General features: G+C 30.6%; 45 protein-coding genes and 1 tRNA gene (1 of these 46 running past the window's edge). 29 read left to right on the top strand and 17 right to left on the bottom strand.

The features are described 5' to 3' along the window. The 6 genes from TD29_RS01195 to TD29_RS01170 all read left to right on the top strand — a co-directional run. Nucleotides 1–638: the 3' portion of a formimidoylglutamase gene (locus TD29_RS01195; protein WP_040278327.1), read on the top strand. Its footprint begins 529 nt before the window's first position; the window shows 638 of its 1,167 coding nt (coding positions 530–1,167); its start codon lies off the left edge, out of view; its stop codon occupies nucleotides 636–638. Between the two features lie 192 nt (nucleotides 639–830). After that, nucleotides 831–2,195, top strand: a complete 1,365-nt coding sequence (porK, locus tag TD29_RS01190) for a type IX secretion system lipoprotein PorK/GldK (protein WP_449419046.1) — start codon at nucleotides 831–833, stop codon at nucleotides 2,193–2,195. Between the two features lie 71 nt (nucleotides 2,196–2,266). After that, a complete protein-coding gene (gene porL / locus TD29_RS01185; RefSeq protein ID WP_040278325.1) occupies nucleotides 2,267–2,902 on the top strand; it encodes a type IX secretion system motor protein PorL/GldL in 636 nt (211 codons plus the stop codon). Nucleotides 2,903–2,947: 45 nt separating this feature from the next. Next, a complete protein-coding gene (gene porM, locus TD29_RS01180; protein WP_040278324.1) occupies nucleotides 2,948–4,513 on the top strand; it encodes a type IX secretion system motor protein PorM/GldM in 1,566 nt (521 codons plus the stop codon). Nucleotides 4,514–4,548: 35 nt separating this feature from the next. Next, a complete protein-coding gene (gene porN / locus TD29_RS01175; RefSeq protein WP_040278323.1) occupies nucleotides 4,549–5,448 on the top strand; it encodes a type IX secretion system ring subunit PorN/GldN in 900 nt (299 codons plus the stop codon). A 139-nt stretch (nucleotides 5,449–5,587) separates the two neighbouring features. Then, nucleotides 5,588–6,634 (top strand): NAD(P)/FAD-dependent oxidoreductase, encoded by a 1,047-nt coding sequence (locus TD29_RS01170; RefSeq protein WP_040278322.1) that lies wholly within the window; start codon nucleotides 5,588–5,590, stop codon nucleotides 6,632–6,634. Nucleotides 6,635–6,670: 36 nt separating this feature from the next. Here the strand turns inward: TD29_RS01170 and TD29_RS01165 are convergent, their stop codons facing one another. Next, the gene (locus tag TD29_RS01165) at nucleotides 6,671–7,063 is read right to left on the bottom strand and encodes a DUF983 domain-containing protein (protein WP_040278321.1); all 393 of its coding nucleotides are present in this window, start codon (nucleotides 7,061–7,063) and stop codon (nucleotides 6,671–6,673) included. A gap of 83 nt (nucleotides 7,064–7,146) precedes the next feature. Between TD29_RS01165 and TD29_RS01160 the strand changes: the two genes are divergently transcribed. The 12 genes from TD29_RS01160 to TD29_RS01110 all read left to right on the top strand — a co-directional run bounded on the left by TD29_RS01160 (nucleotide 7,147) and on the right by TD29_RS01110 (nucleotide 26,466). Next, a complete protein-coding gene (locus tag TD29_RS01160) occupies nucleotides 7,147–9,054 on the top strand; it encodes an ABC-F family ATP-binding cassette domain-containing protein (protein ID WP_040278319.1) in 1,908 nt (635 codons plus the stop codon). Between the two features lie 97 nt (nucleotides 9,055–9,151). Next, a complete protein-coding gene (locus TD29_RS01155) occupies nucleotides 9,152–10,282 on the top strand; it encodes an efflux RND transporter periplasmic adaptor subunit (RefSeq protein WP_040278317.1) in 1,131 nt (376 codons plus the stop codon). Between the two features lie 5 nt (nucleotides 10,283–10,287). Beyond that, entirely contained in the window at nucleotides 10,288–13,485 is a 3,198-nt protein-coding gene (locus tag TD29_RS01150; protein WP_040278316.1) for an efflux RND transporter permease subunit, read from the top strand. Beyond that, nucleotides 13,475–14,794 (top strand): TolC family protein, encoded by a 1,320-nt coding sequence (locus TD29_RS01145; protein WP_040278314.1) that lies wholly within the window; start codon nucleotides 13,475–13,477, stop codon nucleotides 14,792–14,794. Before TD29_RS01150 ends, TD29_RS01145 begins: the two co-directional genes overlap by 11 nt. A 43-nt stretch (nucleotides 14,795–14,837) precedes the next feature. Next, nucleotides 14,838–15,020 carry a CPXCG motif-containing cysteine-rich protein gene (locus tag TD29_RS01140; RefSeq protein WP_040278313.1) on the top strand — a complete coding sequence of 61 codons (183 nt, stop codon included), beginning with the start codon at nucleotides 14,838–14,840 and terminating at the stop codon, nucleotides 15,018–15,020. Between the two features lie 142 nt (nucleotides 15,021–15,162). Further along, a complete protein-coding gene (locus tag TD29_RS01135) occupies nucleotides 15,163–16,077 on the top strand; it encodes a leucine-rich repeat domain-containing protein (RefSeq protein WP_040278425.1) in 915 nt (304 codons plus the stop codon). A gap of 283 nt (nucleotides 16,078–16,360) precedes the next feature. Continuing rightward, nucleotides 16,361–16,433, top strand: a tRNA-Met gene (locus tag TD29_RS01130). 54 nt (nucleotides 16,434–16,487) lie between these two features. Continuing rightward, nucleotides 16,488–17,831 (top strand): tyrosine-type recombinase/integrase, encoded by a 1,344-nt coding sequence (locus tag TD29_RS01125; protein WP_040278311.1) that lies wholly within the window; start codon nucleotides 16,488–16,490, stop codon nucleotides 17,829–17,831. A 1-nt stretch (nucleotide 17,832) separates the two neighbouring features. Next, nucleotides 17,833–18,492 (top strand): hypothetical protein, encoded by a 660-nt coding sequence (locus tag TD29_RS01120; RefSeq protein ID WP_040278310.1) that lies wholly within the window; start codon nucleotides 17,833–17,835, stop codon nucleotides 18,490–18,492. A gap of 236 nt (nucleotides 18,493–18,728) precedes the next feature. Next, nucleotides 18,729–18,884 carry a hypothetical protein gene (locus TD29_RS18445; RefSeq protein WP_161792595.1) on the top strand — a complete coding sequence of 52 codons (156 nt, stop codon included), beginning with the start codon at nucleotides 18,729–18,731 and terminating at the stop codon, nucleotides 18,882–18,884. 483 nt (nucleotides 18,885–19,367) lie between these two features. Then, nucleotides 19,368–25,796 (top strand): ATP-binding protein, encoded by a 6,429-nt coding sequence (locus TD29_RS01115; protein ID WP_040278309.1) that lies wholly within the window; start codon nucleotides 19,368–19,370, stop codon nucleotides 25,794–25,796. Continuing rightward, entirely contained in the window at nucleotides 25,768–26,466 is a 699-nt protein-coding gene (locus TD29_RS01110) for a hypothetical protein (RefSeq protein ID WP_040278307.1), read from the top strand. The genes TD29_RS01115 and TD29_RS01110 overlap by 29 nt, the downstream gene beginning before the upstream one ends. A 60-nt stretch (nucleotides 26,467–26,526) precedes the next feature. Here the strand turns inward: TD29_RS01110 and TD29_RS01105 are convergent, their stop codons facing one another. From TD29_RS01105 to TD29_RS01075, 7 genes are read right to left on the bottom strand one after another with little or no spacing between them, the layout of a single operon-like run. Next, a complete protein-coding gene (locus TD29_RS01105; protein ID WP_040278305.1) occupies nucleotides 26,527–27,039 on the bottom strand; it encodes a hypothetical protein in 513 nt (170 codons plus the stop codon). After that, nucleotides 27,023–28,237 (bottom strand): PilN domain-containing protein, encoded by a 1,215-nt coding sequence (locus TD29_RS01100; RefSeq protein ID WP_040278304.1) that lies wholly within the window; start codon nucleotides 28,235–28,237, stop codon nucleotides 27,023–27,025. The genes TD29_RS01105 and TD29_RS01100 overlap by 17 nt, the downstream gene beginning before the upstream one ends. Next, entirely contained in the window at nucleotides 28,237–30,393 is a 2,157-nt protein-coding gene (locus tag TD29_RS01095; RefSeq protein WP_040278302.1) for a type II secretion system protein GspD, read from the bottom strand. The genes TD29_RS01100 and TD29_RS01095 overlap by 1 nt, the downstream gene beginning before the upstream one ends. A 9-nt stretch (nucleotides 30,394–30,402) precedes the next feature. After that, a complete protein-coding gene (locus TD29_RS01090) occupies nucleotides 30,403–31,812 on the bottom strand; it encodes a GspE/PulE family protein (protein ID WP_040278301.1) in 1,410 nt (469 codons plus the stop codon). Further along, a complete protein-coding gene (locus TD29_RS01085; protein ID WP_040278300.1) occupies nucleotides 31,812–32,291 on the bottom strand; it encodes a hypothetical protein in 480 nt (159 codons plus the stop codon). Before TD29_RS01085 ends, TD29_RS01090 begins: the two co-directional genes overlap by 1 nt. Then, the gene (locus TD29_RS01080; RefSeq protein ID WP_040278299.1) at nucleotides 32,291–32,719 is read right to left on the bottom strand and encodes a type IV pilin protein; all 429 of its coding nucleotides are present in this window, start codon (nucleotides 32,717–32,719) and stop codon (nucleotides 32,291–32,293) included. Before TD29_RS01080 ends, TD29_RS01085 begins: the two co-directional genes overlap by 1 nt. Beyond that, the gene (locus TD29_RS01075) at nucleotides 32,706–33,383 is read right to left on the bottom strand and encodes a response regulator (protein WP_040278297.1); all 678 of its coding nucleotides are present in this window, start codon (nucleotides 33,381–33,383) and stop codon (nucleotides 32,706–32,708) included. The genes TD29_RS01080 and TD29_RS01075 overlap by 14 nt, the downstream gene beginning before the upstream one ends. Before the next feature lie 231 nt (nucleotides 33,384–33,614). Here TD29_RS01075 and TD29_RS01070 point away from each other — a divergent pair, with 231 nt between their 5' ends. From TD29_RS01070 to TD29_RS01060, 3 genes are read left to right on the top strand one after another with little or no spacing between them, the layout of a single operon-like run. Beyond that, entirely contained in the window at nucleotides 33,615–37,298 is a 3,684-nt protein-coding gene (locus tag TD29_RS01070) for a hypothetical protein (RefSeq protein WP_040278296.1), read from the top strand. Between the two features lie 10 nt (nucleotides 37,299–37,308). Next, nucleotides 37,309–41,085 carry a DUF6443 domain-containing protein gene (locus TD29_RS17770; protein WP_052466932.1) on the top strand — a complete coding sequence of 1,259 codons (3,777 nt, stop codon included), beginning with the start codon at nucleotides 37,309–37,311 and terminating at the stop codon, nucleotides 41,083–41,085. After that, nucleotides 41,082–41,585 (top strand): TPM domain-containing protein, encoded by a 504-nt coding sequence (locus tag TD29_RS01060; protein WP_040278294.1) that lies wholly within the window; start codon nucleotides 41,082–41,084, stop codon nucleotides 41,583–41,585. The genes TD29_RS17770 and TD29_RS01060 overlap by 4 nt, the downstream gene beginning before the upstream one ends. Nucleotides 41,586–41,798: 213 nt before the next feature. Here TD29_RS01060 and TD29_RS01050 read toward each other — a convergent pair whose 3' ends face one another. Next, complete coding sequence (locus TD29_RS01050; RefSeq protein ID WP_040278291.1) at nucleotides 41,799–42,125, bottom strand: helix-turn-helix domain-containing protein; 327 nt, start codon at nucleotides 42,123–42,125, stop codon at nucleotides 41,799–41,801. 445 nt (nucleotides 42,126–42,570) lie between these two features. Here TD29_RS01050 and TD29_RS01045 point away from each other — a divergent pair, with 445 nt between their 5' ends. Next, nucleotides 42,571–43,239: an IS1 family transposase gene (locus TD29_RS01045; protein ID WP_040278290.1), complete on the top strand. Its 669-nt coding sequence runs from the start codon at nucleotides 42,571–42,573 to the stop codon at nucleotides 43,237–43,239. Here TD29_RS01045 and TD29_RS01040 read toward each other — a convergent pair. Further along, nucleotides 43,232–43,897: a response regulator transcription factor gene (locus TD29_RS01040; RefSeq protein WP_040278288.1), complete on the bottom strand. Its 666-nt coding sequence runs from the start codon at nucleotides 43,895–43,897 to the stop codon at nucleotides 43,232–43,234. The genes TD29_RS01045 and TD29_RS01040 overlap by 8 nt on opposite strands. 306 nt (nucleotides 43,898–44,203) lie before the next feature. Here TD29_RS01040 and TD29_RS01035 point away from each other — a divergent pair, with 306 nt between their 5' ends. The 6 genes from TD29_RS01035 (at nucleotide 44,204) to TD29_RS01010 (ending at nucleotide 48,175) form a co-directional block, all read left to right on the top strand. Then, on the top strand, nucleotides 44,204–44,563 hold the full coding sequence (locus TD29_RS01035; protein ID WP_052466931.1) for a hypothetical protein: 360 nt from the start codon (nucleotides 44,204–44,206) through the stop codon (nucleotides 44,561–44,563). Nucleotides 44,564–44,657: 94 nt separating this feature from the next. Then, on the top strand, nucleotides 44,658–45,011 hold the full coding sequence (locus tag TD29_RS01030) for a hypothetical protein (protein WP_152611442.1): 354 nt from the start codon (nucleotides 44,658–44,660) through the stop codon (nucleotides 45,009–45,011). Nucleotides 45,012–45,013: 2 nt separating this feature from the next. Continuing rightward, the gene (locus TD29_RS01025; protein WP_040278286.1) at nucleotides 45,014–46,267 is read left to right on the top strand and encodes a hypothetical protein; all 1,254 of its coding nucleotides are present in this window, start codon (nucleotides 45,014–45,016) and stop codon (nucleotides 46,265–46,267) included. Between the two features lie 23 nt (nucleotides 46,268–46,290). Further along, the gene (locus tag TD29_RS01020) at nucleotides 46,291–46,587 is read left to right on the top strand and encodes a hypothetical protein (protein WP_241485193.1); all 297 of its coding nucleotides are present in this window, start codon (nucleotides 46,291–46,293) and stop codon (nucleotides 46,585–46,587) included. Next, on the top strand, nucleotides 46,584–47,042 hold the full coding sequence (locus TD29_RS01015; RefSeq protein ID WP_040278284.1) for a hypothetical protein: 459 nt from the start codon (nucleotides 46,584–46,586) through the stop codon (nucleotides 47,040–47,042). Before TD29_RS01020 ends, TD29_RS01015 begins: the two co-directional genes overlap by 4 nt. Then, the gene (locus TD29_RS01010) at nucleotides 47,042–48,175 is read left to right on the top strand and encodes a type II secretion system F family protein (RefSeq protein WP_040278282.1); all 1,134 of its coding nucleotides are present in this window, start codon (nucleotides 47,042–47,044) and stop codon (nucleotides 48,173–48,175) included. The genes TD29_RS01015 and TD29_RS01010 overlap by 1 nt, the downstream gene beginning before the upstream one ends. 720 nt (nucleotides 48,176–48,895) lie before the next feature. On the opposite strand, the gene TD29_RS18840 is transcribed toward TD29_RS01010, so the two are convergent. The 7 genes from TD29_RS18840 to TD29_RS00980 all read right to left on the bottom strand — a co-directional run bounded on the left by TD29_RS18840 (nucleotide 48,896) and on the right by TD29_RS00980 (nucleotide 56,256). After that, nucleotides 48,896–49,099 carry a DDE-type integrase/transposase/recombinase gene (locus TD29_RS18840; RefSeq protein ID WP_394331529.1) on the bottom strand — a complete coding sequence of 68 codons (204 nt, stop codon included), beginning with the start codon at nucleotides 49,097–49,099 and terminating at the stop codon, nucleotides 48,896–48,898. 403 nt (nucleotides 49,100–49,502) lie between these two features. After that, nucleotides 49,503–50,006 carry a hypothetical protein gene (locus TD29_RS01005; RefSeq protein WP_040278281.1) on the bottom strand — a complete coding sequence of 168 codons (504 nt, stop codon included), beginning with the start codon at nucleotides 50,004–50,006 and terminating at the stop codon, nucleotides 49,503–49,505. 171 nt (nucleotides 50,007–50,177) lie between these two features. Next, a complete protein-coding gene (locus TD29_RS01000; protein ID WP_040278280.1) occupies nucleotides 50,178–51,317 on the bottom strand; it encodes an NAD(P)H:quinone oxidoreductase in 1,140 nt (379 codons plus the stop codon). Nucleotides 51,318–52,073: 756 nt separating this feature from the next. Next, nucleotides 52,074–53,498, bottom strand: a complete 1,425-nt coding sequence (locus TD29_RS00995; protein ID WP_040278279.1) for a T9SS type A sorting domain-containing protein — start codon at nucleotides 53,496–53,498, stop codon at nucleotides 52,074–52,076. Between the two features lie 306 nt (nucleotides 53,499–53,804). After that, nucleotides 53,805–54,437, bottom strand: coding sequence for an ELWxxDGT repeat protein (locus TD29_RS00990; RefSeq protein ID WP_040278277.1), 633 nt, complete (start codon nucleotides 54,435–54,437; stop codon nucleotides 53,805–53,807). Between the two features lie 173 nt (nucleotides 54,438–54,610). Beyond that, nucleotides 54,611–55,309 carry a LytR/AlgR family response regulator transcription factor gene (locus tag TD29_RS00985; RefSeq protein WP_040278276.1) on the bottom strand — a complete coding sequence of 233 codons (699 nt, stop codon included), beginning with the start codon at nucleotides 55,307–55,309 and terminating at the stop codon, nucleotides 54,611–54,613. Further along, nucleotides 55,309–56,256 carry a sensor histidine kinase gene (locus TD29_RS00980; RefSeq protein ID WP_052466930.1) on the bottom strand — a complete coding sequence of 316 codons (948 nt, stop codon included), beginning with the start codon at nucleotides 56,254–56,256 and terminating at the stop codon, nucleotides 55,309–55,311. The genes TD29_RS00985 and TD29_RS00980 overlap by 1 nt, the downstream gene beginning before the upstream one ends. Before the next feature lie 228 nt (nucleotides 56,257–56,484). Here TD29_RS00980 and TD29_RS00975 point away from each other — a divergent pair, with 228 nt between their 5' ends. Continuing rightward, entirely contained in the window at nucleotides 56,485–57,573 is a 1,089-nt protein-coding gene (locus tag TD29_RS00975) for a serine hydrolase domain-containing protein (protein WP_052466929.1), read from the top strand. The last annotated feature ends 98 nt before the right edge of the window (nucleotides 57,574–57,671 follow it).

Raw genomic sequence — 57,671 nt, 5'->3', positions numbered from 1 at the left:
ACCTGTTTAATTATTCTGTTGTCGGTTACCAAACCTACTTTAATTCGCAAGAGGAAATTGATTTAATGGAGAAACTCTACTTCGAATCTTACAGATTAGGCGAAGTTACTCATGCAATTAATTTGGTAGAACCTGTAATGAGAGATGCGCACATTGTCACATTAGATTTGAAATCTGTGAGAGCTTCTGAAGTAGGCGCTAAGCAGAAATTTTCACCTAATGGTTTAGATGGCAAGGAAATATGTACGATTTCAAGATACGCTGGTATTAGTAATAAAGTATCGTCATTTGGTATTTATGAGTTTAAATCTACCAATGAATTAGATGCAACACCTATGTTAATATCACAAATAATTTGGTATTTTATAGAAGGCTATAATTGTAGAGTCAATGATGATATTTTTTCTAACCCTAATTCTCATCAAAAATATAATGTATTGATTGAAAATGAAGAATTAATATTTTATAAAAGTTTAAAAACTGGACGTTGGTGGATTGAAATACCTTTTTTGCCAAATGTTAATAATAAATTAAAAAAGCATACGTTATTACCATGCACGCACGAAGATTATAAAGAGGCAAGTCATGGTAAAATACCAGAACGTTGGTATAAGGCTTATAAGAAGAATGGTGTATAATATCGATGAGATGATAAATTTAACATTTCTTTAATCGATGAAATGTTAACTTTTTGGGATTAAGTGTAAAAAATATTGAAAAAAAATTGGATTTATCAATATATATAAATATGTTTACATCCTTAAAAAAATTAAGTACAAGAATTAACACATAATTACAACTAAATAATTTAACCTCAAGTTTCTATGAATATTAAGAAGTTTGCTTTATTGACAACTGTTTTAGCCCTTATGGTAAGTTGTAACTCTGGAGACAGAGGACAACTCGTAGGTGTTAAAGGAAAGAAATGGCACCCAGAAAAACCTTACGGTATGACGCTAGTACCAGGTGGTGCATTTATTATGGGTAAATCTGATGACGATTTAGCAGGAGTGCAAGATGCTCCAACTAGAACCGTAACAGTTAGAGCCTTTTACATGGACGAAACTGAAATCACTAACAGTGAATACCGTCAATTCGTAGAATGGGTAAGAGACTCTACGATCTACACCAAATTGGCAATATTAGCTGACGAAATTGGTGAAGCTCCTGGAAATGGAGGTATTGGAGAATTTGCATTTCAAGGTGCAGACCCTGAAGAAATGACTGTGTATGAAAAATACATGGACAACAACTACAGTGGCTTAGGACCTACAGGCTACGAAGGGAAAAAATTGAACAAAGATGTTGATTTGATTTTTGATACAGCAGATTACCCAGATGAATATTATGCTGAGGTAATGGATACTATGTATCTTCCTATTGAAGAATCTTATAATGGTCAACGTACTTGGGATGTAACTAAGTTTAAGTTCCAATACAAATACATGGATATCCAAAAAGCTGCTAAAAACAGAGATTTAAAGCGTAGTGATGTTATCGTTACAGAAGAGGTGAAAGTGTATCCAGATACAACTGCTTGGATTAGAGATTTCTCTTATTCTTATAATGAACCAATGCACAATGATTATTTCTGGCATGATGCTTATGGTGATTATCCAGTAGTAGGTGTTTCTTGGAAACAAGCTAAAGCGTTCTGTCAATGGAGAACTTTGTATCATAACGCTTATAGAAAATCAAAAGGAAATCATTTTGTGAATTCTTATAGATTGCCATCTGAAGCAGAATGGGAATATGCTGCAAGAGGTGGATTACAAGGAGGTACTTACCCTTGGGGTGGACCTTATGCTAAAAATGATAGAGGATGTTTTATGGCAAACTTTAAGCCATTACGTGGTGATTATGCAGCAGATCAAGCTTTATATACTGTAGAGGCTGATGCTTATGAACCAAACGATTTCAACTTATATAATATGGCTGGAAACGTTTCAGAATGGGTACAAGGGTCTTATGACGCTGCTTCATATGAATATATGGCATCGTTTAATCCAAACGTGAACAATCCAGATAACGAACGTAAAGTAGTTCGTGGTGGTTCTTGGAAAGATGTTGCATACTTCTTACAAGTAAGTTCTAGAGATTACGAATATGCTGATTCTGCAAGAAGCTATATTGGTTTTAGAACTGTTCAAGATTATATGGGGACAGAAGTAACCAAAAATGCAGCAACAAACTAAACAATTAACTAAACTAAATATTAATCTACTTAAGTTATCAACTAACTTAAAAAACTAAAAACAAACACATTATGGCACAGAAAGGAAAAATCACAATCGCTAATATGGTCTACGGACTTGGAGCTGCAATCGTTATACTTGGAGCTTTATTTAAAATTCAACACTGGCCAGGAGGTTCGTTGATTTTAACTATAGGGATGATTGTTGAAGCCTTGGTATTTACATATTCTGCATTTGAAAGACAACAATCAGATTTAGATTGGTCTTTAGTTTATCCTGAATTAGCTGGAGGAGCAGTTACATCTAGAAAGGCTAAAAAAGAAGAGCCTAAAGATGCTGAAGGTTTATTGTCAAAAAAATTAGACAACTTATTAAAAGATGCTAAAATTGATGGTGAGTTAATGGCAAGTCTTGGTAACAGTATCAAAAATTTTGAAGGTGCTGCAAAAGGAATTAGCCCAACTGTTGATGCTATGGCATCTCAAAAGAAGTATGGTGAAGAAATGACTTTAGCTGCTGCTCAAATGGAGTCTTTAAATAGTCTTTATAAAGTACAAATGGAAGCTGCTAGTCGTCAAGCTACAATTAACGAAGAATCTGTTGCTAATGCAGAGAAATTAAAAGAACAAATGTCATCTTTAGCATCTAACTTATCATCTTTAAATGGTGTTTACGGAGGAATGTTAACTGCAATGAACAAAAACTAATTAGTTTTTTAACTATAATATTAACAACTAAAAAAACTAATTAACATGGCAGGAGGAAAATTATCTGCAAGGCAGAAAATGATTAACTTAATGTACTTAGTCTTCATTGCGATGATGGCTATGAACATGTCGAAAGAAGTATTGTCTGCTTTCGGTTTAATGGAGATTAAGTTTGCAGATGCAAATGAAAAATCTTCTGATAGAAATGAAGCTCTATTAACAGATTTAATTGAGAAAGGTGGGGAAAATCCTGCTGAATTTAAAGTTCCAGCAGCAAGAGCTCAACAAGTGCAAATTGCTTCTGATAAATTTTATAAATATATTGAATCTTTAAAGACTGACTTGCTAAGAGAAGGTGATTATAAAGTAGATCCAGAAACAGGGAAATTACCATTTGAAGCAATGGATAAGACTGATATCTTAGATGAAGCTTGGTTCACTGGTGATAGATTGACTAAAAAAGGTCAAGAAGTTATGGCTCAAATCAATGAGTATAAAGAGTCTATCACGGCTATTTTAGCTACAGATGAGTCTTACAGAGGTACTAGTGAGAATTTTCAAAGTACATTTAGTACAGAACAACAGCTTAATAAAGATAATAAGAAGATAGATTGGTTACCTTACCATTTTCAAGGATTTCCTGCTATAGCTTCTTATACTAAGTTAACAGCTTTACAAAACGATATTAAAGTTGCTGAATCAAATATGTTGAATTTATTTTTAGGTAATGTCGCTATAGAGGCAACATCTCTTAATAATTATAAAGCTATTGTATTAGCAGACAAATCTGCATTTTTCGCAGGTGAAAAGTTTCAAGGTAGAATTGTAATCGGTAAATATGCTAACGTTCCACCTACAAAATTAACAGTTCAAGGTGAACAAATTGATTTGTCTAAAGCTATTGATTCTTCAGGTGCAGCGAGATTAGATTTTAATGTTGGAGCAGTAGGAGAACATAACATTGAAGGTAAATTTACATTTATTGAAGGTGGTAAAGAATTAGAAATTCCTATCGTTGATGCTAACTATGTAGTAGTACCACGTCCAAACTCTGCAACTATTTCTGCAGATAAAATGAATGTTGTTTATCGTGGTGTTGTAAACCCAATGACAATCTCATTTGCTGGTGTACCAGATAATAAAGTTTCGGCATCTGGATCTGGATTGAAAAAAGGTTCAGGTACTGGTAAATACAGTATGGTTCCAACGTCGGGTAGAGAAGTTACGATTAATGTAACAGCTACACTTGATGATGGTACAAGAGTTAGTGATAAAGCAGTGTTTAGAATTAAGGATATTCCTAAACCTTCTGGTCAAATGGCTGGTAAGTCTGATCCTAAATTACCAAGAAACAATGTTGCTGTAGGTAAAGTTGAAGCAGTCTTAGAAGATTTTGATTTTGATTTACCGTTAACAGTAACTGGATTCAAAATTAAAGTAGAAGGGAAGCCTTCAGTATCATGTTCTGGTAACAGACTTAATGGTGCTGCAAAGTCTGCATTAAGTAGTGCTAAACGTGGATCTCAAGTTCAAATATTTGATATTAAATCAAGAAGTAATGGACCTGCAATTAAACCTGCATCTCCAATTATTATTACTCTAACGAACTAATTTTCGAGTATATAACCCAAATTAAAATTAAAAAGATGAATTATAAATTTTTATTATCAATCATTGCCACAGTTTGTATCACATCTAATGTGTGTTCTCAAGCTAATCTTTTAAATGCCAAAAAACCTACAGAGGTTGGTGTTAAAACTGAAGCGCAATTAGCATTAGATTATGACAAACCGTTAGAATATGGTTATGTTGATGATAGAGACATTTTGTTTTCTAGAATGACTTGGGAGAAAGTTGTTTTAGACGAACGTGTAAATTTTCCATTATACTTTCCAGTAGATACTAATAATATCGGTAGAGAAAGACGTTCTTTATATCATACCTTGATTAAAGGAGTTAAAGATGGTAAAATTACTAATGTGTATAACGATTCTTATTTTTCACAAAAAAGAACTCAAAAGGAGATTAAAGACATCACAACTAAAGTAGATACTTTAGATATTGGTTACGATCAATTAAATGCAGATGGCTATGTAGATCCTGAGTATATCACAACAACAAACATTGAAGCTTACCATATTAGTGCTTATTTAATTAAAGGCCTTTGGTATTTTGATAAGCGTCACGGAGAATTGAAATATAGAATTCTTGGTATCGCACCAGCTGCTCCAGATGTTAACTTCTTAGATTCTGAAGATGAAACTCAAAAATTGCCTAACGCATTATTTTGGGTATTCTATCCTGAAGCAAGAGAAGTTTTACATGAAGGGAAAGCATTCAACAACAAAAACAGTGCTATGCCATTGACTTTTGATCATTTGTTGAATTCAAGACGCTTTAATGGCTACATGTACAAAGAAGAAAACGTATATGGTGATAGAGAAGTTAAAGATTATATCGCAGACAATGCGCTTATGCAACTTTTAGAATCAGATCGTATTAAAGAGAAGATTCGTGACTTCGAGCAAGACATGTGGTCTTACTAAGACAACAATTATATAAAAAGCGCTCACTGTTAAAGTGGGCGTTTTTTTTTTGTTTTAACTTCGGAAATGAGAACCTTTTAAGTAAAGTTAAATGATTTAAATAGATCTTATTTATCTTTACATTAAAATCGATAGCATATTGAAAGAAGTAGATTATATCATCGTTGGTAATGGGCTTGCAGGTATTGCTTTTTGTGAGCAGTTGCGTGCTGCTAATAAAACATTTATTGTATTTGATAATAGTTCACAACAATCTTCAAGTGTAGCTGCAGGTTTGTACAATCCCGTGATTTTAAAACGCTTTACTAAAGTATGGAATGCTAAAGCCCAACTGAACTTAGCATTACCAAAATACAAGCTACTAGAGCAACTCCTTAATGTAAAATTAGATTATCAATTACCAGTGTACAGACGTTTTACTTCGGTTGAGGAGCAAAATGATTGGTTCACTGCTTCAGATAAGCCTGTTTTAGAAGACTTTCTATCCACTAATTTAATAAAGAACACGAACCCTAATATAAATGCTAATTTTGGGTTTGGGGAGGTTTTACATTCTGGTAGAGTAAATACTTCTCAACTAGTGAAGTCGTATAGAACTTATCTTGAAGAGCACGACAAATTTGTAGTTGAAGAATTTCAGTATAATCAATTACAAATAGAACAAGAGTTTATCCAATATAAACATATAAAGGCAAACCATATTGTTTTTGCTGAAGGCTTTGGAGTAAATCATAATCCATTTTTTAAACAACTGCCTCTAAACGGAACTAAGGGAGAGATGTTAACCATAGAAGCGCCAGAGTTGCAAATGGAGTTTATTATGAAATCTTCAGTGTTTATAGTTCCTTTGGGTAACCATTTATTCTGGATTGGAGCAACCTATGAACGCGAGGATAAAACACATAGAATTACAGAACATGCTAAAAACGAATTAGTAGATAAACTCAAACAGATTATCACGTGCGACTTTAAAGTTGTGAAACAAGTTGCTGGTATAAGACCAACAACAAAAGATAGAAGGCCGTTGGTAGGATCGCATCCAGAGCACAACAACGTACACATATTAAATGGCTTAGGTACACGAGGCGTGATGATATCTCCTTATGTAGCCGAACAACTCTTTAATTATATTGAAAAAGGGACACTGTTAGATCCTGAAATTGATATCAAAAGATTAAAAAAGTAGGACGTCTGGCCAATTTCCGAAGTGATAAAATATCTACTATGACACTTGTTTTTTTGCCAATGACTTGTCGTAACTCACAAACATATTAATCCAAATATTTCTAGATAATCTCATGATTATTGGTCCACAAGCAATTAGAGTTACAACAATTGCGATAAAAGCAGTCATTAATGAGCTGTTAAGCATTAAGTAACTTATCACAAAAGCAGCAACTGCAAATGCGATACCAACGCCATAACTAACATACATGGATCCGTAAAAAAATGAAGGTTCAATACGATATTTGAATTTGCAGTGAGAACAATGCTCATTAATTTTTAAAACATCACCAAGTACGTAAGGATTTTTGGTCTCATACATGGACTCTTGCTGGCATTTTGGGCATGCTCCTGTAAAAATGCTATAAATTTTGGTTCCTTTTAACATGATTTATTTTTGATTACTTTTGCGCTTTGTATGTAAAATACAAATTTACGTTTTTAATAGATAATTCATTGTAACAAAAGTAGCAAATGCTCAATATTCATAATCTTTCCATATCATTTCAAGGTGACTACTTATTTGAAGATATAACCTTTAAATTAAGTCCTGGTGACCGCATTGGTTTGATCGGTAAGAATGGAGCTGGTAAATCTACCATGCTCAAAATTTTATCTAAAGAATTAGAGCCTGATTCTGGTCAAATTGCAGCAGATAAAAATTTAAGTTTTGGATTTTTAAAACAAGATATTGATTTTGTTTTAGGACGAACGGTTTTAGAAGAATCTTATGAAGCGTTTAAAGACATCAAAGCCTTAGAAGCTAGAATGGAGTTTGTCAATAAAGAATTGGCAGAGCGTACCGACTATGAAAGTGAAGGCTATAACCAGTTAATGATTGATTTAAATGATATCCAACACCAATATGAAATTATTGGAGGTTATAATTATCAAGGTGAAACCGAAAAGATATTACAAGGTTTAGGTTTTGAACGCGATGATTTTGAAAAACTAACAGATACCTTTTCTGGTGGATGGAGAATGCGAATTGAATTGGCAAAGCTATTGCTTCAAAATAATGACATTTTATTGTTAGATGAGCCAACCAACCATTTAGATATTGAGTCTATAATTTGGTTAGAGAATTTCTTAAAGGGCTATTCTGGTGCAGTGGTGATTGTTTCTCATGATAAAATGTTTTTAGATAATGTCACCAATCGTACTATTGAGATTTCCCTCGGAAGAATTTATGATTACCCAAAACCATATACTAAGTTTTTAGTACTTAGAAATGAAATTAAAGCCCAACAATTAGCATCGCAGAAAAATCAACAGAAGCAAATTGAACAAACCGAGAAACTTATTGAAAAGTTTAGAGCCAAAGCTAGTAAAGCTACAATGGCGCAATCGCTGATCAAGAAGTTAGATAGAATGGATCGTATTGAGGTTGATGAAGATGACAACAGTGTGATGACTTTAAATTTCCCAGTGTCTATAACTCCTGGGAAAGTAGTTGTTGAAGCTGAGCATATTTCTAAAAATTATGGAGATAAGCATGTGTTGACAGATGTTAATTTATTAATAGAAAGGGATAGTAAAACTGCTTTTGTAGGTCAAAACGGACAAGGAAAATCAACACTTGCAAAAATTATTGTTGGAGAATTGAAGCATCAAGGTGATTTAAAATTAGGTCATAATGTTCAAATAGGGTATTTCGCTCAAAATCAAGCAGAATATCTAGATGGTAGCAAAACTGTTTTAGACACTATGATTGATGCTGCAAACGAAACAAATAGATCCAAGGTTCGTGATATTCTAGGATCATTTTTATTTCGAGGTGATGAGGCCGAAAAGTATGTACGTGTATTATCAGGTGGAGAAAGAAATCGCTTAGCTTTAGCAAAACTAATGCTTCAACCACTTAATATGTTGGTCATGGATGAGCCAACAAACCACTTAGATATCAAATCTAAAAACGTTCTAAAAGAAGCACTAAAAAAGTTTGAAGGGACTTTGATTTTAGTTTCGCACGATAGGGATTTTCTTCAAGGTCTTACCAATAATGTTTATGAATTTAAAGACCAGAAAATAAAAGAATATTTAGGTGATATTGATTTCTACCTAGAGGCTCGTAATGTTGAGAATTTGCGTGAAGTAGAAAAGCGTACTATTATTAAAGAAACTCCTAAGGAAACTAGTAAACAGTCCTATCAAGATCAAAAAAAACTTAAATCTTTAAACAATAAGTTAAGTAATATCGAGTCTAAGATTAATGCTTTAGAAAAGGATATCAAAAAGGATGATGTTGATCTTGCTACAAATTATGATGCTACGGCATCAGATGCAAGCTTTTTTGATCGTTACCAAGCAAAAAAAGATAAACTTCAAAAATTAATGTCTGATTGGGAAGTCATTACACTCGAACTAGATGATTTAAGTTAGAAAGTAAACAATTTTATTTTTTTAAGGAATAATTAACAAAACACGACTAAACTTACTAATATTTTTGCGGTCTAACTAGTTCAACCAATTTAGATCAATGCGAAATATTATACTTTCTGTTATCGGTATTCTTTTAATTGTCGGCTCATTTTTTATAGCCAAACAATTAATAGCCAACAAAAATAAACCCAAACCTGTACAAGCAAAAATTGTTAAAACTGTATTTACAGATACAGTTACAAACAGTACTATACCAATAGTTATTGCTGCAAATGGAAGTCTTGAAGCTAAACGTAGATTAGAGATTTATGCAGAAGTACAAGGAATCTTTAAGCCAGGAAGTAAGTTGTTTAAAGCAGGACAAGAATATAAAGTTGGACAAACCTTAATAAAAATTGATGCTGCAGAATATTATGCAAGCGTACAATCTTCTAAGAGTAACTTGTATAATTCTATTGCAGCAATTATGCCAGATTTGAGACTGGATTTTCCTGAAGTTTTTGATAAATGGCAAAGCTATCTAAACAATTTTGATTTAAACAAAACAACGCCTCAACTTCCTGAAATGACTTCTGAAAAAGAAAACTACTTTATCACAGGAAGAAGCATTGTATCTAATTATTACAATGTGAAAAATTTAGAGCAACGTTTAGCCAAGTATTATATATCTGCACCTTTTTCAGGAATTTTAACTGAGGCATTAGTTACAGAAGGTACATTAATAAGAAGTGGCCAAAAATTAGGTGAATTTATTGATACTTCTATTTACGAAATGGAAGTCGCAGTAAGTAAAACGTATGCTAATTTGCTTAAAGTAGGTGAACCTGTTACTTTAAATAATTTAGATAATACCGAAACCTATATTGGTAAGGTGTCTCGAGTTAATGGAAGTATTGATGCGACTACTCAAACCATAACAGCGTTTATTGAAGTAAAGCACGAAAACCTCAAAGAAGGTATGTATTTAGAAGCAAATTTAAATGCTAAAGAAGAAAGCGATGCTATTGAAATAGATAGAAACCTTTTATTAGAAGCCCAACAAATATTTGTAGTTAAAGATTCCTTGTTAGATGTTATAGATGTAAAGCCAGTGTATTTTTCTGACACAAAAGTGGTTTTAAAAAATGTGCCTAATGGTACAGTTATTCTTAAAAAGGCAGTTCCAGGTGCTTACGCAGGGATGTTAGTTAAGCCTTTTAAAGACAATACTAACTCAACAGAAAAGTAATACACATGAGAAAACTCATTGCATATTTTATTAAGTATCATGTAGCTGTTAATATTTTTATTATTGCTTTTGTAATTTTTGGTTACTTAGGAGTGTCTTCTATAAAATCATCATTTTTTCCATTAACAGAATCTAAAATAATTAATGTAACCGTTGCTTATCCAGGAGCTTCACCTCAAGAAATCGAAGAAGGTGTTGTGCTTAAAATAGAAGATAATTTAAAAGGTTTAAAAGGTATAGATAGAGTAACATCTGTTTCAAAAGAAAACAGTGGTACGATTACTGTTGAAATTGAAAAAGATGAAAATATCGACTTCATGCTGCTTGAAGTTAAAAACGCTGTAGATCGAGTGCCTTCTTTTCCTTCAGGAATGGAACCATTAATTGTAGCGAAACAAGAGGCAGTGCGAGAAACGATTTCTTTTGCTTTAAGTGGAGAAAATATACCCTTAGCAACATTAAAACAAATTGGTAGGCAGGTTGAAAACGATTTAAGAGCTATAGATGGCATTTCGCAAATAGCCATTTCAGGATATCCAGATGAAGAAATTGAAATTGCTGTAAATGAAACAAGTTTATTAGCTTATAACTTAACATTTTTAGAAGTCTCACAAGCCGTTAGTACAGCTAATATTTTAACTACTGGAGGTACTATAAAAACTGATGTAGAAGAGTATCTCATTCGTGCCAATAATCGTTCGTATTATGGAGATGAACTTTCAAATATTGTAGTAAGGGCTTCGGCAGATGGTAAAGTTGTTAGATTAAAAGATGTAGCTATCATTCGTGATCGTTTTTCAGAAACTCCAAATGCGACATTTTTTAATCAAAAATTATCAGTTAATATATCAATTACGAGTACAAACACTGAAGACTTAATTTCTTCCGCAGATAAAGTAAAAGATTACATAGAAACGTATAACCAAAAACATAATAATGTACAATTAGATGTGGTTAGGGATTTGTCTACAACCTTAAATCAACGTACAGATTTATTAACAGAAAATGCTATTGTTGGTATGCTGTTAGTGTTGTTATTTCTTTCTATTTTCTTAAATACACGCTTAGCATTTTGGGTGGCGTTTGGCTTGCCTATCTCGTTTTTGGGTATGTTTATTTTTGCGGCACAGTTTGATGTCACAATTAACGTATTGTCACTTTTTGGGATGATAATCGTTATTGGTATTTTGGTAGATGATGGTATTGTTATTGCCGAAAATATTTATCAGCATTACGAAAAAGGAAAATCGCCTATTGAAGCTGCGATTGATGGTACAATGGAGGTGATTCCACCAGTGGTTTCAGCAATTATAACGACACTTTTAGCCTTTTCATTATTCTTATTTTTAGATAGTAGAATTGGAGAATTTTTTAGTGAAGTAGCCGTCATCGTCATACTTACTTTGGTAGTGTCGTTGGTAGAGGCCTTAATAATTTTACCAGCGCATTTAGCACACTCTAAAGCTTTAAAGCCAAAAGTGGAAGAAGAAAATCCATCTAAAATGAAATTGTTTTTCTCTAAAATGAGAGTAGTTAATAAAGCAGGAGACAACTTTATGAACTTTTTAAGAGATAAACTATATACACCAACAATTACGTTTGTATTAAATTTTAAGTTACTTTCTTTAGGCATTTTTCTGGCTTTATTAATTTTAACTTTTGGAGCCATTGGAGGTGGAGTTATAGGAGTAACCATGTTTCCTTCTATTGCAAGTGATCGTGTGTCTATTGAATTAGATATGCCAAACGGAACAAATGAAAAAGTTACAGATTCAATTATTTCTATGATTGAAGAAAAATCATTTATAGTAAATCAAGAATTAACAGAGAAGTATTTAAAAGGTACAGATAAACAACTTTTTGAAAATACTATTTTAACCATAAACAGCAGCTCTAGTGCTAGTTTAAGAATTAATATGTTACCAGGAGAGGAACGGCCAGATGCTATTAAATCTTCAATGGTAGCAAATAGATTAAGAGAATTAGTGGGTCCAGTAATTGGTACAGAGCGTTTAATTTTTGGTTCTGGAGGTAATTTTGGAGGAAGCCCAGTTTCGGTATCGCTTTTAGGAAATAATATTGAAGAACTTAAAGCCGCAAAAATTGAATTAAAACAAGTGCTTTCAACAAACCCTTTACTAAAGGATATTGAAGATAACGATCCGGCAGGTATTAAAGAAATACGTATAGAATTAAAAGAAAGTGCTTACTTATTAGGTTTAAATTTGAGTACTGTAATGAGTCAGGTGCGTTCTGGTTTTTTTGGTACTCAAGCGCAACGTTTTCAAAGAGGTCAAGATGAAATTAGAGTTTGGGTACGTTATGATAGAACCAATAGAGCATCTATAAACGATTTAGATGAAATGCGTATTGTTACTCCAACAGGAGAACGTGTAACTTTAAAAGACATTGCAACATATACTATAGAAAGAGGAGATGTTGCTATAAACCATCTAGAAGGGCAACGTGAAATACAAGTATCTGCAGATTTAAAAGATCCTAGTACAAGTACAACAGATATTTTAGCCGATCTAAAAGACGTTACCATGGTGGAGTTAAAATCTAAATACCCAACCATTTCTGCCTCATTTGAAGGTCAAAATAGAGAAAAAGAGAAGTTAAATAGTTCTTTAGCCAAAGCAGGTATCCCTATTTTATTTTTAATTTACATCGTTATTGCATTCACATTTAGAAGTTATAGTCAGCCGTTATTATTAATGCTTTTAGTACCTTTTAGCTTAACAGCCGTTGCTTGGGGACATTGGCTTCTTGGGTTTTCAGTTAATATTTTATCACTTCTAGGAATCATTGCATTAATTGGGATTATGGTAAACGATGGTTTAGTTCTCATCGGGAAATTTAATACCAATTTACGCGAAGGTATGTCGTTTGACAATGCACTTTTAGACGCAGGGAAATCTCGTTTTAGAGCTATTTTCTTAACGTCATTAACCACAGTAGCTGGATTAGCACCTTTACTATTAGAAAAAAGTAGGCAAGCTCAATTTTTAAAACCTATGGCGATTTCAATTTCCTTTGGTATTGCGTATGCAACCGTATTAACACTTTTAGTTTTACCACTATTTTTATCTTTTAGTAATTCAATTAAGCAGAACGGAAAATGGTTGGCGACAGGAAAAGAAGTTTCAAAAGAAGAAGTAGAACGCGCTATTAAAGAACAAAAAGAAGAAAATGAACATTAAACGATATAGTGCTTACGCTTTATTTTTCTTCGGAATAATAACCAATGCACAACAAGTATTAACTACTAATGAAGCTGTAGAGCTTGCTTTAGAGCATAACTACGGAATTAAAATAGCAAACAATACAGTTAAAGTAGCAGAAAATAATACCGGAATTTTAAACTCTGGTTACTTACCTACGTTAACAGGTAGTTCTGGAGCAGCGTTAGACATTCAAGATTCTGAAGGTCAGCGTGTTGATGGCGATGTTATTACGGCTCGAGGTGTTGAGACTCGACGATATAGTGCAGCCGTGAATTTAAACTACACGCTTTTTGATGGTTTAGGTCGATTATATAATTATAAACGTTTAAAAGAAGAACACCAATTATCAGAATTAGAAGCTCGTGAAACCATCGAGACTACTATGCTACAATTATTCTCAATCTATTATACGGTTGCTCAACTTTCTGAAAATACCGATGCTTTAGAAGAAACGCTCATCATCTCAAAAGACAGGTTAATAAGAGCTGGCTATCAATTTGATTATGGTCAAAGCACTAAATTAGCTGTTTTAAACGCAGAAGTTGATATTAATAATGATAGTATTAACCTTATTAATGCTAAACAACAATTAAGAAATACAAAACGTGATTTAAATGTAGTTTTAGGAAATCAAATTGTTGACGATTATAATGTAGATACAGATTTAAGTTTTTTATTAGCCCTTAATAAAGAGGAGCTTTTAGAGAAAGCCAAAGCTAACAATGTGTCTTTGCTACAAACAGAACGAAATATAAATATTAGTCAACTAGATATTAAAACCAACAAGGCTCAATTTTTACCTACAATAGGATTAGAAGGCTCTTACGGTTGGAATGAATCTACTACAGATAATCCTTTAGCGTTTACCATTCAAAGTACAACTTCTGGATTATCTGCTGGTTTAAATTTATCTTGGAATATTTTTGATGGCGGTGGGACTTTGACACGTGTTAAAAATGCCAAGATTAATCTAGAGAACCAAAAGCTTCAAAAAGAGCAACTCAATATAGACATAGAGCGTAATTTCAATAATGCTTGGGATGATTATCAAAATAAATTAGTGATTTTTCAAGTTCAAGAAGCTAATATTAAGACATCACAAAATAATTTTGAGCGTACGCAAGAAAAGTTTAAGATAGGTCAAGTGACCTCTATAGAGTTTCGTCAAGCACAACTTAATTTACTTAACTCAGAATTAAGTCGAAATCAAGCAAAATATGATGCTAAGTTGGCCGAGTTAACTGTATTACAATTAAGTGGAGAACTACTTAATGTAGAGTTTTAATTTCCGAAGATACCTTTAAGAATATAGAGAAAATAATTACATTATGCATGAACATTTTTTTCAGTGTCCTTACTGTTGGGAGTCCATATCAATGCTTATTGATGTTTCTCAATCGCATCAAAAATACATAGAAGACTGTGAGATTTGTTGTAACCCAATTCAATTGGTGGTATCGGTTGAAAATCAGTCAATCACTAGTTTTGATGCTCAAAATATTGAACAGTAGGTGTTTTTGTAATTAACTCTAAATCAGGTTGTTGTGTTTATTTTAGGTAAATAGGTATGCAGTTCGTCGAAAAAAATTGTCTTATATCGGTTATTCTACTATATTCGTATTAGAAATGCCTCCCTCAGCGAAATCTATTCAAATGAAAACCGCTAGACTTACATTAATATTCTGTTTTGTTACTTTTTTGTCCTTTGGTAACGTTTCAACATTAGAAAAAGACGCTTTAAAAGCAATTTATAATTCTACAAATGGTGCTCAATGGAGTACAACTTGGGATTTAAATAAGCCAGTTCAAGAATGGCATGGAGTTACGGTAAAAGGTGATAAAGTTATTGGACTTAATTTAGAATATAATAATCTAAGTGGTACAATTCCTCAAGAAATTGGAGACTTAGTGCACTTAAGACATATCAATTTTTTTAGAAATAGAATTTCAGGAGGTATTCCAACAACAATTAAAAATTTGAAATCATTGGTAACGTTAAATGTAGCGTTTAATAAGCTCACCAATCCTTTACCAGAAGAGATTGGAGAATTAAATTCTTTAAGAAAGTTACAATTGTTTATGAATGGTATTCAAGGTGAAATTCCATCAACAATTGGTCAGTTAAAAAATTTAAACACATTAGAGTTATATAATAATGAATTAACTGGAGAGTTGCCAAAATCAATAGGTGAGTTATCTAAGTTAAAAGAAATTTTATTAAGTAGTAATCAAATGTCTGGTAAGTTACCAAAGACTATATCCAATGCAAAAGGGTTAAAAGTTATTAGTCTTTTTGAAAATAATTTTTTTGGTACGTTACCAAGCTCAATTTGTAGTTTAACAAACCTTGAGGAGTTAGTAATCTCTAATAATGCTTTCTACGGAAAATTGCCAAATCAAATGGCGAGTTTAAGTAACCTGAAAATTTTACTAATAGGTAACAATGATTTTAAAGGTGAGTTAGTAGATCTCCAAGCTAAACTACCAAATTTAAAGCAATTTGATTTCGTAGATGTCAATAACCAAAGTTCAATTGCGACCTTGGATACTGAGGAAGATGACGATTAATAACGTATAAATATAATTAGATAGTTAGTTTTAAATTAGTTTAGGCTCTCAGTATTTTATGTGCTGAGAGTTTTTTTTATGCCGAATACTGAAATTTAAAAACTTTATGATGTTTAATAGCTTCATTAATAGGTGAGTAAATATAAAGATTATAATCTGCTGAAATCTTTATGAAATATATTGGTAATATCTAAAAAAGCTTTTATATTTGCAGTCCTAAAATGATTGAGTCGGTATTATGAGCCGAAAGTTAAAAGCTAAGACAGTTATTTTTTGAATACATCGCGGGATAGAGCAGTAGGTAGCTCGTCGGGCTCATAACCCGAAGGTCACTGGTTCGAGTCCAGTTCCCGCTACTAGATTAAATTCTTTCAAAATCAACGGTTTAGTTCACTCTAAACCGTTTTTTTATGCAAAGCATTTATGAATTAGTTACCTTCGAGTCTCAAAATGAACACGATTTAGAACACGATTTGGCACACAAAAAACCTTTTTCGATACCAAAAATCTACGATGCCAATGGCGATCTTAGTAAACGATGGTATGTTTATTTCTCATATCTCAACCCAAAAACAGGAAAGCTAGAGCGAATGAAAAATATCTATGGTAAGACAAATAGATATAAAACAAAAGAGGCACGTTATTCTGTACTATCTATTTATAAGAAACGTTTATTGAAATTATTAAAAGATGGCTACAATCCATTTGATGATAATACAGAACATCATAAGCTTAGAACTGCTAAGCAAACAAATGTAGAAATAAAGGAGAATTTTACAAATAAGACACACAGCAACAACAACAACAACAACAACAACAACAACAAGAGTGTTGTTGAAAATAGAAGTAATACTGATATTATTAGTCTAAGGGAGGCTATTGACCTTGCAATTGCTTTAAAAACCAATATAGTTAGTAAAAGAACTATCGTTGATTATCAGAGCAGATGTAATATTTTAATTAAGTATTTAAAAGGGAACAGTATTGTTGTTGATAATGTTAGAATTTTAAAGAAAAAGACCATTATTGATTTTCTTAATTCAATACAAGTAAAAACATCTGCAAGAAATAGAAATAATTACCGAACTTGTTTGAGTAGTGTTTTTCAAACAATGGAAGATAACGAGTTAATCGAAAAGAACTTCATAAAGAATATTAATCATTTAAAAAGTAATCCTCAACGAAATAAAACATATTCTGTTCAACAGCAAGAAGAGATATTTCAACATCTTGAAACTGAAGACCCCATTCTACTTTTATACATTAAGTTTATATCTTATAATTTATTAAGACCAATTGAGGTATGTCGATTAAAAATTAAAAATATTGATTTTCTGAATAGAACATTACAGTTTCAAGCAAAAAATAAGTTGTTAAAGACTAAAATAATTCCTGAGATTTTATTTAAGAGTATACCAGATTTATCAATGAAAGAGGGTGATTTGTATCTATTTACACCATATGAAATTGGAGGTGTTTGGTCAACAGAACTCACGAACAGAAGAGATTATTTTAGTAAACGTTTTAAAACCGTAGTAAAAGACCATTTTGGTCTAGATAAAAATTATGGTCTATATAGTTTTAGGCATACCTTTATTACTAAAATGTATAGAGCGATGGTAAAAGAATCAAGCCCTTTTGCTGCTAAAAGTAATTTAATGCAAATAACAGGGCATACTACAATGACAGCATTAGAGAAATATTTAAGAGACATAGACGCGGAACTACCTGAGGATTATTCAAAATTGTTATAATATGGCATTTAACCAAGATATGCAAGATCTTATTTTAAGCATCCGAAGACCATTCATTGTCTATTTGCCAAGTAATTTAATTGAGTTGATGGATAAGCAGAGCATTGGGGAGTTTGAAAATTCTAATCTCATAGATCATCTTATTTTTTATGATGGTAAAGGTAAGCCTCATGATATTAACTTTGGTTTTGATAATTTAGAAATTATGAACCGAGAAAGAATTTTGAAGTCAAACTTATTTCAATTACTAGATTTAGAAAACACCTTAAGTGATAAAACTTTCAAGTTTTTATTAGACGAATATAAGGTGTCTCTAAATACCTGGTATAATTTCGCATTGTTGTGTAGAGACGATGCAAAGAATAAAGCTAAAAATTATTTTGATGGAATTCAGTTCTATTTAGATATTCAATTTAATGCTATTAATGACCATCGTAAAGAGATAATGGTGAAATTTGGTTCGGTAAATAAAGAGTTTAATATAAACGGACTTAAAAAGTTTTTAGAAAAGGAAAATAATTTTTTAGATTCAAATGTTCAGCATGTTTCAAAAGTTGATTTATCCCTAACAGAAAAACAAAATAAGAAACCACTTTTGCTATCGGATGTTGAGGCTGACAATTATTTACTCAAACATGTTTTTCATTTAAAAATTAAATAATTTACAAGTAAATTGAACTATTTATTGAATTTTAGCGTCAAAGGAACGTTTGTTTGACGATAATTGAATTGTTTTAGGTAATATGTTTTATGTATTATTCCATTGAATACGTACTTAAAAGAAGCCGAATTAAGAAATATTGTTCTAAGTGATATCGTTCAAATACTTGACGAATAAGAAATAGTAAGAATATAATTGTTGTAAATGAATCTAAAACTCAGCAAATAAATGTGCTTATGGAATTTCCAAAAATTCGCAAGGATAAAATGAGTTATACTGGTGTTGGAAATGCAGCTGCTGGAGCATTATTAGCTTCTAGTTTGAAATCGGTTTTGATTCCGAACTCTAAAAAACCAGCAACTAAAGCAGATGTTTTATCTTATTCTAGATAAAATAAATGGTCGTTAACATTTGGTTAAGAATGTGCCAAAAGAGATGTATGGTCGTTATTCATATTTTGATTTATTGGAGAACATTATGATTTTTCGATAGCTTATTCTGATTACATTTACATTATGCGTTTTTTTTCTAGACCATCATTTTTTAGTGAAATTCTTTTGTTCAAGAGCTTGATTTATTTGTTTTATTTTAGTGTTGAATTAGAGTAAAACTCATAGACTGCAAGTGTAAATTGAATTTTGAATCATTGAAAATAGATGTAAACTAAATTACCATATGATTAAAAAAGTTATGATAGTGATACGATATGAAATTTTGATGTTAAAAAAAACTAATTGAATTTTAATAGAATTCTGCCTTTAATTAATTATAAATTAATAAATTAGGATAGTATAATGTAGCACTCTTAATAGAGTGTTTTTTATTATAAACTTATCACTTTTAAGTTTCAGTATAAAAATTTAATATTAAACTACTTGACCGTAAAAAAAAAGATACAAGACGCAGATCTTTCAAACGCTGGAGATGACTTTCATGTTTTGTGGACCATGCAAAAGTCCTTCGAAATGCTAAACTTTGATGATAATGGGCTAAAAGCAATTTACATAGAAGATGTAGAAAGAAATTTTTCAATTAATTCTGATCCAACAGGAGAAAAGCTTCTAGGTATTGATTTATCCGAGTATTATGGTGGTAATGATTTTGAAAAGGCAAATAGAATAGTCATTTCGCAACTAAAATATAGCACTAGAAAAGCTAAAGATCCATATATATTTTCTGAATTATATAAAGGAAAAAAAAGTGATTCATACAACGGGTCTATTATTCATCGATTAGCTTCGGCTTATAAAACATTTATTGATAGTTATGATAAAAAGGAAGTTCAGAAAAAAATAATTATAAAGTTAGTATCAAATAGAAATATCAAACCTGTTCAATTAGAAGTCTTAAGTAATATTAAAACTTATCTAAAATCAAATAAAGGAAAAATTAGTTTTAATAAAGTTTTAGATCAGGATTTTATTAAGTATAAAAAATCGCTGATAAATCTTTGTTCTGCTTCAAAATTAAATTTAACGGAGTTTACAGACTTTTTAAGAATACTAGACTTTGATGATTGTGGTGCTAATTCCAGAAATGCGATTAAGCTAGATTTGGTTAAAGCTATTTCAGAAACTGCAGTAACCTATAAGACGCAGTACAATGCATTGTATTTAATGATTTGGAATAAATGCATGCCAGAATCTGATAACAGCAGAATTTTAACGGTTACAAATTTAATTGCAAGCCTTGGCTTTGATGGAGGCTCTGTGGAAAATCTTTTTCCTGTAAAGCAAAATTTCGTCGAACTAACAGAGCAGGTTAGAAGAGAACAACTAGACGAAATATTAAATATATTAAATAAAAAAAAGAGTCGAATTATATGTTTGCATGGTGGAGCAGGAATAGGTAAATCAACAATTGTTCAACAAATAAAACAGAATCTTCCAAAATTTTCTGAATGTATAATCTTTGATTGTTATGGTAAGGGTGCATACCAATATTCTTCAGATAGACGACATTTACCAAAATATGGTTTAGTGCAAATTGCAAACGATATCGCAAAGAATATTGGAACAAGTTTTCTTTTAAATAAAGGAGACTCTAATGAGGTTTATATAAGAGAATTAGAAAAAAGATTAAACAAAGGTGTAGAAATTTTAAAAAAGAGAAATCCGAATGCTACTTTAAATATCATTATAGATGCAGCTGATAATAGTGTTGTTGCAGCTAAAATTCATAATGAATTAAGTTTTACTCAATTATTAGTTAATTTTAATATTCCTGAAGGATGTAACATCATTTTTACAACAAGAACTTTTAGAAAAGGGACGTTAAACCTGCCTAATGATTGTACAAATATTCCATTAAGATCTTTTTCGCAAAACGAAACTGAAATTTTTGTTAAAAACCATTTTCCAGATGTAAAAATTAAGCAAGTAGAAGAATTTCATAAATATACAGATGGAGTTCCAAGAGCACAATTCTACGCTTTAGATTTAAAGTTAAATGGCATAAATGAACTTATCAATTATTTAAAGCCAAATGGAAAGAAAGTTGAAGATTTTATTTTAGATAAAATTAAAGAAGCGGAAAGTAGATTAGGAGATAGTGATAAACATCTAATAAGTGATTTTTTAAAATTATTAATCACTTTACCAAGGCCAGTACCTTTAGAATATCTAGCTGAAATAATGAAAGTTGAAAAATGTGTTCTGCATGATTTGAAATCTGAATTATGGACAGGACTTATATGTGACGATAATCAGTTTGAATTTAGAGATGAAGATTTTGAGAATTTTATTAGAAAGGAATACTTACTTGATGATAATGAATTGTCAAAAATAGCAGATGTTTTTTTAATAAAGTCTGAATTAGATTTTTATGCAGCTAAGAGTTTAGGTTTCATATTGTACAATGCTAATAGATATGATAATCTCAAAGAAATTGTATTAGAAAGAAAAAATTTGGACTCAATTCTAGATCCTGTAAGAAAAAAAGAAATATATATAGACAGAGTTAAGCAAGCAATAAAACTATCAAAAAGTGAAAATGATTTTGTTACCTTATTTAAGTTAATTTTTATTGCTGCTGAAGAAGCCAAAACAGACAAAGCTTTATTTGATCTATTAGTAAATCATCCCGAATTGATTTTGCAATATGGAGATGAATATTCATTACAGAAGTATAAATTAAATTCAGAAGAAACTACTTGGGGAGGTTCATTTCATTTAAAATTATCAGCAGCTTATTCTAGGAGTAATAAAGAGGTAGCTATACGACATTTAAATACTGCTAACGAGTGGCTTAATTGGAAGCATAGTAATAAGGAAATATTAGAAAATGATTTCAATAATGATTATAATATTTCAAGCATTGATATCTCATGTGAAACAGAAGCGGTTCTGAGGCTTTATGGTGTAGAAAGAAGTGTTAAATCGTTATTTCGATGGACACCAGAGTCTATTAGATTGTTTTCAGGCAATCATTTAATTAAAAGCCTTTTTCAGTTTTCTTCTGACGTAGAAATTTCAGATTGGTTAAAAAGCGCCGAAAAGTTAAGGTTAGATATACAAATATTCATAGTAACTAAATTATTTCAATACAAAAGAGCAATTCATTTTGATTTAAAAAAGTTAGTATTAAAAACATTGAGGTGTAAGAAAATAAAATTTGATATTAGATTCCATTCCGTTTTAGTTGACTTTTGTGAAATATTGCTTTTTAAAGGCAAGTATAGAGATGAAGTGTTACAGATTTTAACGTCTATAAATTACAATGTCCCTCAACGCATACCTTATTTTCGTAATCAGTTTGATGATGGTAAAGACGAAATATATATGGATCTTGCTTTAAGATCAAAAATTTTAAAAGCTTCTATTATAAATGAATCTATAAGTTTAAATCACATATACCCGAAGAAATTCAAGGATATCGATAAAATTGAAGATTATGAAAAAAGAAGACATCTAGAAAGTGACAAACAAGAGTTTGATAACTTTTATTCATTCAATCTATTTATATATCAGTTAAGGTCAAAAATATTTTTGAATGAAATAGAATTGGATGATTTGATTTCTGAGTTTCAAGATGTTTGTCAAAAAATAAATAGTAGTTACGACTTTGACTATAAGGCTGGTCACAGATCTCAAGACCAAAAATTATTTTTTGTGTCAAAATTATCAAAGCTAATAGGTTTATTACATAAAAAATCTTTGATAAATAATGTGTTAACTTCATTTAAGAAAATGCCTTACACAGGCATAAGGTTTACTATTTTAAACACAATACAATATACTAGAGAGTTTGACGATCTTAGTTTAAAGTTATTAAATGAAATAGACAAAAAATTAGATAAAATAAACGTTACCTCTCAAGAACTTGTTGATGATTATATAAAATGTACATTCATAAGTAGTAAAATAGATAAGGAAGTCGGGAAATACTTTTTTGAAAAATCAATCGAATCAGTACAGGAAATAGAATATAATGAAGCATTTTCCAAAATAAGGTGTTTATACAGCTTAACACAGTTAGGCATAAATAAAGCTAATCCTGAGTTAGCATATAAATATGCAAGGTTTGTTGAATATTGTGATGTTAGTTTAGATGGTTATGAAAAAAAGCATTTTCCTTATGAAAATGCACTTATGGGAATTGCTAATATTGATTTGCCTTCAATGTTTTCTACAATTTGTAGGTGGCATCATAGAAATATTGTTGATATTGGAAGTTATGCCTTTTCTGTATTAAATAAGTCATTTAAAAATGGGTTTTTGTGTCATAAAGAAACTACTTCGTTACTACCACTTTATCAGCTTAATCACTATTCAGAAAATCTTATAGATTTTTATGAGTCAATTTTAAATAAGTTTGATGAAAATCAAGATATACAAGGTAAAACAGATTTTGTGGCAGTCTTACTGAGAAGATATAAATCAGTACAAGACAAAAGTATTCTAAAGAAAATTTATGAAAAGGTGAAATCAGGTGCATTTATTCAACAAGTTGTATTGGATGATTTGTCAGATTACATAAATTTTCTTAATCAAATTGAAGAGACCGAAAAAAATACAATCACAAATCACTATCCAAAACAAGAATATAACCATGATATAGATATTGATAGTTTAGATGTTACCTCAACATTAGAATTGGAGGCGGTTATAGAGCAAATTACACTCCGAGATGAAAATTTCGGAAGATGGAAAGTAGATAGATTTCTTTCTGATATAATTATAAAGATAAATGTTAGTGAATATACAACCCATCTTGAGGCTTTGGTTAGGATAGATTCTAATGTATTAAGCTATTATTCCTTAAATGATGCTTTAAAGCAAAGACTTAAAGATTGGTCATATCATCCTTCGGTAAATAGATGGAAAGAAGAAAATTTTAAATATGTTTTATCCTCATGGTTTAATCATTTTAATGAACATAAAAGGTTTAGTGTTTGGAGTGTAAACAAACTTGCGGATTTGTTTGATTTAGATGAAAATCTATTGGCAGATACTATTCTTGAATTAATTCCAGAAAAGATTGATGAATTATCTGATGAATCTCTTTACGACATATTTGAATTAATAAAGTTGAAACTGTCTAAGGGTGAAAATGAACAGTTGCTTGTTTGGGCTTTAGAACGGTGGAGTGTTAAAGTGAAAGAAGATGTTTCAGATGGAGTTTGGTGTAAAAATCTTATTCCACCGCAGAATAAAGATGAAGTGCTAGCTAATTTATTGAGGTTTCTTTTAGGATATCCTAATAAGCTATATCGTTGGAGAGCTATTCATTCTTTAAAAAATTTGGTTGATAGTAATATTGATGTTTTAAAGCATTTATTGGAAAAACAGAATATTGATAATTGTTATCCTTTTCAAAATAAAAGTTATAGATTTTATTGGATTTCAGCTAAATTATACCTGTGGATCGCTATAGAAAAGATTAGTATTGATGACCCAAATTTAATTCTACGTTTTAAATCAATTTTAATTTCTGAACTTCAAAATTCTGACTTACCTCATGTTTTGATAAAATATTTCGTAAAAAAAACGTGCTTAAATATTTTAGAAGTAAATCAAGACAGTTTTGAAGAGCATGAAAAGCATGTAATCAATAATTGTTTAGTATCTAAATTTGAAAAAGCAGAGGGAGAAGAACTCTCAATAGGGCAAAGAAAATACAGTTCAAATAAGGATGGGAATTGGCGATTTGATTTTGATACTATGGACACACTACCTTATTGGTACAGTAGTTTGGGAGATTTATTCAACCTTACTAAATATGATGTAGCTGACCTTGCCGATAAGCATATAATAGAAAAATGGGGTTATACTGGTAACACTCATGAAGATGATTACCTTACTAATCAATTATATAATGATGATTGGCGACTTACAAATAGAGGACACGGAACCATTCCACAAATTGAAACACTCGAAACTTATTTTGAATATCATTCCATGTTCTGCGCTGCTAATGATCTATTAATTAATGAACCTCAAGCAATAGAAGATTACTATTGGGAATCATGGGATAAATGGTTGAAATCTAATGCAAACACATGGGATAAGTTTTGGGTTTCTGATTTAGTAGATTCTATTCCGTTGAAAGAAAAGTATTGGAAGATTGAATATTCAAAATTTGATAAAGATTGGAGAGATAATATTGAAGAAGAAAAGTTTGATAAAGAGGTAGGCATAAGCAACTTCAAAAATAACAGTTTTATAGTGCCTCATGGCTATTCTAAAAGATATATGGGAGATAATACTGAGATGATTTACATTAGATCGGCAATAGTGTCTCCTAAAACGTCAGAAGCATTATTAAGAGCTTTACAAGGTGCAGAAAATCACCATGATTATGCATTACCTGTTGATAGAGATGGCAATGAGAATGAGATAAATCAATTAGGATTTGAATTGACAAGTTTCATAAAATATAACGAAAATGAAACGCAAGGCAAAGGTCTTGATGAACATGATTATTTGTTTAAAGACATTGGTTATAGCTTTGCTTGCTTTTCCGAGAAAGTTTTAGACATGTTTCCTATAAGACTTACTGAAGATTTAAAAAATGCTTATCTCCATGATAAACTTATAATGAAAAATATAAATTGGCATGAAGTGACTGATGAAAGATACAGAAGCCTAACTTTGTTACAGAGCGAAGCATCACTATTAGAAGTTGACTTTAATTTTATTTTATCGGTTCTTAATCAATCCAAAAAAAATATGATTATTGAATGTCACATAGAAAAACAAATTAAAGAAAAAGATTATAGTTTTAAAGATAATAATAGAACTTGGGAGCATACAAAGTTATATTTAATAAAACCAGATGGAACAATCAAAACAGTCAGAAGATAAAATAATTGAGCTAGGTGAAACATTAATTGAAGAATTAAATCTAAATGATAGATTTAACACTTTAGCTCGTTGGATGGCTCAATACATATCGGAGTTAATATATAAAATAGAAAGTACGACCTCTAAAGTTGAGAAAAAGAAATTAAAAAAGGAATGCTGTAATTTAATAATTCAACTTTGGGATAAGCGAGAGAGAATCCCTATCGAAAAACCAACAGACAAATTGAAACCTATTATTTCAGTTTTAGAATTATTTAAAGAAGAAAAACACCCATTCATTCCTTTTCTTTTTGCCGAAAAACAGAGGGATATCAAGTCTAAAAATTGGGTTGATTTTTTAAAAGTCATAAAAGAGAGTTCAAAGAGAATTTATAATAAATCTTTGATGTCAATGATTCATGATAAAGTTCTTGAAAAAGATAATCAATGGGTTGAGAAACATGGGGAATTTCTAAGCAAAGAAGAGAAAACAATTGTTAGTTATTTAAATTATATCAATAGTTCGGAAATTAAAGTTAGAATTATAGATTCTTCTAAAAAAAAAGAAAGAGATAAATCTGATGCTCAAAAACTTGAAATATTATTTTCAGAATTAGAAAGTTGTATCAATGAGCAAAAAGAAGCATTATTAAGTTTAAAGGACGCACTAATTGATGATGAAAAACAATGATAAAGAGTAAAACATTATTTTTGTTGGCATTTATAGCCATTTGCAAATGGCTTCTATGCGTCACCCAAAACTACTCAACAAAACATCTGCCTCCAAGTAAAATCGACCAGTCTTATAATTCTTCTTCTTTTCAAAGTTGAGATTTATGACCTCACCAAACTTAGTGTTTTGCTCTAGTTGATGAATGAGCGTTATGATAGTATTATAATCACCTTCTAAAGTAAATTGATACGTGTTTATTTTTGAATCTCCTTGTTCGATTTGGTGCGGTTCAATAAAGTTACTAATCTTAATGTTTTTAGCATCTGCGTAAGAGTTAATCGTTTTTAGTAAACTGTTTTGAATGGAATTATCTTTCAGCTTGTAGATCGTGAGCAGTGAATCATAATATTTTTCTTTTTGCTTCAGTATAGCAAGTTGCATTGGCATATTATCAAATGCTGAGGTTTCCTGCGCTAATAAATTATAATCGTTTTTAGCTTCAATAGTGTTTGAAAAACTAAACTTATAGGCGATTATCAATAAAAGCACAAAAGAACAAATAAGATAGATATTTTTAGTTTTTTGTTTCATCTTGAATATAAATTTTAAACGAAAAAGATGATGATGAGTTTTTTGTATCATCAAAATTTAAAATTTCGATGTTTTGTATCCAATTTAGTTTTTCAAGCGATGATATCCATTCTGAAACTACTATTCGTTCTTGAGATGTACCAGAAACCATAATAGTGTTGGTATCATTATCAATGGGTTTGTCGGCTTTAATTTTTCTTAATAGTGGCTGATAATTCAATTGTGTTAATACAATCGATTCAGGGATATATTTGATAAGGGCATCTGCATAAAAAGAGCTTCGAGAAGAGTTAGTTTTCAAAACATCCTCAACTAATTTCTGTGATTTTTTAACCTTATTACTTAGATTTACTACATTACTTTTAGATGCTTCTAAAAGTTGTGCTGTTTCTCTTAACTCATTAGCTTTACCGTAGTAATTACTGAAGAGAAAAAAATTAATTAACAGCGCTGAAAATAAAACGCACAATCCAATTTTAGTAAATTGGGTAAAGAATCGTTTTTCTTTAAAATTAGCCAGCAGACCTTTATCTCTATTACGAAAAGCAGAAACAGTTTGTTTTGTATTTGTAACTAGACTCAATGCTGATGAAAAAGTTAATAGCTCTTTAGTAGTCAAATTTGTATCATTAAAAGCGTAAGACGAAGTAATTAAATCCTCAGTTGCTTCAATAGAAATAATTTGATTGCCTTCTTTTATCATCGTTGCGTTAGACGTCTGGATGCTTATTTCAGAAATAAGATGTGCGATAGAAGATATCATTAAGTTTCCAAGAGAAAAATCAACAATAGAAATATTATGTGATAGATACTCTTTCAAGAGTTCATCTAGATAATCCTTTCTACATATAGATACAAAATGAATTGTATCCTGTTTTAAAATCTCATAATAGAAATCATCAATTTTAATGTTTGGAAACGCTTGGTGTATAAGTTTTAAAATTTCAGCATCTACACTTTCAACTTTTTTGGTAATGGTAAATTCATTATTTACAACAAGACATACCGCTTTACCTTTTGGAATATGTTTAGAAACTTCATCAAGATTATGACACTCAAAACGATCTTCTACTTCAACCTGATTTTTGCTTTTTTTCAACCCAATACCACAATATATCGTACTGCCATTTGCTTGTGTTTGTTCAACACTATAATAGCTGTTCCCATAAGTTAAATATGATATGAGTTTATCTTTCATTAATAAATGACCGTAGGTTTAATAAATACAGTTAATTTAGATTTTCTTCCTTCTCTAACACGCTTACTAAATAACCATTTAATGATTGGTATTCTCGCCAGAAATGGAACTCCTGATCCAGAATTACTCTTATAATTCTCTTCCAAACCACCTAGAACTGCAATATCCTGATCCTTCATACGAACCACAGAAGAAAAGTTACGCGAATTAATATCTGGTGGAGCATCCTCTGCAATACGCTGACCAAAAGTGGACTGAATGACGTTGATATCAAGCAACACTTGTTTGTCACCAGTGACATAAGGTTTAATATCTAATCCCAATTTGGCATCAATAGGGAAGTAGTTACGTATTTCTGTTGTTTGCGGGTTATCTGAACCAATAATATCTCGTCTAACGATAGCATAGTAAGACGTTTGACCATTTGAAAAAGAGGCTTTGTGTCCATTAAGTGTTGCTAATTTGGGTGTTGATTTTATTTTCAAATTACCATTGGTTTCCATTGCTTTTATCGTTGCAAAAAAGTTAGGAACCACTCTGCCAAAATTAAAAACGGAGGTGCTACTAAACCCATTGATAATCTTATTAATGGTTTGCGCACCTAGAGTCAAATCTGTTGTTGGAAAAATGCCTCCTTGAGTAGTTGCAGGAGCATCTCCAATTCCCCAACTAACACCTGCTTCAAGGGTGTTTGTTGTTTGAGCCTCAACAATCATAACCTCAATAAGAATTACAGGAATCGTCTTATCAATCTTCTCTACAAAATCTTTAAAAAATTCGATTCTTGCACTTGTTCCAGAGACATAGATATTATTTAACTCAAAGTCAACCTTAAAATCTAAATTTTGTTTTATTTCTTCAGGTATAATTTCTAAAATACTACGATTTTCTTCATGTTGACGTTGAGTATTACCATTATAATTTTGTCCCCTGTTGTCATTATTGAGATTGTTAATGTTGGGATTATTGTATTTGTTTTGATTACCATAACCTTGATTTGCAACAGCATAATTATCTCTTACATTGTTATTATGTGTTATAGATTCTGGATCAGTCATAAGTGTAACAGACCTATGACGAAGTGTGATAATATCTACTTTTCTAACACTTAACTGATTTGTTGTTCCGAAGAAATAAATATTACCTTCTTTTTTAAAGGTATAGCTGTTGGTTGTGTTTGATTGCTCTGTAGTATTTCTATTACTTGATGAGGTCGTTGTGTTATTACTTGTAGTATTTGATGTGATTTTGACTTGAGGCTCAAACATTTTAACAAGTAAATTGTCAAAAGAGATGGAGTTAGTTTTTAGACTTACTATTCCTGCTTGATCTAATGGTGAAGCTAAAAATATATTGATTCCAAGGGAATCACCAACAGTTTTAACCACATCCGAAATTTTCACATTTACAAAGTTGACCTCTAATAATTGGTTATTTAGGTCTAGTACGTTAAATCCTAAATTTGGATTTAAACGCTGTCTTAAAGAACGATTGTTGCTATCAGCAGTGTTTTGAGATTGCAAATCAAAAACATAAAAATTGTCTTTTGTTTTAGTAAGTGACAAATTGTTAGCTAATGCTAATTTATCCATTGCAGAATCAAAATCTGTAGCTTTTATATAGGATGTAATGGATAAGTTTTCCATTCCTGGAGCATACATTAAATTTTTAGCACTTTTATCCATGATGTGCTTAAAAACTTCATAAAGATTATTAGTTTTAATATCTATAGCTATGGTTTCATTTGTTGGGTAATAGTCTATATCAATAGGATAGGTCTTGTCTTCTTGGATTGGTCTATAGCTTTTAATGGATAAAATCTCTCCAGTAAATTCTATAGTTAAGTTGTACTCTTTGCATAAAAATAGAAGTACGTTACTCACTGAGACATCAGCAAAGTTATTGGTTAAGTTAATTTGATTGAGTTCGGGAGATACATTTATACTCAGTTCATGCACATTTGAGATCGCTAATAAAAAATTTGATAAAGTAACCTCATTAAGTGAAATATTAGCATCTAAAATTTCTGTCAGCCCTTTTTTACTTGTGGATAAACCATCTAGTGTAGTTTCAATTATGATTAGGCGATCATCCATTTGCGCTTGAGCAAATGATACTATTAAAAATGTGATTATAATTAATACTACTGATTTCATATGTAATAATTAGATTAACAATGCATACACTTCGTCAATTGAAGTGATACCATTTTTGATTAATTCAATAGCATTGTCTTTTAAGGTTACAATGTTTCGCTCACTTATATAGTCGTCAATCTCTAACGTATTATCTTTAATATGAGAGACTAATTCTTTAGTAATTGGGATGATTTCATAAATGGCTTTTCTACCAGAATATCCAGTATAATAACAATGGTCACAACCTACAGGGATCGATTTTTCTTTGAGTTCCTTCGGGACTAAAAACGAACTAGGAAAATCGTTAGGTACAAGTTGAGTAGTCTCTTTACAATGGTCACAAAGTTTTCTAATCAGTCGTTGTGCAACGCTAACATTTAATGTGCTCGCTATAAGAAATGGTGCAATATCCATATCAACTAATCTTGTAATCGTTGCCCAAGCAGAATTAGTATGAATAGTTGATAAAACTAAGTGTCCAGTTAAGGCTGCTCTTATTGCCATATTAGCAGTTTTAGCATCTCTTATTTCACCAACCATTATAACATCTGGATCTTGTCTCAAAAACGTTCTTAACGTACTCGAGAAATCTAAGCCTATATTTTCTTTTAGTTGCACTTGATTAATACCTTCTAGCGTATATTCAATTGGATCTTCAATAGTTAAAACATTAGTCGTTTCAGTATTTAATAATTTCAAAGTGGCATACAATGTTGTTGTTTTACCCGATCCTGTTGGTCCAGAAATTAAAACAATGCCATTAGGTTTTTTTATAGTTTCTAGATACGATTTAAGTTCGTCTACTGAGAACCCTAAATCGTCGAGTTGAATATGATCTGCATCCTTACTTAGTATTCTAAGTACGAGTTTTTCTCCATGAAGAATTGGTAGAGAAGACACTCTAATATCAAACTCTTCAGAAACTGTTTTTATCGTAATACGACCATCTTGAGGTAAACGTTTTTCCGAAATATCTAAACCTGCTTTAATCTTCAGTTTATTTACAATGACAGGATATTCTTCTTTATTAATAATAAAATACTCTTTTAACTTTCCGTCGAGTCTAAATCGAACTCTACATCTATGTTCATAAGTTTCAAAATGAATATCACTGCTCCCAATTGACTTTGCTGTAGAGAGTAAATCTTCTAAGAAATCGTTGGAGTAGTTAAATGTTTTACCTTGTGTATTAGCTCTAATTCTGAAATTGGAAGATAGACACTGTTTTATATCTGATTCAGAAGTTTTAACTAACTCAATAGGTCTTCCAAGTAATATTTGCAATTCTTGTTTTAGTCTTTGGTCTATACTCAAAGATTTAAAAGTAATCGTTTTATTTTCTTCGGAAATAGGTACAATATTATACTGGTAAGCTTGCTCACTACTGATAAGCTGAGTTAGGTTTGCAGGTATTTTAAAGTCTTCTTTTACTATCATTAAAACGCGTATAAAGAATTAGTGATACCCAACCAAAATGAAATATAGGAGGCTCCAAAAAACAAACTTAAATAACCAGCAAGTGGTACAGATTTGATTTTAGAAAATCGTTTTAAACTTAGATGTGCAATAAGAGAGAATACAAGCGCAAAAACAAAAATTATTAAGAATGAGATTGTTGAAAACGAAAAAATTAAACCTATAAATAGTAAAGCATCTCCAAGTCCAAAAGCTTCACTAATATTGACTTTTAAAACCAATTTTGAGTATAGTATTATTACCAATAGCAAAAGTGTAACAAAAGCAAGATTTAAGATAATTGAGGTTATAAATAATTCTGGTAATGTGTCATTGTAAAAAAGAAAACCACTACATAAACCCACTATTGGAAATAAAAACCAAAACACTCGACGTTCTTTGTAGTCCTGAATAAAGATCAAACCTAATGTTATAATTAATATGATTTTTACTAATATCATTAGTCTTTTATAATTTGTTTAGGCGTACCATTTTCGTTTATTTCCCAGACGTTATAGATGCCATCACCATCAAAATCAGTTATAGCTGTTGCTCTAGCTATAAAAGTTGTATTGTCTGCATTTAAAATATCGTAAATGTAATTACTAGTTCCATTGTTTTTTACCGTTTTAGGTGCTTCAAAATCTAACTCATACAAATCTGTACTGTATTTAGAATACAGATAGCGATGTGATGTTTGATTATTAAAAATGTATTTTAATTGGATCTGCGCTTCAGCACTTTTTGCTTTAGTAACTAAAGGCATAAGGTTTGGTAAAGCGATTAACATGAATACACCAATTATTAGAAGCACTACCAGAATCTCCTGAAGATTAAAAGCTTTTACTTTCATCTTATCATTTGAAATTTTGAAATTATATATAGCCATGCTCTTCTGCTTTTAAAATTAAGTCTCTATCATTACCATCATCGATATCAAACAATTGTTTAAGATTTCTTTTTCTGTATTCCATAGCACTTTTAGATAAGGGTAAGATCTCAGCGAGTTCCTTCATTTTTGAACCTTTTGAGATATGAAATATCAATTGTCTATCTAATTGATCTAAAACAAAATCATTAGAAATATGACGTCTTACTAATTGCATGATTGCTTTGCTGTAAAAAGGCTCATCATTGAGTATCGCATTTATAGCAGTAATTAGTTTACTATAATCAATATCACTTTTTATGAGAAATCCTTCAGGATTGATTGATTTAAGGATATTATTCAATCGGTAATTGTTATTATGTGATGTAAAAACCATAATTTTTACATTGGGAAATAACTCCCTTAATTTAACTCCAATATCCTCACCAGATAATAATTGCTTATCTGTAGATTCCGGAATACTTATATCTAAAAGCACCAAATCAAAAGGCTGAGTCTTCACAGCTTTTTGTATCTCAAGCTCTGCCGAATCGCAATTAGTTACCGATGATATTTTAAATTCAAATAAGCCATTGTCTTCGCTTATTTGATCTAATGTTTTCTCTAATACGTTTATAATAAGAGGTTCATCTTCTACGATTAAGACGTTAATAGGTTGTGTCATAGTCTGTAAATAAAATAATTAATAAATTAATACTTACAGCTACTAATATAAAATAGGGAGAGAAACAAATGTAAAGCATTTAGCTTTAACTTTTAAAGTTAAAACCTTAATTAATATTTGAAGATTGATACTAATTTTAGAGAAGTATAAAAGGCAAGATTGAAATGTCAGCATCATAGTTTAGTTGGTATTTATGTTTTGTAAATCCAATAACTTCTAAACTAATTTTTGATGAAAAATTTAATTTATTATTCGAAACCTTATTGTTTCATAAGTTCTAAATTGCAGCTAATATTATTATTGACCATCATAAGTGTGAACAATAGTTTGTCGCAGACAAATACTAATACGATTGGAGGAATCGAAGAAAATATTGAAACTGATTTACCCACAATTATTCCTCCATCTCCTACTGTTGCAACTTTAATGAGGTTTGAAGAAGTGCCTGTCAATCATTACACAGGTGTTCCTGATATCTCTCTTTCTTTGTATTTAGCCAAACTTTCAAATAATCTCAATCTTAATATTGGATTAAGTTACAACCCGTCGGGTGTGAGAGTGGATGAGAGGTCTGGATGGACAGGTACAGGGTGGTCTTTAAACACTGAAAGTGTTATTTCAAGAACGGTAATGGATGTGCCAGATGAAATTTCTACCGTTTCCGGTATAGGTGATTATGGTGTAGGTGATATTGGTACTTTTAGTAATAATTTTTATGAATTAACAAATCTTGATATAGCGAACGCTTCTCAAACAGAGTATGATGAGTTAAGTGAATTTGTTTGGGAAACTACCAATGGAGTACAACATCAAGATTATCAACCAGACCTTTTTCAATTTAGTTTTTTTGGATATGCGGGCAGGTTTATAATTTTAAACATAAATGGCAATTTAGAGCCTAAGATTATTTCTTCTGATAAAAACATAAAAATTAACCTTAATTACACTACTAATAATGCCTCTACTGCTGAAGACGCTTATATTCTCAATAGTTTTGAGGTTATTGATCCTCATGGTAATAAGTTTCTTTTTTCTGATAAAGAAATTACACATAGTGAATCCTATTTACATAGTAGATCACAGTCAGATAAATTTACACAATTTGGCAATATCACGTCACCTCAATTATTAGATTACACATCTTCTTGGAAACTCACTGAGATAAGATCTTCAAGTAATCAGTTACTAGCAAACTATCAGTATCATGATGTTTTGGAGGTTTTTACCACAGCAAAAAACAGAGAAGTTGCAAGACTTACAGGTACAAATGGTCAAACACCAGCTTCTTTATTGGGTAGTATGAAACACTCTAATGCCTCTTTAATGCCTCCAAAAAATATTACTAAAGGTAGTAACCTTACAATACAAAGTAAAAAATTACAACAAATTACATTAAAAGACCTTACAAAAATCTCATTTTCTAAAGAGAATAATCATCCTGAGTTTACAAACTTTACAAGCTGTAAATTAACTGGTATAACAATTGAGGATTTCAATGGGAATGAAATAAAAGACTTTTATTTTATTTATCATACAAATCCTCAAGGGAGACTCTTTTTAGATAGAATTCATGATATTTCAAATCAATCCACCATATTACCATATAAAATGTTTTATGAAAATAGAGATGAGTTACCTGAGTTTGAGAATGAAAATAAAGATATATGGGGATATTATAATGGAATTAATGACTTTTATAATGCTTCACACTATGAAGCAAAAGCAAAAACAGGAGTTCTTAATAGTCTTTCCTACCCAACAGGTGGTAAAAAGGAGTTTGATTTTGAACTAAATAAGATAGGTTATGTAGGTCAATCATTGGTAAACGTTTTTAATTTACCAGAAAACAATGTTATGGTGTTGCCTCCCAATCAATCTTTTTATGGAGACCTAATTGGAAATGGTATGACCGTTCCTCTACCACAAAGATTGTTTTTTGAAGTAACGAGTAATACTTCGGGTGAAATTACTTATAATACTGTTGGCGTAATCTCAAATCAAATTGATTATAACAAACACGACGTTAGGTTGAGTAAGGTTACTCTTAATAACAATGTAACTAATCCTCAAAGTGAAAATGATATATCATCAGAAACATTTGTTAGGAACTTTGATTTACAAGATAATAACAATCCTATAGTAGACAATGTAAGTTTAAGTCCAGGTTGGTATATGATAAAAGTATATACTAGTCAACAATACATTATTGCTCCTCCAGACCCAACCCTTCCAGATAATGTAAATCATACAATGTTGAGTGTTTATGTTACCATGCGATATGGTACTTTTCAGTACAATACAAGGAACTTAAGAGGTGGTGGTTTAAGAATAAAGAGTATAAGGTTTACAGACCAGGAAAACGATATGATTAAAACCGATTTTGATTATTCGTTGAAGGAAACAGATACTTCTTTTGGGAATCCTCTACCTAGTGGTAATCTTAGTGATCCTAATTTGCAATTATCCAGCGGTGCATTTGAAGGAAGTATTATGATGAAAAGAACATACACGAAAAATATGAATTTAATTACACCAGTTGATTGTTCCGCAGGCTTGGGAGTAATAAATTTGGGTAACCCTATACCTACTTCATATAGTTTTGAAGTTACAAGAATTTTAAATGCAGTTTCAGGACAAATGACTAAGGGGAATTATGTAGGTTATAAAAATGTAACAGTCACTAAAACGGGTAATGGTAAAACTGATTATGAGTTTACAAATTCTTTAGACTATCCGACTTATGATCAATCTTACTATACTTCAACACCTCCTTATTTTGAAACTCCTGTTCCAGACTTAGAGCATAAAAAAGGTTTATTAATAAAACAATCGGTTTTTAATGAAAGTGGGGATATACTTAAAAAGACAGAAAATGAATATGTATTTGATGAAATTGCAGAATATGACTATTTCTATACTTATTATCAATCTAATTGCCCAAGTGATATGTTCTTTAGTTATTATCAAAATTACAAAAGTGGAACAGCAGATATAGAAATCTGTGCAATAGATAGTGGAATAGGTGATACACAGAATTGTGGTAGTTTTCCTGGTTATATAGGCATACAAAATGCCAAACACATTTGGGGTAAAACGTATTTAAATAAGACAGATAATTACGAGTATTTTTATGATGATACTAGTAGTTCTGTAAAGGAAAGTAGTGCTATTTATCAATATAATGCAGATAACTTTCAAATAAGTCAAGTAACTAATAGTTTTGAGGAGTCTGGTATTATACAAGATTTAGTTTCTAAATATTTTTATCCTGTTGGACCGGATATTAATAGTAATTCAATTAGTGTCAGGCAGAAATTAGTTGACTTACATCAAATTAATGAATTAGTAGCAACACAAAGTTTTAGAAATGGGACGCAACTTAATCAATCTCATAAAGTCTTTTTTGAATATTCCACAGATCAATTATTACCTCAAGTAATTGAGGTTGGTAAAGGTGCTGATGATCCAGAAGCTCGGATTGAGTTTCATAAATATGACAATTTTAATAACCCATTAGAGTTTTCAAAAGCAGAAGGAACACGAGTCATTTTTGTTTGGGGTTATAATGATTCTCAACCTATAGCTAAAATAATAGGTCATAGCTATGATAATATATCTTCAAGTCTTTTAACGGTTATAAATGCAGCTAAATCTGCATCCAATAATGATTCAAATATTAGTACAGAGAATTTTCTTAAAACAAAATTAGATGATATAAGGAATCATTCAGATTTAGTTGATGCTCAAGTTACTACATTAACTTATGACCCACTTATTGGGGTGACAAGCGTAACTGACCCTAGAGGGTTTTCTATGACCTATCATTATGATGACTTCAACAGACTTAAATACGTCAAAGACCAAGACGGTAATATCTTAAGCGAGAACGAATATAATTATAGAAACCAATACTAATACTAGAACCATGAAAAATTTACTAATCACATTAGCATTCGTTTTAGTGTCATTTACAGTATTGGCACAAACAACAACAGAGAATTACGTAAAGTCAACATCTTACAAGGTGAAGACTACAGATGGAGAGCACAAAGTTGGTACATCAACAGACTTAGTCAATGATGAAAAAATAGAAACTATCACTTATTTAGATGGATTGGGTAGACCAAAACAATCTATATCAAAACAAGCAGGAGGTAATAAAGAAAATATCATTACCCCAATAATTTATGATGACTTAGGTAGACAGATTAAAGACTATTTGCCAACATTTACTCAGCTTACCAATAATGCTTTAAATTATGTTGATAATATAAATCTCATATTAAATCAAGAGAATCAATATTTACAGAAATATCCAGAAGAAAATTGGTTAAATCTTGCAGATGTTAATGCATACTCTCAAAAACACTTTGAAAACTCACCATTAAATAGAGTTTTAGAACAAGGCGCACCAGGAAAAGATTGGCAAGTAGATCAAGTTAATGATACAGATCACACCATTAAATTTGAGTATCAAACAAATACTATTGAAAAAGTTGAAATGTTTAGTGTCATTTTCCCAACATTAGATACAGAACAGCCTCAATTATTTTATGAGGGAACTTATGGAGCAAACGAATTATATAAAACAATTACAAAAGATGAAAACTGGCAACCTAGCCAAATGTATCTCAAAGATCACACTACCGAAGAATTTAAAAATAGTTTAGGGCAGGTTATTCTAAAGAGAACTTATAATGAAGATATTGAACATAATACATATTATGTATATGATGATTTTGAGAATTTAACCTATGTTCTTTCCCCTAAAGGCTCAGACCTTGTGCTTTCATCTCAGGGGTACAAGGGATTTAGTTCTATTAATAAATCCTCTGCTTTAATTCCTACAAATAAGCATGGTGAACCAATTACTACAGGTAATGGAACAATTAATATTAATGTAAATGGCAGTGCCAATACGTTTACAGTTGATTTTGATGTAAGTTTTGATTCCTCTATTGATTTGGCAAAGGGAGCTGTAGTTCAATTGAATCAAAATATACCAAATATGATATTAGGTACCATTCTAAATGGTAATTACACAGTATCCGTTCAAAATGGTTATTTGTATATCGCGGGAAGTGGTGCAACAACATCGATTAATGAAACTATTGTTGCAAATTTGCCAAATACTATTATCGTTGAAGAGCATATAGATGACCTTTGCTACCAATATCATTACGATAAAAGAAACAGATTGATAGAAAAGAAAATCCCACAAAAAGGATGGGAGTATATAGTCTATGATAAATTAGATAGACCAATATTAACACAGGACGCTTTACAGCGTGCTAAATCTCCAAAAGGATGGTCATTTACAAAATATGATAAATTTGATCGCATTGCATATACAGGAATTGTTAATAATAATTACTCTAGACATAATTTACAGGACACAGCAAGTAGCCAAACTCAATTATCAGTAGAACAATCTTCAAGTGCATCAACTATTGACGGTATGTCTGTATATTATTCAAATGATGTATATCCGTCAAATAATTTAACATTACTCACTGTTAATTATTATGATAGTTATAATGCGACATTAACAAATGCCTTGCCTAATCCAGGAACCATTTATGGTAAAACTATTAGCAGTGATACCAAAACATTGGCAACAGGGAGTTTGGTGCTAGTACTAGGCACAACAGACTGGATTACCTCTGTGACGTATTATGATGAAAAAGCACAACCCATTTATATAGGTAGTGACAATGCGTATTTAAATACTAAGGATGTCATAAAAACCGATTTAAATTTTATAGGCACAGTTTTAGAAACCGAAAGTTCTCATATAAAAGGAACTAATTCCGCGATTATAATAACCGATAGGTTTACCTACGATCATGCAAACAGATTACTCACCCAAAAACAACAAATTACAGGGCAACCAGAAGAACTTATCATCAAGAATGAATATGATGAATTAGGTCAACTTAAAATTAAAAATGTTGGTAATACAGAAACAACACCGTTACAAACTGTAGATTATATCTATAACATTCGTGGTTGGTTAAAACAAATCAACGAACCAACGTCACTAGGGGATGATTTATTTGCATTTAAAATTAATTATAATACAATAGAATTGGCAGGGAATTCAGTGTCAAAAAAGTTGTATAATGGAAACATAAGCGAAACAATTTGGCAAACGGTTAATGATGCTACAGATTTGGTAGATTATCGTGGTTATTATTACGAGTATGACGCATTAAACAGAATTAATTGGGCACATTATAGACGGAGTACTCCAGGACAAAATGGTCACTATAATCTTAAAAATGTTCAGTACGATAAAAATGGTAATATATTATCGTTAGGTAGAACAGGGATTAATAATGATGGATGGTTTTCTGGAGGTATGGATAACTTAGTGTATTCTTATAGTGGTAATCAATTAGATGATGTAACTGAAAATGGAAATAACACCATTGGTTTTACAGATACGGCTGGATCACAAATTGGAGATTATGAATACGACACCAATGGTAATATGGTAGTAGATAAAAATAAATCCATTAGTTCAATAGAGTATAATCATTTAAATCTTCCAACTTTTATTGTTTCTAGTGACCCAAATGAAGGACAATTGTATTATATTTACGATGCAACTGGTGTTAAATTAGAAAAACGAATGGAATCCTACAATGGTGATATCTCAACTACAGCATATGCTGGTAATTTTATATATGAAAAACATGGGGCGGAAGATGTTTTAAAGTTCTTTTCGCATCCTGAGGGATACGTTGAACCAAGTAATAATGGTGGTTATGACTATGTATATCAATATAAAGACCACTTAGGGAATATAAGACTGTCATACTCTGACCTCAATAGTAACGGTACAATTGAAGCATCTTCCGAAATCTTAGAGGAGAACAACTACTATCCCTTTGGTTTACGTCATAAAGGATATAATAATGTGATAAATGGTACTGACCATCCGTATGGATTTGGTGGTAAAGAAGAGCAGGACGAACTAGGACTTGGGTGGATGGATGTTACTGCTCGCAATTATGACCCAGCACTTGGACGTTGGATGAATATAGATCCATTGGCTCAGAAGATGCCAACATATTCTCCGTATAATTATGCTTTTGATAATCCAATTAATTTTATTGATGAAGATGGAGAATTTCCAATTCCTGCTTGGGCTATTAAAATTGCTGTTAGTGCTACTATAAAATCTATAGTAAAAGTTACAATAGGAAAAAAGATAGCTAAAATTGATAATGAACTTCAAGATGTGAAAAGTGAGATAAGTTCTAAAACCACAGAGATGAGAAATATACGGACAGGACGTACTGCTGATAGTCCAGTTTTTGAAGGAGGTTATGGAGGTGGCGGATATAGTGGCGCAGGAGCAGGAGATTCATTTGGTTCTCCAATGTCCAAAGAAGAAGCTAAATCAGCGCAACAAGAGAGTGATAAGCGTTTTAAAGAAGATAACCCTGAAGGCTATGAAAAAATTAAAAGTCTAGAATCTGAAATAAATGATTTACAAAAGGAAGCCGATGTCTTAGATAAAAAAATAGAAAAAATAGAAAAAATACAATCATTAGTTAGAGCAACAGACCCAGATAAAATTGCAGATGAAGTTGCTCAAGAGGTTTTTCCAGATTTATATACTTTATATAAAACGATTAAAGAAAAGATAAATGATGATGTTAAACGAAGAAATACAGAAGAAGAAACTCCATGAGGTATTTAATTATAATTGTTATATTATTTGTTTTTGGATGCAAAAATAAAGTCGAAAACAAACAAGAAATTGACATTAAAGAAACAGAAGAGATACAAGAAGTCAAATATGTATATGACACTTCTTACATTTTAAATAAAGAAGAACAAGCCAAACTTGAATTATTATTAAAAAAAATTAGTTTAGAAAAAAATATAGAAGTTGTATTTTGTTCAGTAGATAATGAAGAAAAGGAAAGTATAGATACTGTTGCTAATAAATATTTCCATTCTTTTGATTTGAGAAAAAATAATTATCAAAATAGGATTCTGATTATTATTTCAACAATTACAAGAGATTTTAAAATAAGTGTTGGTGATAACATAGATGAATCTATATCAAAAGATAAGTTACTTGAAATTAAAGAAGGAACACTTGGCTACTTTAAAGAATCTAAGTTTTACGAAGGGTTAAACTTTGCTTACAATAGACTGAATGATGAGCTGCCTAAAATGCTTTAACTATTATTATTATAATTACTTTTAATAGGATAATGAATAAAATAAGAGCTATCAATATCTTCAAAGTAGGAGTGAAAATAAGATCTTTATTAGTTATTTTTTTTCCTTTTTTGCTCTTTTTTTTTAGTAAAAAGTAGTTTGCAATTGTATTTATTATCTCTGAAATTATCCACATAGGATTAATAATTAAGTCGTTCTTTAAGAGCGATTTTTTTATGCAATAGATTTAAGCTTCACAGATTTAATGAGTGCATCGAGAGTATAAAGAATATGCTCTTTATCTTCTTCGTTCATTTGCTGTACATCAATAACACGTTTTAATAATTGGCTATCCACTTCAACATCCTGTTTACCAATAAGGAAATCCAAACTTACTTCAAGCACATCTGCAATTTTAGAAGCCACTTCAATAGATGGCTTTACTTCATCACGTTCATAACGTCCAATAATATCGCCTGAAGTTCCAATGGCTTTACCCAAATCGTTTTGGGAAAGCTTCTTTTGTTTACGCAGTTTGATGATATGTTGTCCTAAAGTCATACTTAAAAGTCGTTAAAATGCTATATATAATAAGGTTTAAGCAAATATAGATGATATAAATATCATAACAAAGATATATAAACCTTGTATAAAACTGATAAATGTTTTAGTTTTGTGATAAATAGGTCAGAAAATTAATTTATCAACAAATGCTCAATACTTCCAACCCGAACAATTACGGTAATCGGTCAAATTAGTGGTTAGCCATTTTATTGAAATTAAATATCTGGTTATCATTAATTTAAATAAGTTTCATAACTAAAAGAGTGTGCTATATAACACACTCTTTTTTTATTTAAGGTTTTAAAAGTTCTAAAAATAGGGGTTGTTCAAACCTGCTGTGTCAAATTAGGGGGTGAATTTTGCTTTAAAACTTAAAGCAAAAACCTCAATGTATTAATTTTAACAATTATAATTTTAGTATTTCAATATTGTGATTGAGAAAATGAAATGTAATTGTTGTAAATCTTTATGTATTAAAAATGGGTTTCAATCCAATGGGAAACAACGCTATTACTGTAAAAGCTGTAATAAACATCAGCAAGAAAATTATCGTTATAAAGCTTATCTACCTAAAACAAATTTGCTTATTTATAAGCTTGTAATAAATAGTTCTGGAATGAGTGATATTGCCAGAGTGCTAGAAATTTCAAAAAATACAGTAAAATCTAGACTATTAAAATTATCTCTTGTAATAAGGAAACCAATTATTTATGAATCTTTACAAGTCTACGAGATTGATGAAATGTTTACAAGAATAAATGGCAAACGTAAATGGGTAGTTTATGCTATCAACAGAAAAACAAGACAAATTATTGATTTTGCAGTTGGAAGCAGGTCAAATGAAACTATTTTAGAAGTTGTCAATACTGTACTTTTATTAAATCCTAAGAAGATTTATACCGATAGGTTTTCATCATATAAATCTTTGATACCAAAATCAATACATAGAATGGTAAGGTTTCAAACTAATTTAATTGAACGTTTTAATTTAAACTTAAGAAATCACCTTAAACGTCTAAGCAGAAAAACCTTATGCTATACCAAAAATAGAGAAATTCTTGAAGCTACTTTGAAACTCTATTTTTGGGGCAATCAGTTAAAGTTTAAATAAAACCTTTTAATCGAGCTTGCTCAATTAGAAAATAATCACTTTTACATTCAACATTAAATAGAATTTTTAAATTCCGTTTTCTGTTTTCAATACCACTTTTAGATAAAAAGATTAAATCAGGAAGTTCACTATTTCTAATGCCTAATGATAGGTAGTATAAAATTAATCGATCTTTTTTATCTATTAAAATATCACATGACATGCGCAAACGTAATAATCTCATAAAAGTGCTACTATAAAATGGATTACCGTTAATAACATTTTCAATGGCTTTAACTAAACCCTTAAATGTAGTTTCTGTCTTAAGCAATATGCTTTCTGGATTAATAGTTTTTATAATGTCAATTGTCAAGTAATTATTTTTATGACCAGTGAAGGTAACAAGTTTAACTTCTGGTGAATGATATCTTATGTTAGTTACGATATCTTTTATCAATTTAAAATTCTGCATATTAGAAGCAATATCAATATATAGAAATACAAGTTTTAGGCGTTTATGGTCTTTTATTTCAGCTAACGCGGTTTTATAATCATCAACACATTGTGTTTTAAAATCTAATGTAGATTCTTGCTGAGTAATTTCTTTTAGTGCTTCTATAATAGTATATGTCATTAAAGGTTCTTCTTCAATAATAAGCACATTGTTTAGTGTATTCATTGCTGGTGATTTTACTAACAGTTATTGTTGGAGCTATTGGTGAACAAATTAAAATGAGTTAAATGAATATATAATTGAGTAAGCTTCATTGTAGACATATTTAAATATTTTGTTCTATTAATTGGTTAAATATAGAATATTTTCTACAATAAATTTGATTGTGTATTATTAAAAAAAATAGTATGGCGATTAGAATATTCATGCCAATATTGGGCTAAATGCTTTAAAAGATTAAGCTAATAGCTTAATTCATGTTATAGAAGATTAGGTACCTTTATGGTATTGGTTCATCTTCAAATCAAGCCTATGCTTAAAAGATTAATTTTACTATGTGTATTACTGCAATTTTTTAATTGTGAAGATATTATTGGGGTCGATGATATTTCTGAAGAATCAATCGTATTACTTGCACCTACAGATAATACGACATTACAAACCGGTTTAATAAATTTTAGTTGGCAAGAATTAAACTTTGGCGAGACCTATCATTTGCAAATTGCAACACCAAATTTTGAAATGCCACAACAAATTGTTGAAGATACATTGATAATGAATACTAATGTTTTTATTATGCTACCTGCAAACACTTATCAATGGCAAGTTAAATCTATAAACTCAGCTTACGAGACACAATTTACAACTCAAAACCTCACTGTTGAAGAATAAAAAGAAAATAAGCGTTTTGCTCGTTCTGGTTTTAAGTGTTTGGGGAACTATTGCTTATAAACTAATTTCAGCTTCAAATCCTAAACTAACAGATTTGCCTGCACAACAAGACATAGCTGCTAAAAATTTTAAAGTGGATACAGCTATTAAAAAATTTTCAATTTCTACTGTTGACAGAGATCCTTTTTTAGGCAATTATTTAAAAAAGGAAACAAATTCAATAATTAATAAAAAGAAAAAGACATTGTCTTGGAAACCTATTGAATATTTAGGAATAGTTAAAGGCGATCGCAACAGTCAAAACATTTTTATAGTCTCTATAAATGGTAAGCAGTATTTGCTTAGAAAAGGTCAAACAAAAGATAGCTTAACCTTACTCTTTGGGACTAAAAAAAGTTTGACCCTTAGTTACAAAAATCAACAAAAACGTTTTGACAGAATACAATAAACATGAAAAAATTAAAAGCAGGCACATTACAATTGGTCACGTTTATTATGGTTGTGATAGCCTTGTTACTAGCTTCATTTCTCATTTTAAATCATGTGCATAAACAGTTTCGATTACAAACATTTCATACCATTGAAATGATTCATTTGTCTAATACAGGGATTAGTCATAGTTTGTCGCAGGTTGACACAATAATTGATACACTTACGATTCCGCTTTTTGATGAAGCTTATAAAAGTTTAAAAATTAAAACAGATTTTTGGGGTATTTATGAGAAAGTATACTCTCAAGCAAGTATAAAACAAAAAACGTTTAGCAAGATAGCTCTAATTGGTAAAGAACAATCACAAACAAAAACAGCCTTGTATTTAAAAGATAACAATCGTCCCTTAGTTGTTGTAGGTCATACCAAAATTAAGGGTCAGACCTATCTCCCAGAACGAGGAGTGAAATCTGGTAATATTTCTGGTCATGCGTATTATGGTCAAACGTTTTTGGATGGAGTCACTAAGACAATCCAAGATTTTCCAAAGTTGAGTAGTGATTTACGAGCGCATATTAATTCGTTAGCAAAACAATACACTGAAAATCAAAATGATGTAATGTACTTTGGTTTAAATACGAGAAAAGTTGTTAATTCTTTTAAAAATAAGCTTTTAATAACATATAGTCTAAATGATATAGAGCTTTCAGAAATCCATTTGAGCGGTTATATTATAATTCAGTCTAATACAAAAATTATAGTGGATGAGACATCTACGTTAAAAGATGTAATTCTAATAGCTCCTGTAATTGAGGTTAAAAAAAATGTTAATAGTACTTTTCAAGCACTAGCGACAGAGCGCATTATAGTTGCTGAAAATGTAAAACTAAACTATCCGTCTGCTTTGGTATTATTAAATGATAATAAAAAAGAGAATTATAAGACATCGCATTTTTTAGAAATTAAATCGAATTCTCATATAAAAGGAAGTGTATTATGTTTAGGAAAAACTCAGAAAAATAATACTGATATACAGCTCAAAATTGACAATAATGTACTTGTTGAAGGTGAAATCTATTGTCAACAGAATTTAGAACTGAGAGGTACAGTAGTGGGATCTGTCTACACCAATAATTTTATTGTTAAAGAAAATGGTACAACCTATCAAAACCATTTATATAACGGAAAAATTAACGCCAACTTATTAACAATTCAATATGTCGGATTAGCTTTTGATGACAGCTCTAAAAATGTGATGAAATGGTTGTATTGAAAAAAATTAAAGCTTCAACGCTTATGGAAACACTCATTTCAATGGTTTTGGTCATTGTAATATTTATGGTGTCTAGTATGATTTTAAACAATATGTTTTCTAATACGATTAAAAATAATACAAGACTAATCAGCTCGCATCTCAATGAATTGGAGTATCAGTTTATAAATGATAAGCTTATTTTGCCATATCATGACGAATATAATGGTTGGAGTGTTTCAGTAACTAAAGAAAAACAAGAAAATAAAGATTATGTTCAATTTTCAGCATTACATCCTGTAACCAATAAAACAGTTGAGTCTAACACTTATAGTAAATGAAATTAAAACTCGCTGCATATACATTAAATGAGATGCTTATAGTAATCATTATCTCGAGTATCATAACAAGTTTAGCATTCACTGTCTTAAATTTAGTAAACCGAAATATGTGGGCAATCCAAGAAAACTTAAAAGTAAATACTGAGTTTAGTAAACTAGAAGAATCCTTATGGATTGATATGAATAGATATCAAAACATAGTCTTTTTAGAATCTAAAAATCAAATGATATTTAATTCCATAATTGATTCATTGACTTATAAATTTCATTCAGAATATATAGTTAAAGGTATGGATACTTTCAATGTTAAAATTGAAAACAAGTTGTTTTTTTTCAATGGAAATGAAACAGAGACAGACCGTATAGATGCTGTAAAATTAGAATTGTCAAAGCAATATAGAAGTCAGCAACTATTTGTTTTTAAAAGAAATGATGCAATACAATTTATGAACTAATGGCATTTCAATTAGATAACATAAAACCAAGTAATAGCGCTTCTAAAAGGAATAACTATGATATAGATAAACTTTTAAAAAAAGAAATCATACTTTTTAATAAACAGTTCTCTAATAAAATTAAGGAAGACTTTTATAGCGAACTCAGTGTGTTGCTCAATGCTGGAATCACTTTAAAACAAGCCTTAGAGTTAATTGTTAATTCTCAAAAAAATATTAAGACAACAGCCATTTTAGAAGTTATACTAAAAGGCATAATCGAAGGGCAGAGCTTTTCTGATGCCGTAAGAGTTCATAAGGTATTTTCAGATTATGAATATCATTCCATTAAGATAGGAGAAGAGACAGGAACAACCTCTAGAATTACCCAACAGCTTTCAGATTTTTATTCTAAAAAGAATGAGCAAAAGCGTCAGCTTATTAATGCATTGACTTATCCAGTTGTCATATTAACGACTGCAATTTTGGTCGTCATTTTTATGTTGCAGTTTGTTGTGCCTATGTTTCAAGATATATTCAAGCAACAAAATGTGCAATTGCCAGGAATCACACAATTTATAGTGAATTTATCAAATTTGTTTCAGGATTACGGCTGGCTTATCCTTTTAATAATAGTCAGTCTAGTTGTTGTAAATGCCACCATTAAAAAAAAGATGTGGTACAAGCGAATCATAGATAATCTGTTATTGAAGATACCTTTCGTTGGCAAGTTTATAAAAACAGTATATCTATCACAATTTACGCAATCAATGATGTTACTTACAGCATCTAAAGTGCCAATAGTAGATAGTATTAACTTAGTAAAAAAGATGATTGATTTCTTTCCGCTAACTAAGGCTTTAGAATCTGTAGAAGGTGAAATCATGCAGGGAAATACATTGAGCAACGCTTTGCAGAAGCATGATTTATTTGATGATAGAATGATTACACTAGTCAAGGTGTCTGAAGAAACAAATCAAACCGAATATATTTTTGAAAAGCTCAATAGTTTGTATAACACTAAAGTTCAAAATAGTTCTAAATTGCTCTCAACATTATTAGAACCATTTATTATTATTTTTGTTGGTGCCTTTGTTGGTTTTATATTAGTAGGGATGTATTTGCCGATGTTTAAGTTGAGTAGTATTATCTAGTTATTATTTTTTGTTTCAAAAAATAAAATTATCTTTAATTTATATACTAACATAGTGAACACAAAACGGAACATGTTTTGGAACACAATTTAATATAAAAAGCGGTGCTGAGGTCAGCAAAATGGTTGTTCTTATTTCAAGTTAAGAACTCATAACCCGAAGGTCACTGGTTCGAGTCCAGTTCCCGCTACTAAGACGAAAGTCAATAAAATCAACGGTTTAGTTCGCTCTAAACCGTTTTTTTATGCTTAATTTTAATTCTTGTCTTGCAATTGAACACGGAAACGAACACAGTTTGTCAAAAAAGAAAAATCTTTCGCCACAAAAATTTATTCTGCTACCAGTAATTTAAAGAAATGTATTATACTGAAATAAGTTAACTCTTTTCGGTTACTATTTCCAGGTTCAAACTATTTTTATAGCCGTTTTGAAGGTAAAAGAATAGTTTGAACTAAGTCTGTTCATAAATAGTAAGTTCAGGTAAGTTTACATTATTTTTTTTTATAGGACCTGTATTTGATGTTTGGATTCAAATGTACTTTAGCAGGTTTTCTGAGATCCAGGCTCAAATGGGTTCTCAGATTGTTATAAATATACACAGCTTGCTCAGTCATTTTTTGTCCTAATTCTGTGTTCTTACCGGTTTGTTTTAATCCAAATTCGTATTTAAGAGTTCTATTGATTCTTTATGCAATAGCGTTTTGATAGGGGTCGTATTGTTCAGTCATACTCATTATAAATGTTATTGCTTTCAGCAAATTTGGTGCATTTAGGATTGCAGTATTGAAAACCTCTGTCTGAATGATGTATAAGCTTTTGATTGGGATATTTTCTGTTTTTAATGGCTATAGCGACCGCATCACAGCAAAGCGATGTTCTCATATGGTTATCTAGTTTGTACCATAATTTGCTTAGAATAGGCATTTGTGACTAATGCAGGATAGTTGTGCCCATTTTCTATTTTAATGTATGTTATATCGCTAACCTAGAGTTGTACTGGTCGAGTAGGAACATTGTATTTAATCAGGTTCTTATAGCTTTTGTAGATATGTTTTGAGTTTGTCGTTGTGATGTAATTTTTAGTTTTAGGAATCAAAAGATTATTTAGGCTGAGGAAGTGATAGAACTTGTCTCTGCCGATCTTAATATTAGCGTTTACAAAGTCTTGTTTTAGTTCTGTGTGTAGTTTAATACCACCCGTTTTCGAGCCTACTTTTTTACGGTAGTCCTTGACCATTTAAGATTTGGTCAATGACTAACAGTTTAGTCTCTAAAGTAGACTTTTGGAAATTTTTTTTCGCCAGTGTTCATTTTGTGTTTGCATACGTTATTTTTTCAGTCCGCTAATTATGACTTGTTTAATTTTGTTTTGATGAATAGTTTCAGCTTGACTAATTAAAATATATATTCTGTTTTTATTTTTCCACCATATTATTCCTCTTTCATTTATACAACTTCGGATTTGAGAATGATTTAAACGGTCTAAAATTCTACGAAATTTTGAAGCTTCTTTTTTACTTCCAAACTGCCATTCCTTAAATTTAATTACATATTTTTCAATCCAATTGTGGGTAGATAATTCAGCAGATGTTGCGAAGCGGATAGAATTAAAATTTAGTTTCGATAGAATTTCTAATTCTTTTTCTTCTCCACATTCTTTTAATTGATTAACAAAATTATCCTTTGGTTTTGTTCCGATTGAGAATGATTCGGACGTATTATTAAAACCAAGTTCTTTGTGAAGTGAATTTATTGCATTTTCAAATTCACTTTGGCTGTATGAAAATGTGAATTGTCCTATTAGAATAAAAGCGAATATGAGGTTTTTCATAATGAATGGCAACGTGTTTGTGTATAGTTAGTTGCATGGTTTAAGTAACTAATTTAGTAAATATAAACCGACCAAGAAAGTCCGCGAGGACTTTCGTAAGTAGGCGAGAAGCCAGCAATAAATTATATACGGTGTTGGCAACTGGCTTTTAAGTAGTTTATGATTTAGTATTTATTCTACTTCAAAAATAGCTTGAATTTCTACAGAAGAATTTACAGGAATCGATGATGCTCCATAAGTAGCTCTTGCATGCTTCCCTTTTTCTCCAAAAACTTCAAACATTAAATTTGAAGCAACATTCATTAAGTTTGCATGTTTAGTGTAATCATCTGTAGTGTTAAAGATACCTGTTAGTTGAACACATTTTTTTACTTTATTTAAATCGCCACCAACAGCATCTTTTAAAACAGCTAAAACATTAAGCATTGTAGTTTTAGTAGCTTCATTTACCTGCTTTTCATTTATATCTAAGCCTAATTTACCAGGGTTTACAACTTTTCCATCTTTAAAGGCAACTTGATTAATAAATATCAAATTTCCAGACCTCACGTAAGGTTCATAGCTCCCAGCAGGTTTAGGTACTTTAGGTAATTCAATTTTCTTATCTTTTAATACTGTATTAACATCTATTTTCTTATTATTCTCCGTTATTCCTATAGTTGTTGGAAATGTACTTTTTAATGCATGCGCTACTTTAGCAAAATTTTGTCCTTGAAGATTGGCTAGTAAACGTTCACTTTTTGTTGGTCTTTCTACATTCTTAAATGAAGCTAAACTAGTTGTTCCTAAAACAGTATTACCTTGAGGGATGGTGTTATCAATGTTTTTAGTACCTCTAATTCCATTAGAAACTAAAACCATGCCGTGTACTGCTAAACTATTCCAAAAAGATTGTATTGCAAGTTCTTTTCCGGCTCCACTACCTGCAGACATAAATACCGTTGCTGGCATTCCTTCTAAACCGTGTTTACTCCATAAATCTACTGTTTTGGATAAGAATTCGCTCATTGGTGTGCTAATGTTTCCAAAATATATGGGCGACCCAAAAGCAATTCCATTATACGAAGTTAATTCTTCTACAGTTGCTATGGGTATATTTTTTAACGAAGGAATATCGGATGATTTAACCTTTTTTATAAAGGCTTTAACGTTTCCTTTCGATTCAATTCCTTTTGCGACTTCCTTAGCTAATTCGTAGGTTCCGCCATTATCAGAATGGATTAACACAAGTATTTTAGTTTCTTGTCCTTGAATTGTGTTCATAAATAGGATGGTTAAAATTAATAATGTTGCGCTGTGTAATTTTTTCATTTTGTTCTTTAGATGAATATCAAGTTTTCTAAATTCAATTTTTAGAGACTTATTAAGTATAATTGTGTGCGTGTATAGCTGTTATTGCGCTTAAAATATTATGTTGAAAATAAAGGATATATTTTCAGTAAAAGTATTTTAAATAATAAGATGTCTTGTGATTTCGATTGTCAATATTTTGTTAAATGATTAACGAATTTTTGTATTATACTGAAATAGGTTGACCTTTTTTTGTTATTATTTCGATGTTCAAAAGATTTTTTTTAGCCGTTAAGAAGGCAAAAAAATAGTTTGAACTAGGTCTGTTTTTAAATTGTTAGTTCAGGTAAATTTACATTATTTTTTAGATAGGATTTGTATTTGATGTTAGGATTTAAATGTACTTCAGCCGGTTTTCTTAGATCCAGGCTAAAATGCGTTCTTAGATTGTTATAAATATATACTGCTTGCTCAGTCATTTTTTTAGCTAGATCTGTGTTTTTAATTGTTTGTTTTAGCCATATTCATATTTCAACGTTCTATTGATTCGTTCAGCAATAGCGTTTTCGTAGGGATCATATGGTTACGTAGTTTATAGCCCATAATTTTCTTTGAATCTTGCTTGGGCATTAAAGCTAACGATCTCGGATATGAGTAGTTGTGTGGGGTAGCACTTAACTTTACAAGTACACACCAAACTGAAAATTCACAAGGATTTTCAAAAGTATGCGATAACCAGCAATTACTTATAGCCATTGTTGTAAATAGTGCTTTGTTCTATTTTTTTATTAATTTATGTGTTTCAACATTGTAAATTGAATAAATTTTCAAAAAATATAACCCATTATTTAAATAGGATAAATCAATTGATTTATTGTTTTGAATGGAATCATATACCTTTTTACCTAACGAATCAAAAATTTCTACTTTACTTATGGTAATATTATTTTTAGATGATAGTATTATATTATTATCAACAGGATTTGGATAAACAGTAAAAACTTTTGTTTTATCATTATTTTGTTCTAATTGTGCTTCTTCAACACTAAGAGTTATTTGTGATACGTCAACTTTATATAATTCATCTCCACTTATTTGAGTATTAGCATCTAAAAAAAGATTGTTGTTTGTTTTAGATAAATGCCAAGTTGAATCATAGCCTAAAAAATTATCAGAGTTAAGTACATTAATATTTAGGTATTCTGTAGAGTTCATATTATCGTTTATATAATATATGACTTTATCATTAAGAGAGTTTAATAGAAATAAAGTGTTTTCGAAAATGACAGAACTTCTAAAGTTTCCTGACGTAAAATCTCCAACTTCAACTGTTCCTTCATTAGTCCCATCTGTTCGCCATAAACTTATGTTACCGATTGTGAAATATAAGTAGTTACCACAAACCCCAATAAATACCGGACTATAATCTAAATCTTTTAACGTAATAGTTCCATTCAATGTTCCGTCGGTTTTCATTAAAATACTATTTAGCGTTTCCGAAAAATATAATTCATCATTAAAAACAAAAGTTGATTCATTTAAAGATTGAGAAGCTAGCTGATACGTATATAATAACTCATGTGTTGTATTGTCATCACTTGCCCAAAGTTTAGGAATATCTCCATAGTCTAAATCAGACCAAAAAAACAAAACATTGTTATTAGAATCAATAATTTCGAAATCAATAATTCCACTTTGAGTTATACTGGTAGCAATTGTTCCTCCATTTGTTCCATCTGTTCTCCATATTTTATTAGCAGAGCCATCAAAAGCCTTAAAATATAATAGGTTATTGAATATAGTATGTTGTTTTCTACTAGGAAGACACCTATTATATGCATTTGTAGAATAAAATGAATCTCCTGAATTCGAATTTATGTCTTTTAGTAAATAAGTGCCAACTTCAGTTCCATCACTTCTCCATAACTCAGAACCAAAAATCCCATCATTTGCTTTAAAATAAAGAACATCATTATATTCAGCAAAAAACACACTTTCATTCAAAGCGTCAGAACCACCAATTGATATATCTTTAACCATAACTGTTCCATTTTCAGTTCCATCAGTCTTAAATAGTTCATAACCATTTGTACCATCGTTAGCTCTAAAATAGAGATTATTTCCTGCTTTTGTAAATGATGGACTAGGGCAAGTTGAACTATACCAAAAAGCACTACCATTGTCATTAATGTCTTTAAGCATTTTTGTGTCAGCGATAGTTCCATCACTTACAAAAACCTCATTGCCTGAATTATTGTTTTTTCCAGTATAGAATATTTGGTCATTTAAGCTAGTGTAATTTCTAGAACTAGAAGGTGTTTTTGTCCCATAAATCCTATTTATATCCTTTACTTTTAAAGTGTTAATTGTGCTGCCATCTGTTTTCCATAACTCACTTGACTGAAAAAACGTGATATTATTAATGTTTAAAAAAGTTAATTCATTAGCACTAGTTTGACTTAAATCAATATTTAGAACTTCACTTGTGCCATTAATTGTTCCATCACTTTACCATAAGGTATTATAATTGTTGATGTGGTCTCTTGCTGAGAATAAGACATAATTAGATGTTGATGTTAATTTTGTTATATTACTTGAATTATTACCAATATTTATATCTCTTAATAACTGTGTTCCAGATGAAGTGCCATCTGATACCCATAATTCACTTCCATTTATTCCGTCGTCCGCTTCAAAATATAATTTATCTTGGTGAATAACAAATTGTAAATCATAATATTGAATACTACTTTGATTTGAATTTTGGTTAATGTTTTTTACCAAAACAGTTCCACTTTCAGTTCCATCACTTTTCCATAATTCCTGTCCGTTTGTTCCATCATTAGCTGTAAAGAACAATGTGCCGTTAATATCTATAAAATTAGTAGCGTTGCTAGAACTCGATGGGTTTATATTTTTGACTAAAATGGTTCCACTTTCAGTTCCATCACTTTTCCATAGTTCTTCTCCATTTATTCCATCATTAGCTGTAAAAAAAACGGTTGAATTAGATTTAGTTAGATTTTTAGGGTTGCTTTCCGGCTCAAAATTAAGTTCAAGTAATGTAGCATTTACAGTGGTCTGAGAATAAGACATGGCGACACTAACTAAAGTTAAAATAATAATTAATTTTCCATTCATATTTTTTTGTTTTGCATTATTTATAACGTGTTCGTGTATGGTTAGTTGCGTGGTTAAGCAACTAATTTAGTAAACAAAAACGTGCCAGAGAAAATTCCGAAGGAATTTTCTAAATAAGTACTTGCCAAAGCAATTAAATATACACGTTGTTGTAGTACGTTTTTTTAATATTTTTATTTTATTAATCGATTAACATTAAGTTTATACATTTTGCCAATAGGTATTTTATGATTCTGAAGATGGATTCTATTACCTTCTATGAGTTCAATTTTATCAATTGAGATTATAAACGATTTGTGTACTCTTATAAATTGACTTTCTGGCAAATTATGAGTAAAGGATGTTAACGTTAGATGTGAAACAATCATTTTATCAACCATATAAATTTTTACATAATTTCCATAGGCTTCTATAAACAGAATATCTTTTAACTTAATTTGATAGTATTTTTTATCTTCTTTTATAAAGATTTTAGTGTCTACGGTGTTTTCAAAATTTTGCAATGATATAGGTTTATTAGCCAATGCATCTGAAACTTTACTTACAGATTTTACAAAACGACTGAAATTAAATGGTTTTAATAAATAATCCTCAATGTTTAATTCATAACCTTCTAATGCAAATTCTTTATAGGCTGTAGTAATTATAATTTTTGGTGGATTGGAAAGTGTTTTTAAAAAATCTAAACCTGAAAGTTTAGGCATATTGATATCTAAAAAGATAAGATCTACCGAATGTTTATTTAAATACTCAAGGGCTTCAAATGCATTATAACAACTTTTTTGAAAGGATAGATATGATAAATTATTCGCATACTCTTTGATATTATCATGTGAGGCAGTTTCATCGTCTACAATTATATATTTTATCATTACTTATATATTTCTAATGTGGTTGAATAGATGTTCTCCTCCATCGTAGTACAGAATTTATGTGTGTTTGGATACAATAAATTTAAACGATCTTTTAAGTTTTTCAGCCCAATGCCTTCATTTTCTGAAGCATCTTCAGCATCATAATTGTTTTTGACAGTAAAACTTATTTTAGTATCGTCTTCTATAAGTTTTATATGAACAAATGCATTATCAGTTGCTTTTTCAACTCCGTGTTTAAAAGCATTTTCTAATATATTGATAAACAATAAAGGAGCTACACTCGCATCTGAATTTTTAATCATTTTTTCAAAGTTAACATCAATGTCTTTATGGTATCTAGCAGTTTGTAAGTCAATAAAGTTAATTAAATAACTAACTGCATCCTTTAATAGTACGCTTTCTTTACCACTATCGTAAATAGTAAATCGCATTAAATCAGATAACTTTAAAACGTAGTCTTGTGCTGCATCAGCATCTTTCTTTATTAGGGAATATAAATTATTTAATGTGTTAAAGAAAAAATGAGGATTTATTTGATTTTTTAAGAGCATTAATTCTGCTTCTAGTTTATCACTTTTTAATTGCTGAATGCCTCTTAGGTATTTATAAACCCAAAAGAAAATTAAGTAAGCAACTTCAATAGTTAAAAGAATTCTTAAGGTGTTTGGAAGAATTCCATCCGTTCCTGTAGTTACTTGTACGCCATACACTAATAAGGGAATACTAATTCCGAAGAAAAGATATTTTAGGGTTGGATTAGTAGCTCCAAATTTTATTTTTTCAGTTTGAAAAAAATAATATAAAAGGGTGTAAAAGACCACTAAACCCAATGATCCTGAAAGTACTGTAAAAATTTCGCTTTGCGCGTTTCTTAAGATCAGCATCAATACAAGGATGATCCCTGATACAATTGCCGATGTTTTAAATAGTTTTTTTTGTATCATGATATATTTATTTATGATTTTGACACAAATCTATGTTGCGAATTCATGGGTACAGCTTTTATTTTATGAACGGCTCTTTTCATATTGTAAGCGTATCATGTTAGATGATAAAGGTACTTTAAATATCAGAAAGAGACGTATAGCATTTAGTACTTTTACTTCATCAAAATAGTTCTAAATCACAAATATTCAGTTCTAGGTTTGCATCAAATTTAAAACATAAAACATATGAAAACTTTAATTACAATTATTACAATCGCATTTTCTACTTTATTCGTAAATGCACAAATGACAACTGAAAATGAGCTACAAAAAACTTTAGATGAATCTACAGCTATTGCTTTAAAAGAACATAATGTTCCTGGTATGGCAATCGCAGTTATTAAAAATGATCAAGTGATTATTAAAAAAGGATATGGGTTTTCTGATATAAAAAGCGGAGAAGCAGTTAGCAGTACAACAGGATTTAATATTGGATCTATATCAAAAATGTTTACCGCTTGGGGAATTATGAAATTAGTAGAAGAAGGAACACTTAATTTAGACGCTCCTGCTTCAAATTATATTTCAGGATGGAACTTGCCTACTAGTGAGTTTGATGCTAATAAAGTAACCATTAGAAATTTATTACAGCATACAGCGGGTTTATCTGTACATGGTTATAATGGGTATGAATCTAAAAATGAATTAACATCAATTAGGCAATCGCTATCTGGAACTTCCAATCCAGATGAAGCCGTAAAGCTTATTATGGAGCCTGAAAGTAAATGGCAATATTCTGGTGGAGGTTATTCTATATTGCAACTTGTCATAGAAGAGGTGAGTGGTAAATCGTTTGCAGAATATATGCGAAAAAACATATTTAAACCTTTAAAAATGAAGCATACGAGTTTTGATATCAATAAAAAGATATTAAAAAACACTGCTAAAGCGTATGATGTAGAAGCAAAGGAAATACCGTTGCGTCTTTTTAATGCTCAAGCAGCAGCGGGTTTGCATACAACTATAGATGACCTTATTCTATTTGCAAAAGCATCATTTTCAAAAAATCCTGTATTGTCTAAAAAAAGTATTTCACTTTTAACTGCACCAACTGAAATATCAAAAGGAAATTACGGAATGGGTTATATGGAGATGAATCGTTTTGGAGATTTCACCTTGAACGGTCATGGTGGATCTAACGAAGGTTGGCATTCTGGTTTCATGCTCGATTTTAAATCAAAATCTGGGATTATTATTCTTACAAATGGTTCTAATGGAAGAAATGTTTTGTTTGGAAGTTTGAAAGATTGGGCTCAATGGCACGGAAGTAACTAATTATATCCCTTTTTATTTAAGCAGTGAATGACTAATCTAGAGGCATTCACTGTTTTTGCGAGTAATGTGCTACAACGGTCTTGTGTATGGTTAGTTGC

This window comes from Psychroserpens damuponensis (assembly GCF_000826655.1).
In the GTDB taxonomy this organism is placed as follows: domain Bacteria; phylum Bacteroidota; class Bacteroidia; order Flavobacteriales; family Flavobacteriaceae; genus Psychroserpens; species Psychroserpens damuponensis.
The sequence above is the reverse complement of the archived record's forward strand: the minus strand, read 5'-3'. Positions and strand labels throughout refer to the sequence as shown.

What these genes read in the sequence shown, in the direction of transcription:
- TD29_RS01010 (WP_040278282.1), top strand. Translation starts at nt 47,042, where the DNA reads ATGGCATTTCAATTAGATAACATAAAACCAAGTAATAGCGCTTCTAAA.
- TD29_RS00980 (WP_052466930.1), bottom strand. Translation starts at nt 56,256, where the DNA reads ATGATACAAAAAAAACTATTTAAAACATCGGCAATTGTATCAGGGATC.
- TD29_RS01100 (WP_040278304.1), bottom strand. Translation starts at nt 28,237, where the DNA reads ATGAAAGATAAACTCATATCATATTTAACTTATGGGAACAGCTATTAT.
- TD29_RS00990 (WP_040278277.1), bottom strand. Translation starts at nt 54,437, where the DNA reads ATGAATGGAAAATTAATTATTATTTTAACTTTAGTTAGTGTCGCCATG.
- TD29_RS00975 (WP_052466929.1), top strand. Translation starts at nt 56,485, where the DNA reads ATGAAAACTTTAATTACAATTATTACAATCGCATTTTCTACTTTATTC.
- TD29_RS01125 (WP_040278311.1), top strand. Translation starts at nt 16,488, where the DNA reads ATGCAAAGCATTTATGAATTAGTTACCTTCGAGTCTCAAAATGAACAC.
- TD29_RS01150 (WP_040278316.1), top strand. Translation starts at nt 10,288, where the DNA reads ATGAGAAAACTCATTGCATATTTTATTAAGTATCATGTAGCTGTTAAT.
- TD29_RS01160 (WP_040278319.1), top strand. Translation starts at nt 7,147, where the DNA reads ATGCTCAATATTCATAATCTTTCCATATCATTTCAAGGTGACTACTTA.
- TD29_RS01075 (WP_040278297.1), bottom strand. Translation starts at nt 33,383, where the DNA reads ATGACACAACCTATTAACGTCTTAATCGTAGAAGATGAACCTCTTATT.
- porM (WP_040278324.1), top strand. Translation starts at nt 2,948, where the DNA reads ATGGCAGGAGGAAAATTATCTGCAAGGCAGAAAATGATTAACTTAATG.
- TD29_RS01035 (WP_052466931.1), top strand. Translation starts at nt 44,204, where the DNA reads ATGCTTAAAAGATTAATTTTACTATGTGTATTACTGCAATTTTTTAAT.
- TD29_RS01050 (WP_040278291.1), bottom strand. Translation starts at nt 42,125, where the DNA reads ATGACTTTAGGACAACATATCATCAAACTGCGTAAACAAAAGAAGCTT.
- TD29_RS01040 (WP_040278288.1), bottom strand. Translation starts at nt 43,897, where the DNA reads ATGAATACACTAAACAATGTGCTTATTATTGAAGAAGAACCTTTAATG.
- TD29_RS01090 (WP_040278301.1), bottom strand. Translation starts at nt 31,812, where the DNA reads ATGATAGTAAAAGAAGACTTTAAAATACCTGCAAACCTAACTCAGCTT.
- TD29_RS18840 (WP_394331529.1), bottom strand. Translation starts at nt 49,099, where the DNA reads ATGCCTATTCTAAGCAAATTATGGTACAAACTAGATAACCATATGAGA.
- TD29_RS00995 (WP_040278279.1), bottom strand. Translation starts at nt 53,498, where the DNA reads ATGCTTAAAGACATTAATGACAATGGTAGTGCTTTTTGGTATAGTTCA.
- TD29_RS01140 (WP_040278313.1), top strand. Translation starts at nt 14,838, where the DNA reads ATGCATGAACATTTTTTTCAGTGTCCTTACTGTTGGGAGTCCATATCA.
- TD29_RS01120 (WP_040278310.1), top strand. Translation starts at nt 17,833, where the DNA reads ATGGCATTTAACCAAGATATGCAAGATCTTATTTTAAGCATCCGAAGA.
- TD29_RS01005 (WP_040278281.1), bottom strand. Translation starts at nt 50,006, where the DNA reads ATGAAAAACCTCATATTCGCTTTTATTCTAATAGGACAATTCACATTT.
- TD29_RS01020 (WP_241485193.1), top strand. Translation starts at nt 46,291, where the DNA reads ATGGAAACACTCATTTCAATGGTTTTGGTCATTGTAATATTTATGGTG.
- TD29_RS17770 (WP_052466932.1), top strand. Translation starts at nt 37,309, where the DNA reads ATGAAAAATTTACTAATCACATTAGCATTCGTTTTAGTGTCATTTACA.
- TD29_RS01060 (WP_040278294.1), top strand. Translation starts at nt 41,082, where the DNA reads ATGAGGTATTTAATTATAATTGTTATATTATTTGTTTTTGGATGCAAA.
- TD29_RS01110 (WP_040278307.1), top strand. Translation starts at nt 25,768, where the DNA reads ATGGAACAATCAAAACAGTCAGAAGATAAAATAATTGAGCTAGGTGAA.
- TD29_RS01015 (WP_040278284.1), top strand. Translation starts at nt 46,584, where the DNA reads ATGAAATTAAAACTCGCTGCATATACATTAAATGAGATGCTTATAGTA.
- TD29_RS01045 (WP_040278290.1), top strand. Translation starts at nt 42,571, where the DNA reads ATGAAATGTAATTGTTGTAAATCTTTATGTATTAAAAATGGGTTTCAA.
- TD29_RS01155 (WP_040278317.1), top strand. Translation starts at nt 9,152, where the DNA reads ATGCGAAATATTATACTTTCTGTTATCGGTATTCTTTTAATTGTCGGC.
- TD29_RS01085 (WP_040278300.1), bottom strand. Translation starts at nt 32,291, where the DNA reads ATGATATTAGTAAAAATCATATTAATTATAACATTAGGTTTGATCTTT.
- TD29_RS18445 (WP_161792595.1), top strand. Translation starts at nt 18,729, where the DNA reads ATGGAATTTCCAAAAATTCGCAAGGATAAAATGAGTTATACTGGTGTT.
- porL (WP_040278325.1), top strand. Translation starts at nt 2,267, where the DNA reads ATGGCACAGAAAGGAAAAATCACAATCGCTAATATGGTCTACGGACTT.
- TD29_RS01025 (WP_040278286.1), top strand. Translation starts at nt 45,014, where the DNA reads ATGAAAAAATTAAAAGCAGGCACATTACAATTGGTCACGTTTATTATG.
- TD29_RS01070 (WP_040278296.1), top strand. Translation starts at nt 33,615, where the DNA reads ATGAAAAATTTAATTTATTATTCGAAACCTTATTGTTTCATAAGTTCT.
- TD29_RS01080 (WP_040278299.1), bottom strand. Translation starts at nt 32,719, where the DNA reads ATGGCTATATATAATTTCAAAATTTCAAATGATAAGATGAAAGTAAAA.
- TD29_RS01000 (WP_040278280.1), bottom strand. Translation starts at nt 51,317, where the DNA reads ATGAAAAAATTACACAGCGCAACATTATTAATTTTAACCATCCTATTT.
- TD29_RS01095 (WP_040278302.1), bottom strand. Translation starts at nt 30,393, where the DNA reads ATGAAATCAGTAGTATTAATTATAATCACATTTTTAATAGTATCATTT.
- TD29_RS01145 (WP_040278314.1), top strand. Translation starts at nt 13,475, where the DNA reads ATGAACATTAAACGATATAGTGCTTACGCTTTATTTTTCTTCGGAATA.
- TD29_RS01105 (WP_040278305.1), bottom strand. Translation starts at nt 27,039, where the DNA reads ATGAAACAAAAAACTAAAAATATCTATCTTATTTGTTCTTTTGTGCTT.
- TD29_RS00985 (WP_040278276.1), bottom strand. Translation starts at nt 55,309, where the DNA reads ATGATAAAATATATAATTGTAGACGATGAAACTGCCTCACATGATAAT.
- TD29_RS01135 (WP_040278425.1), top strand. Translation starts at nt 15,163, where the DNA reads ATGAAAACCGCTAGACTTACATTAATATTCTGTTTTGTTACTTTTTTG.
- porN (WP_040278323.1), top strand. Translation starts at nt 4,549, where the DNA reads ATGAATTATAAATTTTTATTATCAATCATTGCCACAGTTTGTATCACA.